Source organism: Pseudomonas fluorescens, from assembly GCF_019212185.1.
Taxonomy (GTDB): domain Bacteria; phylum Pseudomonadota; class Gammaproteobacteria; order Pseudomonadales; family Pseudomonadaceae; genus Aquipseudomonas.
On sequence record NZ_CP078138.1, the window covers coordinates 5867501 to 5925171 of the forward strand.

At 59.5% G+C, this 57671-nt stretch carries 50 protein-coding genes, 1 tRNA gene and 1 pseudogene (2 of these 52 running past the window's edge); 29 read left to right on the forward strand and 23 right to left on the reverse strand.

Features of this window, described 5'->3' with window-relative positions:
• Nucleotides 1-1102, reverse strand: partial view of a tyrosine--tRNA ligase gene (gene tyrS / locus KW062_RS26515; RefSeq protein WP_105755151.1) — the 5' portion only. The gene continues 98 nt to the left of window position 1, outside the view; the window shows 1102 of its 1200 coding nt (coding positions 1-1102); the start codon lies at nucleotides 1100-1102; the stop codon falls past the left edge of the window.
• Nucleotides 1103-1311: 209 nt separating this feature from the next.
• Between tyrS and KW062_RS26520 the strand changes: the two genes are divergently transcribed.
• A complete protein-coding gene (locus KW062_RS26520; protein ID WP_027617202.1) occupies nucleotides 1312-2730 on the forward strand; it encodes a peptidoglycan DD-metalloendopeptidase family protein in 1419 nt (472 codons plus the stop codon).
• A 3-nt stretch (nucleotides 2731-2733) separates the two neighbouring features.
• Nucleotides 2734-3825, forward strand: a complete 1092-nt coding sequence (locus KW062_RS26525) for an anhydro-N-acetylmuramic acid kinase (protein WP_105755152.1) — start codon at nucleotides 2734-2736, stop codon at nucleotides 3823-3825.
• Between the two features lie 72 nt (nucleotides 3826-3897).
• Here the strand turns inward: KW062_RS26525 and erpA are convergent, their stop codons facing one another.
• Complete coding sequence (gene erpA, locus KW062_RS26530; protein ID WP_027617200.1) at nucleotides 3898-4248, reverse strand: iron-sulfur cluster insertion protein ErpA; 351 nt, start codon at nucleotides 4246-4248, stop codon at nucleotides 3898-3900.
• A gap of 166 nt (nucleotides 4249-4414) precedes the next feature.
• Nucleotides 4415-5449, reverse strand: coding sequence for an N-acetyl-gamma-glutamyl-phosphate reductase (gene argC, locus KW062_RS26535; RefSeq protein ID WP_027617199.1), 1035 nt, complete (start codon nucleotides 5447-5449; stop codon nucleotides 4415-4417).
• Between the two features lie 135 nt (nucleotides 5450-5584).
• Here argC and hemJ point away from each other — a divergent pair, with 135 nt between their 5' ends.
• From hemJ to coq7, 6 genes are all read left to right on the forward strand, one after another.
• On the forward strand, nucleotides 5585-6016 hold the full coding sequence (hemJ, locus tag KW062_RS26540; protein ID WP_105755153.1) for a protoporphyrinogen oxidase HemJ: 432 nt from the start codon (nucleotides 5585-5587) through the stop codon (nucleotides 6014-6016).
• Nucleotides 6017-6050: 34 nt separating this feature from the next.
• Nucleotides 6051-7019 carry an NAD(P)H-dependent flavin oxidoreductase gene (locus KW062_RS26545; protein WP_105755154.1) on the forward strand — a complete coding sequence of 323 codons (969 nt, stop codon included), beginning with the start codon at nucleotides 6051-6053 and terminating at the stop codon, nucleotides 7017-7019.
• A 78-nt stretch (nucleotides 7020-7097) separates the two neighbouring features.
• A complete protein-coding gene (locus tag KW062_RS26550) occupies nucleotides 7098-8015 on the forward strand; it encodes a DUF805 domain-containing protein (protein ID WP_105755155.1) in 918 nt (305 codons plus the stop codon).
• Nucleotides 8016-8077: 62 nt separating this feature from the next.
• Nucleotides 8078-8866: an SDR family NAD(P)-dependent oxidoreductase gene (locus KW062_RS26555; RefSeq protein WP_027617195.1), complete on the forward strand. Its 789-nt coding sequence runs from the start codon at nucleotides 8078-8080 to the stop codon at nucleotides 8864-8866.
• Nucleotides 8867-8947: 81 nt separating this feature from the next.
• Nucleotides 8948-9286: a histidine triad nucleotide-binding protein gene (locus KW062_RS26560; RefSeq protein ID WP_017128660.1), complete on the forward strand. Its 339-nt coding sequence runs from the start codon at nucleotides 8948-8950 to the stop codon at nucleotides 9284-9286.
• A gap of 141 nt (nucleotides 9287-9427) precedes the next feature.
• Nucleotides 9428-10075, forward strand: a complete 648-nt coding sequence (gene coq7 / locus KW062_RS26565) for a 2-polyprenyl-3-methyl-6-methoxy-1,4-benzoquinone monooxygenase (protein ID WP_027617194.1) — start codon at nucleotides 9428-9430, stop codon at nucleotides 10073-10075.
• A 55-nt stretch (nucleotides 10076-10130) separates the two neighbouring features.
• Here the strand turns inward: coq7 and KW062_RS26570 are convergent, their stop codons facing one another.
• A complete protein-coding gene (locus KW062_RS26570) occupies nucleotides 10131-10553 on the reverse strand; it encodes an OsmC family protein (protein WP_005792019.1) in 423 nt (140 codons plus the stop codon).
• Nucleotides 10554-10767: 214 nt separating this feature from the next.
• Between KW062_RS26570 and crp the strand changes: the two genes are divergently transcribed.
• A complete protein-coding gene (gene crp / locus KW062_RS26575) occupies nucleotides 10768-11412 on the forward strand; it encodes a cAMP-activated global transcriptional regulator CRP (protein ID WP_027617193.1) in 645 nt (214 codons plus the stop codon).
• On the opposite strand, the gene KW062_RS26580 is transcribed toward crp, so the two are convergent.
• The 4 genes from KW062_RS26580 to KW062_RS26595 form a co-directional block, all read right to left on the reverse strand.
• Nucleotides 11409-12110: a lipoate--protein ligase family protein gene (locus KW062_RS26580; RefSeq protein WP_105755156.1), complete on the reverse strand. Its 702-nt coding sequence runs from the start codon at nucleotides 12108-12110 to the stop codon at nucleotides 11409-11411. The genes crp and KW062_RS26580 overlap by 4 nt on opposite strands.
• Before the next feature lie 67 nt (nucleotides 12111-12177).
• A complete protein-coding gene (trpC, locus tag KW062_RS26585) occupies nucleotides 12178-13014 on the reverse strand; it encodes an indole-3-glycerol phosphate synthase TrpC (protein ID WP_027617191.1) in 837 nt (278 codons plus the stop codon).
• On the reverse strand, nucleotides 13011-14060 hold the full coding sequence (trpD, locus tag KW062_RS26590) for an anthranilate phosphoribosyltransferase (protein ID WP_027617190.1): 1050 nt from the start codon (nucleotides 14058-14060) through the stop codon (nucleotides 13011-13013). The genes trpC and trpD overlap by 4 nt, the downstream gene beginning before the upstream one ends.
• Nucleotides 14061-14069: 9 nt before the next feature.
• Nucleotides 14070-14663 (reverse strand): aminodeoxychorismate/anthranilate synthase component II, encoded by a 594-nt coding sequence (locus KW062_RS26595; RefSeq protein WP_027617189.1) that lies wholly within the window; start codon nucleotides 14661-14663, stop codon nucleotides 14070-14072.
• 397 nt (nucleotides 14664-15060) lie between these two features.
• Between KW062_RS26595 and estP the strand changes: the two genes are divergently transcribed.
• Nucleotides 15061-16971, forward strand: a complete 1911-nt coding sequence (gene estP / locus KW062_RS26600; protein WP_105755157.1) for an esterase EstP — start codon at nucleotides 15061-15063, stop codon at nucleotides 16969-16971.
• 72 nt (nucleotides 16972-17043) lie between these two features.
• Here the strand turns inward: estP and trpE are convergent, their stop codons facing one another.
• From trpE to KW062_RS26645, 9 genes are all read right to left on the reverse strand, one after another.
• A complete protein-coding gene (gene trpE / locus KW062_RS26605) occupies nucleotides 17044-18525 on the reverse strand; it encodes an anthranilate synthase component I (RefSeq protein WP_105755158.1) in 1482 nt (493 codons plus the stop codon).
• Nucleotides 18526-18594: 69 nt separating this feature from the next.
• Nucleotides 18595-19413 carry a phosphoglycolate phosphatase gene (locus tag KW062_RS26610; protein WP_027617186.1) on the reverse strand — a complete coding sequence of 273 codons (819 nt, stop codon included), beginning with the start codon at nucleotides 19411-19413 and terminating at the stop codon, nucleotides 18595-18597.
• Entirely contained in the window at nucleotides 19410-20084 is a 675-nt protein-coding gene (gene rpe / locus KW062_RS26615; protein ID WP_027617185.1) for a ribulose-phosphate 3-epimerase, read from the reverse strand. The genes KW062_RS26610 and rpe overlap by 4 nt, the downstream gene beginning before the upstream one ends.
• A 247-nt stretch (nucleotides 20085-20331) precedes the next feature.
• A complete protein-coding gene (locus KW062_RS26620; RefSeq protein ID WP_027617184.1) occupies nucleotides 20332-21156 on the reverse strand; it encodes an ABC transporter permease in 825 nt (274 codons plus the stop codon).
• 13 nt (nucleotides 21157-21169) lie between these two features.
• Nucleotides 21170-22417, reverse strand: coding sequence for an ABC transporter permease (locus KW062_RS26625; protein ID WP_027617183.1), 1248 nt, complete (start codon nucleotides 22415-22417; stop codon nucleotides 21170-21172).
• A 170-nt stretch (nucleotides 22418-22587) separates the two neighbouring features.
• Nucleotides 22588-23628, reverse strand: a complete 1041-nt coding sequence (locus tag KW062_RS26630; protein WP_027617182.1) for a polyamine ABC transporter substrate-binding protein — start codon at nucleotides 23626-23628, stop codon at nucleotides 22588-22590.
• 44 nt (nucleotides 23629-23672) lie between these two features.
• A complete protein-coding gene (locus tag KW062_RS26635) occupies nucleotides 23673-24797 on the reverse strand; it encodes an ABC transporter ATP-binding protein (protein ID WP_027617181.1) in 1125 nt (374 codons plus the stop codon).
• 231 nt (nucleotides 24798-25028) lie between these two features.
• The gene (locus KW062_RS26640) at nucleotides 25029-25658 is read right to left on the reverse strand and encodes a response regulator (RefSeq protein ID WP_105755159.1); all 630 of its coding nucleotides are present in this window, start codon (nucleotides 25656-25658) and stop codon (nucleotides 25029-25031) included.
• An 18-nt stretch (nucleotides 25659-25676) separates the two neighbouring features.
• Nucleotides 25677-28079, reverse strand: coding sequence for a PAS domain-containing sensor histidine kinase (locus KW062_RS26645; RefSeq protein WP_105755160.1), 2403 nt, complete (start codon nucleotides 28077-28079; stop codon nucleotides 25677-25679).
• Nucleotides 28080-28153: 74 nt separating this feature from the next.
• On the opposite strand from KW062_RS26645, the gene KW062_RS26650 reads away from it, so the two are divergent.
• Nucleotides 28154-29131 carry an alpha/beta hydrolase family protein gene (locus tag KW062_RS26650; RefSeq protein WP_027617178.1) on the forward strand — a complete coding sequence of 326 codons (978 nt, stop codon included), beginning with the start codon at nucleotides 28154-28156 and terminating at the stop codon, nucleotides 29129-29131.
• Between the two features lie 14 nt (nucleotides 29132-29145).
• Here the strand turns inward: KW062_RS26650 and KW062_RS26655 are convergent, their stop codons facing one another.
• From KW062_RS26655 to KW062_RS26665, 3 genes are read right to left on the reverse strand one after another with little or no spacing between them, the layout of a single operon-like run.
• On the reverse strand, nucleotides 29146-29913 hold the full coding sequence (locus KW062_RS26655; RefSeq protein ID WP_105755161.1) for a DnaJ domain-containing protein: 768 nt from the start codon (nucleotides 29911-29913) through the stop codon (nucleotides 29146-29148).
• Between the two features lies 1 nt (nucleotide 29914).
• Entirely contained in the window at nucleotides 29915-30586 is a 672-nt protein-coding gene (gene murU, locus KW062_RS26660; RefSeq protein ID WP_027617176.1) for an N-acetylmuramate alpha-1-phosphate uridylyltransferase MurU, read from the reverse strand.
• Nucleotides 30583-31608 (reverse strand): aminoglycoside phosphotransferase family protein, encoded by a 1026-nt coding sequence (locus KW062_RS26665; protein ID WP_105755162.1) that lies wholly within the window; start codon nucleotides 31606-31608, stop codon nucleotides 30583-30585. Before KW062_RS26665 ends, murU begins: the two co-directional genes overlap by 4 nt.
• Before the next feature lie 130 nt (nucleotides 31609-31738).
• On the opposite strand from KW062_RS26665, the gene KW062_RS26670 reads away from it, so the two are divergent.
• The 11 genes from KW062_RS26670 (at nucleotide 31739) to KW062_RS26720 (ending at nucleotide 45836) form a co-directional block, all read left to right on the forward strand.
• A complete protein-coding gene (locus KW062_RS26670; protein ID WP_105755163.1) occupies nucleotides 31739-34552 on the forward strand; it encodes an LPS-assembly protein LptD in 2814 nt (937 codons plus the stop codon).
• Nucleotides 34533-35849, forward strand: coding sequence for a peptidylprolyl isomerase (locus KW062_RS26675; RefSeq protein WP_146118236.1), 1317 nt, complete (start codon nucleotides 34533-34535; stop codon nucleotides 35847-35849). The genes KW062_RS26670 and KW062_RS26675 overlap by 20 nt, the downstream gene beginning before the upstream one ends.
• The gene (gene pdxA / locus KW062_RS26680) at nucleotides 35846-36835 is read left to right on the forward strand and encodes a 4-hydroxythreonine-4-phosphate dehydrogenase PdxA (protein ID WP_105755165.1); all 990 of its coding nucleotides are present in this window, start codon (nucleotides 35846-35848) and stop codon (nucleotides 36833-36835) included. Before KW062_RS26675 ends, pdxA begins: the two co-directional genes overlap by 4 nt.
• Nucleotides 36832-37650: a 16S rRNA (adenine(1518)-N(6)/adenine(1519)-N(6))-dimethyltransferase RsmA gene (rsmA, locus tag KW062_RS26685; RefSeq protein WP_027617171.1), complete on the forward strand. Its 819-nt coding sequence runs from the start codon at nucleotides 36832-36834 to the stop codon at nucleotides 37648-37650. The genes pdxA and rsmA overlap by 4 nt, the downstream gene beginning before the upstream one ends.
• Before the next feature lie 125 nt (nucleotides 37651-37775).
• On the forward strand, nucleotides 37776-38156 hold the full coding sequence (gene apaG / locus KW062_RS26690) for a Co2+/Mg2+ efflux protein ApaG (RefSeq protein ID WP_105755166.1): 381 nt from the start codon (nucleotides 37776-37778) through the stop codon (nucleotides 38154-38156).
• A complete protein-coding gene (locus KW062_RS26695; RefSeq protein WP_105755167.1) occupies nucleotides 38156-39037 on the forward strand; it encodes a symmetrical bis(5'-nucleosyl)-tetraphosphatase in 882 nt (293 codons plus the stop codon). Before apaG ends, KW062_RS26695 begins: the two co-directional genes overlap by 1 nt.
• Before the next feature lie 33 nt (nucleotides 39038-39070).
• Complete coding sequence (glpE, locus tag KW062_RS26700; protein WP_027617168.1) at nucleotides 39071-39400, forward strand: thiosulfate sulfurtransferase GlpE; 330 nt, start codon at nucleotides 39071-39073, stop codon at nucleotides 39398-39400.
• A gap of 286 nt (nucleotides 39401-39686) precedes the next feature.
• Nucleotides 39687-41609 carry a PrkA family serine protein kinase gene (locus KW062_RS26705; protein WP_027617167.1) on the forward strand — a complete coding sequence of 641 codons (1923 nt, stop codon included), beginning with the start codon at nucleotides 39687-39689 and terminating at the stop codon, nucleotides 41607-41609.
• 103 nt (nucleotides 41610-41712) lie between these two features.
• On the forward strand, nucleotides 41713-42984 hold the full coding sequence (locus tag KW062_RS26710) for a YeaH/YhbH family protein (RefSeq protein ID WP_027617166.1): 1272 nt from the start codon (nucleotides 41713-41715) through the stop codon (nucleotides 42982-42984).
• Nucleotides 42981-44543 carry a SpoVR family protein gene (locus tag KW062_RS26715; protein ID WP_027617165.1) on the forward strand — a complete coding sequence of 521 codons (1563 nt, stop codon included), beginning with the start codon at nucleotides 42981-42983 and terminating at the stop codon, nucleotides 44541-44543. The genes KW062_RS26710 and KW062_RS26715 overlap by 4 nt, the downstream gene beginning before the upstream one ends.
• A 63-nt stretch (nucleotides 44544-44606) precedes the next feature.
• The gene (locus tag KW062_RS26720; protein ID WP_105755168.1) at nucleotides 44607-45836 is read left to right on the forward strand and encodes a multifunctional CCA addition/repair protein; all 1230 of its coding nucleotides are present in this window, start codon (nucleotides 44607-44609) and stop codon (nucleotides 45834-45836) included.
• Nucleotides 45837-45872: 36 nt separating this feature from the next.
• Here KW062_RS26720 and folK read toward each other — a convergent pair whose 3' ends face one another.
• Both folK and folB read right to left on the reverse strand, forming a co-directional pair.
• The gene (folK, locus tag KW062_RS26725; RefSeq protein ID WP_027617163.1) at nucleotides 45873-46391 is read right to left on the reverse strand and encodes a 2-amino-4-hydroxy-6-hydroxymethyldihydropteridine diphosphokinase; all 519 of its coding nucleotides are present in this window, start codon (nucleotides 46389-46391) and stop codon (nucleotides 45873-45875) included.
• The gene (gene folB, locus KW062_RS26730; protein WP_027617162.1) at nucleotides 46382-46735 is read right to left on the reverse strand and encodes a dihydroneopterin aldolase; all 354 of its coding nucleotides are present in this window, start codon (nucleotides 46733-46735) and stop codon (nucleotides 46382-46384) included. The genes folK and folB overlap by 10 nt, the downstream gene beginning before the upstream one ends.
• Nucleotides 46736-46809: 74 nt before the next feature.
• On the opposite strand from folB, the gene plsY reads away from it, so the two are divergent.
• The gene (plsY, locus tag KW062_RS26735; protein WP_027617161.1) at nucleotides 46810-47379 is read left to right on the forward strand and encodes a glycerol-3-phosphate 1-O-acyltransferase PlsY; all 570 of its coding nucleotides are present in this window, start codon (nucleotides 46810-46812) and stop codon (nucleotides 47377-47379) included.
• A 16-nt stretch (nucleotides 47380-47395) separates the two neighbouring features.
• On the opposite strand, the gene tsaD is transcribed toward plsY, so the two are convergent.
• Entirely contained in the window at nucleotides 47396-48421 is a 1026-nt protein-coding gene (gene tsaD, locus KW062_RS26740) for a tRNA (adenosine(37)-N6)-threonylcarbamoyltransferase complex transferase subunit TsaD (protein ID WP_027617160.1), read from the reverse strand.
• Nucleotides 48422-48620: 199 nt separating this feature from the next.
• On the opposite strand from tsaD, the gene rpsU reads away from it, so the two are divergent.
• The 6 genes and pseudogenes from rpsU to KW062_RS26770 all read left to right on the forward strand — a co-directional run.
• Nucleotides 48621-48836, forward strand: a complete 216-nt coding sequence (gene rpsU, locus KW062_RS26745) for a 30S ribosomal protein S21 (protein ID WP_002551877.1) — start codon at nucleotides 48621-48623, stop codon at nucleotides 48834-48836.
• 486 nt (nucleotides 48837-49322) lie between these two features.
• The gene (gene dnaG, locus KW062_RS26750) at nucleotides 49323-51284 is read left to right on the forward strand and encodes a DNA primase (protein WP_027617158.1); all 1962 of its coding nucleotides are present in this window, start codon (nucleotides 49323-49325) and stop codon (nucleotides 51282-51284) included.
• Between the two features lie 67 nt (nucleotides 51285-51351).
• A complete protein-coding gene (rpoD, locus tag KW062_RS26755) occupies nucleotides 51352-53199 on the forward strand; it encodes an RNA polymerase sigma factor RpoD (RefSeq protein ID WP_027617157.1) in 1848 nt (615 codons plus the stop codon).
• 122 nt (nucleotides 53200-53321) lie between these two features.
• Nucleotides 53322-57065 carry an EAL domain-containing protein gene (locus KW062_RS26760; RefSeq protein ID WP_027617156.1) on the forward strand — a complete coding sequence of 1248 codons (3744 nt, stop codon included), beginning with the start codon at nucleotides 53322-53324 and terminating at the stop codon, nucleotides 57063-57065.
• Between the two features lie 15 nt (nucleotides 57066-57080).
• Nucleotides 57081-57157, forward strand: a tRNA-Ile gene (locus tag KW062_RS26765).
• A 311-nt stretch (nucleotides 57158-57468) separates the two neighbouring features.
• Nucleotides 57469-57671, forward strand: a pseudogene (locus tag KW062_RS26770) (DUF4172 domain-containing protein) (its annotated part continues 18 nt past the right edge of the window); the annotation flags it as partial.

Here is a 57671-nt window from a genome sequence, read left to right on the forward strand (position 1 = left end):
CACCATCAACACGCACACCACCCGACCCCAACAAGTCGCGAGCGACTGCCGAGTTCTTCACCAATCCAGCCTGATTCAGCACGGCAGCAATCGGCATATCCTCTGTAGCAGTCAGCTCGATCTCCGGCAGGTCATCCGGCAGCTCACCATCCTTCATGCGATTGCCGGCAGCACGGTGAGCATTGGCCGCAGCCTCTTCACCATGGAAACGCGCCACAATCTCTTCCGCCAGCTTGATCTTGACGTCACGCGGATTGGCCCCGGCCTCGACATCCGCACGCAACGCGTTGATCTCTTCCATGGAGCGGAAGCTGAGCAATTCGAAGTAACGCCACATCAGCGCATCCGGAATCGATACCAGCTTGCCGTACATGACACCCGGTGCCTCTTGGATGCCAACGTAGTTGCCCAGGGACTTGGACATCTTCTTCACGCCATCCAGACCTTCGAGCAACGGCATAGTCAGGATGCACTGAGCCTCCTGGCCGTAACTGCGCTGCAGCTCACGCCCCATCAGCAGATTGAACTTCTGATCTGTGCCGCCCAACTCTACATCTGCACGCAAGGCTACCGAGTCGTAGCCCTGGACCAGCGGATAGAGGAACTCATGAATGGCGATTGGCTGATTGGTCGAGTAGCGCTTGTCGAAGTCGTCGCGCTCAAGCATGCGAGCCACGGTGTACTGGGAAGTCAGACGAATGAAATCCGCCGGCCCCATCTGGTCCATCCAGGTGGAATTGAATGCGACCTCGGTCTTGGCCGGATCGAGGATCTTGAACACTTGGGTCTTGTAGGTCTCGGCGTTTTCCAACACCTGCTCGCGGGTCAACGGCGGGCGAGTAGCACTCTTGCCGCTCGGATCACCGATCATCCCGGTGAAATCGCCAATCAGGAAAATCACCTGATGACCCAACTCCTGGAACTGACGCAGCTTGTTAATAAGCACCGTGTGCCCAAGGTGCAGATCGGGTGCCGTCGGATCGAAGCCAGCCTTGATACGCAGCGGCTGGCCACGCTTGAGCTTTTCGACAAGCTCGGACTCGACCAACAGTTCTTCCGCACCACGTTTAATCAGCGCTAGCTGCTCTTCAACCGACTTCATAACAGACCCGCAAGGCTCAGATTCAAAGGGGACCAACCATACAAGATCGCGCACCAAATACAAGTTTTGCCCGGCGCACGGACAGCATTCCGCGAACAGAGCACTCGCGGCTTGCTTAAGAGATGATTTGGTTATATTTTATACAGTTATTTCATCTTCATCATGTCATTCATCTTTTCCATTTCATCTTTTCCAAAGTCAAATTACCTATGACCACTGAACCGTCTAAAGCGCCACCGCTTTATCCGAAGACCCACCTGCTGGCCGCAAGTGGCATCGCCGCCCTGCTCAGCCTCGCGCTTCTGGTGTTTCCATCCAGTGACGTCGAAGCCAAAAAGACCACGCTGAGCCTGGAGCTGGAAAGCCCTGCCGAACAACTGACACAAGACCAAGACGCTGCCGACGCCGTTCAAGCCACAAACGAGCCGGTAGAGTCTCCCTTCGCGCAAATCGAAAACAGTGCCGACGACGTCCAGCAAACTGCGCAAGCAGCGCCTGCTCCAGTCGCTGAAGAGAAAAAGGCCGCGAACCATAGGGAAGTCATCGTTGCAAAGGGCGACACGCTGTCGACCCTGTTCGAGAAAGTCGGCCTGCCCTCCTCGGCAGTCAGCGAAATTCTCGCCAGCGACAAGCAAGCCAAGCAGTTCACCCAACTCAAACGCGGCCAGAAGCTCGAGTTTGAACTTGGCCCAGACGGCCAGTTGAACACCCTGCACAGCAAGATCAGCGACTTGGACAGCATCAGCCTGAGCAAGAACGCCAAGGGTTATGCTTTCACCCGCACAACCGCCAAGCCAACCGTACGCACGGCCTATGTACATGGGGTTATCAACAGCTCGCTCTCGCAGTCCGCGGCGCGTGCCGGCCTTTCCCACAGCCTCACGATGGACATGGCCAGCGTGTTTGGTTACGACGTCGACTTCGCCCAGGATATTCGCCAGGGCGATGAGTTCGACGTGATCTACGAGCAGAAAGTGGTCAATGGCAAGGCGGTTGGCAACGGCCCGATCCTCTCGGCGCGCTTTACCAACCGCGGCAAAACCTACACCGCCGTGCGGTACACCAACAAGCAAGGCAACAGCAGCTACTACACCGCAGATGGCAACAGCATGCGCAAGGCGTTCATCCGCACGCCGGTGGACTTCGCCCGTATCAGCTCGCGCTTCTCAATGGGGCGCAAGCATCCAATTCTGAACAAGATTCGCGCCCACAAAGGTGTTGACTACGCTGCGCCACGTGGCACACCGATCAAGGCGGCTGGCGACGGCAAAGTACTGCTGGCCGGCCGGCGTGGCGGCTATGGCAATACCGTTATCATCCAGCACGGCAACGCCTACCGCACTCTGTACGGGCATATGCAAGGCTTCGCCAAGGGCGTGAAAACCGGTGGCAGCGTCAAGCAGGGCCAGGTGATTGGCTACATCGGCACCACTGGTCTGTCGACCGGCCCGCACTTGCACTATGAGTTCCAGGTCAATGGCGTACACGTCGATCCGCTGGGCCAGAAGCTGCCGATGGCCGATCCGATTGCCAAGGGCGAGCGAGCACGCTTCCTGCAGCAGAGCCAGCCGCTGATGGCGCGCATGGATCAAGAGAAGGCCACGATGCTGGCTTCGAGCAAGCGCTAAGCCATGGCACTGTATCTAGGACTGATGTCCGGAACCAGTCTGGATGGGCTGGACATCGCTCTGATCGAATACACGACAGCAATCAGGCTGGTGGCAACACACTACATTCCCATGCCTGACGCCTTACGGTCGGAGTTGCTGGGTCTGTGCGCAAGCGGACCGGACGAGATCGCCCGCTCCGCGATTGCCCAGCAAAACTGGGTGACCCTAGCGGCGCAAGGCATCAATACCTTGCTTACAGCACAGCAACTCAAACCCGCTGACATCCGAGCGATCGGTAGTCACGGCCAGACCATTCGCCACGAACCTGCACGCGGCTTCACGGTTCAGATTGGCAATCCCGCCCTGCTCACGGAGCTCACTGGCATTACAGTTGTCAGCGACTTCCGCAGCCGCGACGTTGCTGCGGGTGGACAGGGTGCGCCACTGGTTCCGGCCTTTCACGAAGCCTTGTTTGGCGAGCGCACTGGTAATCGTGCGGTGTTGAACGTTGGTGGCTTCAGCAACCTCAGCCTGATCGAGACAGGCAGACCGGTCGCGGGATTTGATTGCGGCCCGGGCAACGTTCTGCTGGATGCATGGGTTCATCAACAACGTGGCGAAACCTTCGACCGCGGCGGCCAATGGGCGGCCAGCGGCAAGCTCGAACCGGTCTTGCTGAAGAGCTTGCTCAGTGACCCGTTCTTCAAGGCCTCAGGCCCGAAAAGCACTGGCCGTGAAGTCTTCAATCTGCAATGGCTCACCCAGCACCTCGCACATTTGCCGGCCTTCGCCGAACAAAACGTGCAAGCCACGCTGCTTGAACTGACCGCCCTGACCATCGTCGACTCACTGCAAGCCGCCCAGCGCAAGACCGAGGAACTGTTGGTCTGCGGTGGGGGCGCGCACAACGCAGCGTTGATGGCCCGTCTTTCTACCCTGCTACCCGACACAACCGTAACCAGTACCGCCACTTATGGGGTTGACCCAGATTGGGTCGAAGCCATGGCCTTTGCTTGGCTGGCACACTGTTGCCTTGAAGGCATCCCGGCCAATCGCCCCAGTGTCACCGGCGCTCGCGGCTTGCGGGTACTGGGCGCCATCTATCCCGCCTGACGCCAGACAGCAAAACGCCGCAAGGCTCTGAAGCCATGCGGCGTTGAGTACAACTACGAGTGCGCGCGACGATCAGATCGAGAACGAAGAGCCACAACCGCAAGTAGTGGTCGCATTAGGGTTCTTGATCACGAAACGCGAACCTTCCAGACCTTCCTGATAGTCCACCTCGGCACCAGCCAGATACTGGTAGCTCATCGGATCGACAACCAGGCTGACACCCTCGCGCTCGACGATGGTGTCGTCATCGGCCACTTCCTCATCGAAAGTGAAGCCGTACTGAAATCCTGAACAACCGCCGCCCGTAACGAATACGCGCAGCTTCAAGCGATCATTACCCTCTTCATCGACCAGGCTCTTCACCTTGTGCGCGGCACCGTGAGTGAATTGCAAAGCCGTGGGGGTGAAGGATTCGACGCTCATGCTGACTATCTCCCGGCGTTATGCCGCCATACTGCGTGATGACGCGCATTATCCGCTTCTCCCAGAAAAGCGGTCAACTATTGTTATGGTATAGCAATCAACATAATCATGCTGACAGACAGCAAAAAGGCCCGTTCAAGGGCCTTTTTGCTGTGAGCCACGTGGTTTAAGGCAACATACCCGCATGGGACAGACCCAAGCGCTCATCCAGGCCAAACATGATATTCAGGTTCTGTACAGCCTGACCCGACGCCCCCTTGACCAGGTTGTCGATCACCGACAAAACCACCACCAGATCGCCGTCCTGAGGACGGTGAACCGCAATACGGCAGACGTTGGCGCCGCGAACACTCCGAGTCTCCGGATGGCTACCAGCCGGCATGACGTCGACAAACGGCTCATTGGCATAGCGTTTCTCGAACAACGCCTGCAAATCAACAGAGCGATCAACGACTGTCGCGTACAGCGTCGAGTGAATGCCACGAATCATCGGAGTCAGGTGCGGAACAAACGTCAGGCCAACTTCTTTACCGGCAGCGCGACGCAGCCCCTGGCGGATCTCCGGCAAGTGGCGATGACCTTTGACTGCATAGGCCTTCATGCTTTCTGACGTTTCGGAATACAGCGAACCTACGGCGGCGCCACGGCCAGCCCCGCTGACGCCGGACTTGCAGTCAGCGATCAGGCGCGAGGTGTCAGCCAGCCCGGCTTCGAGCAGCGGCAAGAAGCCCAGCTGGGTAGCAGTCGGATAGCAGCCCGGCACAGCAATCAGGCGTGCTTGCTTGATCTGTTCGCGATTGACTTCCGGCAAGCCATAAACCGCTTCCTCCAACAACTGCGGGGCACCGTGAGGCTGGTTGTACCACTTGGCCCACTCATCCGCGTCCTGCAAACGGAAGTCTGCCGACAGGTCGATGACCTTGGTCCCGGCCGCGAGCAACTCGCCCGCCAGGGCATGGGCAACGCCATGGGGGGTGGCAAAGAATACGACGTCACAGGCACCGAGCGTCTTGATGTCCGGAACGCTGAACGCCAGACCGTCGTAGTGGCCACGCAGGTTGGGGTACATATCGGCAACGGCCATACCGGCCTCGGATCGGGAAGTGATCACCACCACTTCCGCTTGCGGATGCTGAGCCAACAAACGCAGCAATTCGACACCGGTGTAACCCGTGCCGCCGACGATACCGACCTTGACCATAAACCTGCCCTCAACGAACCCACTGGAAAGCCGTCGATAATAGGGCCCACCCAGCCCTGCGACAACCAGCAAGGTGACGTACGGAGGCTCAAGCCTCTACTATTCGGGCTACCGTGAACCTGGGAATAACCAAAAATGCTCTATCTGTGGCTCAAAGCCTTTCATATCGTCAGCATCGTCTGCTGGTTTGCCGGCCTGTTTTACTTACCGCGTCTGTTCGTTTATCACGCTCAAAGCGAGGACAACACCAGCAAAGAGCGCTTCAGCCTGATGGAGCGCAAGTTGTATCGCGGCATCATGGGTCCTTCGATGATCGCAACGCTGATCTTTGGTGGCTGGCTGATCAGTCTCAATCCGAGCGCGTACTTCACTCAGGGTGGCTGGATGCACGCCAAGCTGACATTGGTGGTACTGCTGATCGGTTATCACCACATGTGCGGCGCGCAAGTGAAGCGCTTTGCCCGTGGCGAAAACACCCGCAGCCATGTCTTTTACCGCTGGTTCAATGAAGTCCCGGTTCTGATGTTGCTGGCTATCGTAATTTTGGTTGTCGTACGGCCGTTCTAATCTTACTGACTGAACTGACTCGGGGGTATTTCCAATGTCGCTGCCCGCTTTGCTCGAACAACGCCTGCGCCTGCCCGTAGTGGCGGCGCCGATGTTCCTGATTTCCAATCCACAATTGGTGCTCGCCTGTTGCCGCAATGGCGTGGTCGGTAGTTTTCCGGCGCTGAATCAGCGCGAGAGCAGCGGCTTCAAAGCCTGGCTTGAAGAAATCGAGGAAGGGCTGGCGCTACTGGAAAACCCGGCACCCTATGCGGTGAACCTGATCGTGCATCAAAGTAATCCACGGCTGGAGGCGGACCTGGCAATCTGCGTCGAGCACAAGGTGCCTATCGTGATTACCAGCCTGGGGGCTGTCAAAGAACTGGTGGACGCCGTTCATGGCTATGGCGGCCTGGTGTTCCACGACGTGACGACGCGTCGCCATGCCGAAAAAGCCGCCGAAGCCGGTGTCGATGGACTGATCGCCGTCGCGGCGGGCGCCGGTGGACACGCTGGCACCTGGAGCCCCTTCTCGTTGATTGCCGAGATCCGCCAGTTCTTCGACAAAACCCTGTTGCTTGCCGGCTGTCTGAATCACGGCCATGAAATTCTCGCCGCACAATTGCTGGGCGCCGACCTGGCCTACTTTGGTACGCGCTTTATCGGCACCACCGAAAGTCACGCGCCTGACGCTTACAAAGAAATGCTGCTGACATCGCGAGCCGCCGACATTGTGCATACTCCGGCGGTCTCCGGGGTACCCGCCAGTTTCATGCGCCAAAGCCTGCTCAATGCCGGCTTCGATATCGAAGCGCTGCAAGGCAAAGGTGAGATCAACTTTGGCGCCAAGCTCAAGCCAGTGAGCGATGAAGCCAAAGCCTGGAAAACCGTATGGTCGGCCGGACAAGGCGTCGGCGAGATCAACGACTTGCCGAGCGTGGATGAGCTGATCGCCCGGCTGGACGCCGAATACCGCAATGCACAGCAAATTGCCGCTCAGTTGCCAAAACGCTGGCCACGCTGATCCCCCCCTCGGGCCAGGCGAGCGAGCTGGTCCGGATTGGGCTTACTGCCCACCTATTCGCGACAAGGATGTACAACTATGAGCGACGCCCGCTTCAAGATCGTCTTCGATGGAGCCCTGCAAAACGGAGTCGACATCACCACCGCCAAACTCAACTTGGCGCAGCTGTTCAAAAGCGATGTTGCAGCCATTGAACGACTCTTCAGCGGTAAACCCGTCGCCCTGAAACGCGATCTTACCCACGCAGATGCGCAAACCTATCTCAATGCTCTGATGAAAACCGGCATTGAAGCGCGGATCGAAGCCGAGCCCTCGATCGAGCTCGACTTGAGTGAAGTTGTCGCCACCTGCACCACACCGACACCACCGACAAGCACTGAGAACCCATCACCCTACGCCCCTCCCCGATCGCTTGTGGGTGAAGTGAGCAGCGAATACTCCGAGCTCAAAGTACTCAGCGTTCAGGGACGAATCGGTCGCTTGCGCTACCTGGCCTGGTCACTTGCCGCACTTCTGGTCGTAGGTGGCGTCGCCGGCATCCTGGGATTGACTCTGCTGGCTGGCGATCAAATGGTGCTGGGCGCAATTGTTTGTGTCGCCGGGGTGCTGGCTTACTTCTACTTGAATATCACCATCAGTGTGCAGCGTTTGCACGACCTGGGCTGGTCGGGCTGGCTGTGGTTCCTGAATCTGGTGCCGGTGCTCGGCAGCCTGTTTCCTATCGCCCTGGCAGTGATTCCCGGGAATGCCGCGAGCAATCGCTACGGCGCGCCCCCACCCGCCAACAGCACCGCGGTCAAAGTGCTCTGCGCGCTGTGGCTGGTAGTGATCGCGCTGATGTTTGTCGGCGGGCTGGCTGGAGGCCTCTCCACGCTCACCGAAGAATATGAAAGTGCTGTGGGTAGCCGTTACGAAACCAGTGAAACAACTGACAGTGTTGAAACAGATGACGCGGCGCAACCGGCTCAGCCCCCTGTAGACTATGAGAAAGAATAAACGCGCTCGTTTCCTGTGACCTCTCTGTCTACAGGTCCCGAGCCGTTGCGATGGAGAACCGCATGACCCGTTACGCTCTGATCACTGGTGCTTCAAGCGGCATCGGCCTGGCCATGGCCGAAGCACTGGCACGCCGAGGCCGCAGCCTGATACTGGTGGCTCGCCAACGTGATCAGCTGGAAAGCATCGCCATCGAACTCACCCAACGCTTTGGCGTCGAGGTGTTGTTTCGAGCCTGCGACCTGGGCGAGCCATTGCGCCTGTCCGGATTTCTCCTCGAACTGGAAGAAGGCGAGCGGCAGATCGACCTACTGGTCAATTGCGCGGGAATGGGCACTTGCGGCCCCTTTCTGGCGCAGGACTGGATGACTGAGCAAGACCTGATTGAGGTCAATGTCCTCGCTCTCACCCGACTGTGTCACGCGATTGGCAACAGCATGGCCCTACAGGGCGGCGGACAGATTCTCAATGTGGCCTCCGTGGCAGCCTTCCACCCCGGCCCCTGGATGAGCACTTACCATGCCAGCAAGGCGTACGTGCTGCACTTCTCGGAAGGCCTGCGGGTTGAGCTGAAAAAGTGCGCAGTCAAGGTTTCGGTGCTGTGTCCTGGACCGACCCGGACCGCATTCTTTCGCACCGCCCAGCTCGACGAAAGCAAACTGAACGCCAGCAATCGGTTGATGAGCTCCGAGGAAGTCGCGCTGTACACCGTACGAGCCCTGGAAAAAAATCGCGCCATCATCATCCCTGGACGGCGCAATCGCTGGCGTGCATTCCTGCCGCGCCTTGGCTCGCGCTGGCTGACACGCACCCTCGCCGGCATGTTCAACAAAGCTTATTGCCCGCGTTGAGTGTGGCCAAAGCAAAAGGTTAGGCGCAGGGGTATCCCCTTCAGTACACTCAGTGCGGCCCATCAACATGGAGAAATCGCTGTGGATACTCTGTTCACCAAGATCATCAACAGAGAAATACCTGCCAAGATCATTTACGAGGATGACCAGGTTCTGGCCTTCCACGATATTGCCCCCCAGGCACCCGTGCATTTTCTGGTGATTCCGAAAAAGCCGGTCCGCACCCTCAACGACCTGACCGAAGATGACAAAGCCCTGGCCGGGCATATTCTGTTCACCGCCCAACGCCTGGCCCTGGAGCTTGGTTGCGAAGAGGGCTTTCGGGTGGTGATGAACTGCAACGAGTTGGGTGGACAGACCGTCTACCACATTCACATGCACGTTCTGGGTCAGCGCCAAATGAATTGGCCGCCGGGCTGATTCACGCCGACGCGGATGCGGGTGGCAAAGGAATCTGCTCCTTCGCCTCCCCCTACTCTGCCGACGTGTGCAATGACCCAGCGCAAACCTTCCCCGGCCGATTGCGGTAAACTGGCCGCCGAGATTCTCCCGGAGGTCAGCATGACAACCCAACGTCACTATTCGCCCATTGATCGCCTGTTGCTACAGGCTGATACCGCAATGCGCACGTTGCTGCCGTTCAGTGGCCAGCCTCACCGCCCGTCGCCGGCCATCCTGCAGCCCGAGACGAAACTGAGCGATGAGGACACTCGTCACGTCGCCGGCCTGATGCGGATCAACCATACCGGTGAAGTCTGCGCCCAGGCGCTGTACCAGGGCCAGGCGCTGACTGCCAAGCTGCCGCAAGTGCGAGCAGCAATGGAACATGCGGCGGAAGAAGAGATTGATCACCTGGTCTGGTGCGAACAGCGCATCAAGCAACTGGGCAGTCACACCAGCATTCTCAATCCGTTGTTCTACGGCATGTCGTTCGGCATCGGCGCGGTGGCCGGATTGATCAGCGACAAGGTCAGCCTGGGCTTCGTTGCCGCAACCGAGGATCAGGTGTGCAAACACTTGAACGAACATCTGGTGCAACTGCCCGCGGAAGACGAAAAGTCCCGGGCGATTCTCGAGCAAATGCGCATCGACGAAGAACAGCACGCTGAAAGTGCCCTGGATGCCGGTGGCTTCCGCTTTCCGGCGCCGGTCAAATTTGGTATGAGCCTGCTGGCCAAGGTCATGACCAAGAGCACCTACCGTATTTGATACGGAAACTGAAAAGGGCGCTGAATCAGCGCCCTTTCTTTTTTGCCCTGTCGACTCAGCCTAACTCGATGATTTCGTAATCGTGAGTAATGGCGACGCCCGCAGCACCCAGCATGATCGATGCAGAGCAGTACTTCTCTGCCGATAACTCGATGGCTCGTTTGACTTGGGCTTCCTTGAGGGCCCGCCCCTTGACCACGAAATGCATGTGGATCTTGGTAAAGACCTTGGGATCTTCAGTCGCACGCTCGGCTTCGAGGAAGGCTTCGCAGCTTTCAACAGCCTGGCGCGACTTCTTCAGAATACTGACCACGTCGAAATTACTGCAACCGCCTACGCCGAGCAGGAGCATTTCCATCGGCCGAACACCCAGGTTGCGACCACCGGCCTCTGGCGGACCGTCCATGACCACGACGTGACCACTGCCGGATTCACCGAGGAACATGGCTTCGCCAGCCCATTGGATGCGTGCCTTCATCGCCGAGTCTCCACTGTAAAAAAAGGGTCGCCAGCTTAGCACAGCGTCAGCGATTGAAAGCGTGCCCCGTCGACTTGAGCCAGTAGCCTGCGTCATGGGTAAAATCTGCAATGACAACAGAGTGCGTCTGGTAAGCTGGCGCCAAATCAATGACGCCAATCCATCGTCAACAAAAAATAGACACCTCACCGTGCAGTCTTTTCGGGATACAACCATGGTTGCTATTGCCCCAACCCCAAAAATAAAGAATCTCGACAAACTGCTGACGCATTGCCAGCGCCGCCGGTATCAGGCCAAGAGCAATATCATTTGCGCCGGGGATCGTTCCGACACGCTGTTTTTCATTATCAAAGGGTCGGTCACCATCCTGATCGAAGACGATGACGGGCGAGAAATGATCATTGCCTATCTCAACGCCGGGGATTTCTTTGGTGAACTGGGCCTGTTCGAACAAGCCGGTCAGGAGCAGGAACGCAGCGCCTGGGTTCGGGCCAAGGTCGAATGCGAAGTGGCCGAAATCAGTTACGGCAAATTTCGCGAACTGTCCCAACAGGATCCGGACATTCTCTACGTGCTCAGCGGCCAGATTGCCCAGCGCCTGCGCAACACCACCCGCAAGGTCGGCGACCTGGCGTTCTTCGACGTTACTGGCCGGGTAGCGCGCTGTCTGCTGGAGTTGTGCAAACAACCTGACGCCATGACCCACCCCGACGGCATGCAAATAAAAGTCACCCGTCAGGAGATCGGGCGGATCGTCGGCTGCTCGCGGGAGATGGTCGGTCGCGTTCTCAAGGATCTGGAAGAACGCAACCTGGTAAACGTCAAAGGCAAGACCATGGTGGTGTTCGGCACCCGCTAGACAGCCATGACCTTAGCCAGCATCTCACGATACAAGGCATCCAGCCGCTCAATAGCCAGCGGGGCGGCAAATTGTTCATGCAGGGCGATATGGCTTTGCGCACGTACTCGTTGATCGAGGCCGCAGGCTTCGTTAAAGCGATTCACCGCCTGCACCATCGACTCACGTTCGTCATCCAGCAGCAGCGCACCGTGCACCAGGCCGACCGGTCGCTGACCACCCTTGCTTTGGCGCCAGCGTTGAGCGGTGCCGACCATCTTGCGACCATCCAGGTTGACGTTGAAACGCCCATCACAAAACGCTCCCTCGACTTCACCCAAGGAAGCATTGCCGCCCAGCTCTGTGAGCAGCGTGCAGATCGGATCGCACAGACGTCGATAACCTGTTTCGATACGCCCGTGATCCCCTTCGCTACGGGGCGGTGCGTAGACCAACGCAATGTTAACGGTCGCTGCCGATTGCGGCACAGGCTCACCGCCGGTTTCGCGCAACAATACCGGCCAACCATTTTCCGCCGAAGCCAGACAGGCCTCCTCGAATCCCGGCAGACGGCTCAAGCGCCGCGGCATGACCAGAGCACGATCACTGGGCTGCCAGAACAACAGGCCAAATTCCTGGTCGCCGGCACACACCGTAGCCAACAAATCCTGTTCAGCTTGCAGTCCCGCTTCGACGGTCAGGGCGATGGGTTGAGTCATGGCAGTGCGGATCCTTGGCTGTGGATACAAAAAAGCCGGCATCGCCGGCTTCTTCATTGAATGTACATCAGTCGAGTGTGGAACCACTGACCGGTACGCCGCGTTCCGGGAAGAACAGGCGCTGCAGTTCTGCCCCCGGCTGTTCGGCACGCATGAACGCTTCGCCAACCAGGAACGAGTAAACCTCGCTGATTTCCATCAGCTCGACATCGGCACGGTTGAGGATGCCACTTTCAGTGATCACCAGGCGATCACGAGGAATGCGCGGCAGCAGATCGAGTGTGGTTTCCAGGCTGACGTCAAAGGTATGAAGGTTGCGGTTGTTGACCCCGACCAGAGGCGTGTCGAGGGTTTTCAGCGCCCGCTCAAGCTCATCTCCGTCGTGAACTTCAACCAGTACATCCAGGCCAACGCTCTTGGCAACGGCCGCGAGCTCAGCCATCTTCACGTCATCCAGTGCGGACACGATCAGCAGCACGCAATCAGCGCCCAGCGCACGGGCTTCGACGATCTGGTACGGATCGACCATGAAGTCCTTGCGGATCACCGGCAACGCACAGGCTGCGCGAGCCTGTTGCAGATAAATATCAGCGCCCTGGAAGTAGTCGACATCAGTCAGCACCGACAGGCAGGTCGCGCCGCCCTTCTCATAGCTACGGGCGATGTCGGCGGGTACGAAGTTTTCGCGAATCACGCCCTTGCTCGGCGAGGCTTTCTTGATTTCGGCGATCACTGCCGGCTGCTTGCGCTTGGCCTGCTCAAGCAAAGCCTGGGCAAAACCACGAGGCGCGTCTGCCACCTTGGCCATGGCTTCCAGCTCGGCCAGGGTCACGCGAGCACTGCGCTCGGCCACCTCTTCAAATTTGCGGGCAAGAATCTTTTCCAGCACCGTCGGTACACTCATGCCTCATTCTCCACTTTGAATACCGCGGTAAACGCGCCCAACTCTTCAAGTTTTTCACGTGCTAGGCCAGTGTGCAGCGCGTCATGCGCCAGGGCGACGCCTTCTTTGAGGCTGCTTGCATGATCCGCGGCGTAGAGCGCGGCACCCGCATTCAGCACGATCATTTCTGCAGCTTTCTGGCCGTTTTCGGTCTTGCGGCGCCCCAGCGCATCGCGGATCAGCTCAAGCGAGGCTGCCGGGCTTTCAACCGCCAGACCGTGCAAGCTCTGGCTCTTCATGCCCAGGTCTTCCGGCTCGACCCAATACTCGGTGATCTGGTCATCCTTCAACTCCGCGACAAAGGTCGGCGCAGCCAGGCTGAATTCATCCAGGCCGTCCTTGGAGTGCACCACCAGGACGTGTTTGCTACCCAAGCGTTGCAGGACTTCGGCCAATGGTCGGCACAAGGCCTGACTGAACACGCCGACAACCTGATGTTTCACACCGGCCGGATTCGTAAGCGGGCCGAGCATGTTGAACAGGGTACGCAAGCCCAGGTCACGGCGTGGGCCCGCCGCGTATTTCATCGCACTGTGGTGGGATTGGGCAAACATGAAACCAATACCAACGTTGTCGATGCAGCGTGCAACTTGTACTGGCGTCAGGTTCAGGTAAATCCCGGCCGCTTCCAGCAAGTCGGCGCTGCCACTCTTGCCGGAGACTGCGCGGTTACCATGCTTGGCCACCGTGCAACCGGCTGCGGCGACGACAAATGACGAGGCGGTCGAGACGTTGAAGATGTTCGCGCCATCGCCGCCGGTGCCGACCACATCGACCACGCCGTTGAGGGTGTTCAACTCGACCTTGTCCGCCAGCTCACGCATGACCGATACGGCGCCGACAATTTCATCGATGCTCTCGCTCTTCATGCGCATGGCCATCATGAATGCGCCAATCTGCGCGTCCGTGCATTTGCCAGTCATGATTTCGCGCATCACATCGCGCATTTCCTCAGTGCTCAGGTCCAGATGGCCGACGATACGGCTCAGGGCAGTCTTGATATCCATGGAAAGTCCTTAGCGCGTGCCGCCGGTTTGTTTGAGGAAATTGGCGAACAGTTCGTGGCCCTGCTCGGTGAGGATCGACTCAGGGTGGAACTGCACCCCTTCAATGTTCAGCGTTTTGTGGCGCAGGCCCATGATTTCGTCGACCGAGCCATCTTCGAGCTGAGTCCAGGCGGTCAGTTCCAGGCAATCGGGCAGGGTTTCGCGCTTGACGATCAGCGAGTGATAGCGGGTGACGGTCAAAGGATTGTTCAGTCCCTGGAACACGCCCTTGTCCTCATGAAATACCGGACTAGTCTTACCGTGCATCACTTGCCGGGCTCGCACGACATCGCCACCAAAGGCTTGTCCGATCGACTGATGTCCCAGGCAAACGCCGAGGATCGGCAGCTTGCCAGCGAAATACTTGATGGCCTCGATCGACACGCCGGCTTCGGTCGGCGTGCACGGGCCAGGGGACACCACAATGCGCTCGGGCTTGAGGGCTTCGATCTGGGCGATGGTCAGTTCATCGTTGCGCACGACCTTGACCTCGGAGCCTAGCTCGCCGAGGTATTGCACAACGTTGTAAGTAAAGGAGTCGTAGTTATCAATCATCAGCAACATGGGGGCAAACCTCTTGAATTCACTGACTTTCAAAACAGCCTTCGAATGATTGGCCCGCAGGATTGCAGCGCTCGTTTAGTGGCTGGAACAGCCAACAACAACGGCGGGGCTTACGGGCAAAGAAGGCAAACAGGTACAGGTCCGGCCGGGCCGGCAGAGAATATTCAGGCGCGCCAACGCCAACGGGCGTGTGCCTTGACGACTTGATCCAAGAGTTTGCTGACGATCAACACGGGGAAGGTCTCATTCATACGTTCAGGCACAGTAACTTAGCTGAGCAGAGGGTGCAATATGGCGTAGCAATAGCGGGAGATGCGGCCTTTAGCCATAGCAGAGGCGCAAAAGTTTTTGGTACTGTCGTTTTGTTCACTACAACAATAAATAAACGGACTTGATTATGATCAGACAGACGCTGTTTGTACCGCTGGCAGCCAGCCTTCTCGCGCTGGCCTGCGCCCAGGCGATCGCTGCTCCGACACCTTATTCGAACTTCGTGGTCTTTGGAGACAGCCTCAACGACGCCGGCCAGTTTACTGACCCGGGCGGTCCCGCAGGTGCCACCCAACGCTTCACCAACCGCGTTGGCCCCACCTACCGCGACGGTGCCGGGGAAGTCCGTTCTTCCAACTCGACACAGTTGCTGGGGGGGAAGCTGGGGTTTTCCGAAGACCAGACGGCTGCCTCGACCTCAGCCGTACGCGCCAACGAAGGCTTGGCGGACGGCAACAACTGGGCGGTCGGCGGCTATCGGACCGACCAGATCCTCGAGTCGATCACCACCACATCGGCCACCGGCGAACGTACGCGCGCCGGCTATCTGCCAAGCAACGGCCTGCGGGCCGACCCGAACGCACTGTATTACCTCTCCGGCGGCGGTAACGACTTTCTCCAAGGACGCATTCTCAACCTCGCCCAGGCTGACGCCGCTGCCGGCCGGCTGGTCGATAGCGTGCAGACCCTGCAACAGGCCGGTGCCAAATACATCATGGTCTGGCTATTGCCCGATATTGGCTTGACGCCAGCAATCAACGGCAGCCCGTTGCAAGGCTTCGTCTCCCAACTCAGCACCCAGTTCAACAGCGAACTGGTGCGGCAACTGCAGACCGTCAACGCCGAAGTCATTCCGCTGAACATCCCGGTGCTGCTCAACGAGGCCTTCGCCAATCCAGCGCAGTTCGGCCTGGCCACCGACCAGAACCTCACTGCCACCTGCTTTAGTGGCAGCGGCTGTACGGAAAACGCCCGCTACGGCATCAACAGCGCCACGCCCGATCCGACCAAGCTGATCTACAACGACTCGGTGCACCCTACCGAGGCCGGCCAACGACTGATTGCCGATTACGCTTACTCGTTGCTGTCGGCACCGTGGGAAGCCTCGCTCCTCCCGGAAATGGCCCATGGCACCCTGCGCGCGCATCAGGATGAACTGCGCAATCAATGGCAGGCCGACTGGGAAAACTGGCAAGGCGTCGGCCAATGGCGGGCGATTGTCGCCGGCGGCGGGCAGCACCTGGACTTTGATGGCCAGAACAGCGCCGTCAGCGGCGATGGCAGCGGCTATAACCTGAATATCGGCACCAGCTACCGCGTCAATGACGCCTGGCGTGTAGGTGTCGCGGCGGGCTTGTATCACCAGACGCTGGAAGCCGGCAGCAACGATTCGGACTACAAGCTCAATACCTACATGGGCACCGCCTTCGCCCAGTACCAGCAAAATCGCTGGTGGGCCGATGGCGCCCTGACAGCTGGGCACCTGGATTACGACAGCCTCAAGCGCAAGTTCGACCTGGGCGTCAATGAGCGCGGCGAGAAAGGCGATACCAGCGGCACCGTGTTGGCGGCCAGTGGCCGGATCGGTTATGACATCGCGCAACAGGCCAGCAGCCCATGGCACCTGTCGCCGTTCGTCAGCGCCGACTTCGCCAAGGTCAAGGTCGACGGCTACTCAGAGGATGGCAATGACGCGACCGCGCTGACCTACGACGACCAGACCCGCAACTCGCGCCGCTTGGGCATCGGCCTCCAGGGCAAATACCAGATCACCGCGCAAACTCAGGTGTATGGCGAGTACGCCCATGAGCGCGAGTACGAGGACGACACTCAAGAGGTGACGATGAACCTCAATACCCTGCCCGACAACCGCTACACCCTCGAGGGCTACACCCCACAATCCCATATCAACCGCCTGAACCTGGGCGTCAGCCACAAGTTGACCGCCGACCTGGCGTTGCGCGCCGGGTACAACATCCGCAAGGATGATGACTTCACTCAACAAGGGGTGAACGTTGGCGTGGTGCTGGACTTCTAAATCCGCGAGCGAAAAAAACGCTGCCCCCTCACAGGGACAGCGTTTTTTTGGCGCTGAACCACAGCTACAGATTCAATCCTGCGGCGTTTGCTCGGCCAGGGCGACTGCACGAAACATCGCGCGTCGCTTGTTCAGAGTCTCTTCCCACTCCAACACCGGCACCGAGTCGGCCACAATGCCGCCACCGGCCTGCACATGCAGCTCGCCGTCCTTGATCACCGCAGTGCGGATCGCAATTGCTGTGTCCATGTTGCCGTTCCAGGCGAAGTAACCCACTGCCCCGCCATAGACACCGCGCTTGACCGGCTCCAGCTCGTCAATGATTTCCATCGCGCGGATCTTCGGTGCGCCGGACAAGGTGCCCGCCGGCAGAATTGCCCGCAGCGCGTCCATCGCCGTCAGCCCGGCTTTCAGCTGACCGGTGACGTTGGAAACAATGTGCATGACGTTGGAGTAGCGCTCGATAACCATTTTTTCGGTGAGTTTCACCGAGCCGATTTCCGAGACCCGACCGGTATCGTTGCGCCCCAGGTCAATCAGCATCAAGTGCTCAGCAATTTCCTTGTCATCCGACAACAGGTCTTCTTCCAGCGCCCGGTCCGCCTCTTCGTTGGCGCCCCGTGGACGCGTCCCGGCAATCGGGCGCACCGTGATCAGGTTGTCTTCGACCCGCACCAGCACCTCTGGCGAACTGCCCACCACATGGAAGTCGCCAAAATTGAAGAAGTACATATACGGCGTCGGGTTGAAGCAACGCAACGCGCGGTACAGATCGATCGGTGCCGCCTTGAAGTCGATGGACATCCGTTGCGACGGCACGACCTGCATGCAGTCGCCCGCCAGGATGTACTCCTTGATGGTGTCGACGGCGCGCTCGTAGTCGGCCTGGGTGAAGCTGGAACGGAATACCGGATCGGCGGCCTGCTGCTTGCTGAAATCCAGGCCACGGCGCGGTGTGATCGGCTGGCGCAGTTGTTCGAGCAGTTGCTCGAGACGCGCCTGGCCTTGTTCAAACGCGTTGTCCTGCGCCGGATCGGCCAAGACGATGGCGTGCATCTTGCCGGCCAGGTTGTCGAACACCACCACGGCGTCCGAGACCATCAACAGAATGTCCGGCACGCCCAATGGATCAGGGTTCGGACATTTGCCCAGGCGTTTCTCTACGTAGCGTACGCAGTCGTAGCCGAAGTAGCCCACCAGGCCGCCGTTGAAACGCGGCAGGCCGGCGATGGTCGGCACGTTGTAGCGCGCTTTGAAGTCTTCGACAAAGCTCAGCGGGTCTTCGACATCGTGGCTTTCGACCTCGACGCCATCCACCGTCACGCTGACGTGATGGTCATGCACCCGCAGCACGGTGCGGCATGGCAGGCCAATGATCGAATAGCGGCCCCACTTTTCGCCGCCCTGCACCGACTCCAGCAGATAGGAGTTGGGCTGGTCAGCCAGTTTCAGGTAGATCGACAGCGGCGTGTCGAAGTCGGCAAGGGTTTCGCAGGCCAGCGGGATGCGGTTGTAGCCGGCAGCGGCCAAACGCAGGAATTCTTCGCGGATCATGAGGTGCCTCGTGGCATGAGGAGCTAACGGTCAGGTATGCAAACGCGCCGGACAACCGGCAGGATCAAGTCAGGCGCGCCAACGCCAGCGGGCCAGGGCCTTGATGACTTTCATCCAGAGTTTGCGAGTGACCACCACGATGGCGTTTCCAGAAGGGGGTTGAACAGCGTCGGGCAACGTTATCCCAGCGGCTGAATCCAGGCAACCGGGAATTAGCTTGCGCAGATCGTCGATGACCAGCGCCGGCGACTCCTCGGCGATCGGCCGCCCGTGGTTGTAGCCGTAGCTCAGGGCCACGCACTTGACCCCGGCCGCCTTCGCCGCCAGCACATCGCTACGCGAATCGCCGACAAACAGCGACTGGGAAGCCGGTACGTTGGCCATTTTCATCACAAAGAACAACGCCGCCGGATCCGGCTTTTTCTGCGGCAGGGTATCGCCGCCAATGATCCATTTGAAGTAGCGACCGATCTTCATCTGATCCAGCAGCGGCGCGACGAAACGCTCCGGTTTGTTGGTGATCAGCGCCATTTCGACGCCCTGCTTGTGCAACCACTTGAGGGTGTCGCGCACGCCCGGGTAGACCACAGTCAATTCGTGGCCATCGGCGTAAGCCTCCATGAAGATTTCCAGCGCGTGCTCGGCCTCGGCATCATCCACGCCGCTGTGGTCGATGGCGCCCGCCAACGCACGCCGAACCAGCACCGGCGCACCGTTGCCGACCCACTCGCGCACCGCATCCAGACCGGCACGTTGCCGGCCCAGCTTGAGCAGCATGTTATCCACAGCCACTGCCAGATCCGGAACCGAGTCGATCAGCGTGCCATCCAGATCGAACATCACCAGACGCGGCAGTTGCCCCGGGAACAGCTGCTCAAAGCCACTCATGGGCGAGCCAGCGCCAGTTCGGCACGCATTTTTTCAATCACTTCCTGATAGTTCGGGGCGTTGAAGATCGCCGAGCCGGCGACAAAGGTGTCAGCGCCGGCGGCGGCGATTTCACGGATGTTGTTGACGTTGACCCCGCCGTCGATTTCCAGGCGAATGTCACGCCCCGAGGCATCGATCAGCGCACGTGCTTCACGCAGTTTGTCGAGGGTCGCGGGAATGAACTTCTGACCGCCGAAACCCGGGTTCACGCTCATCAGCAAGATCATGTCGACCTTGTCCATCACATACTTGAGCACGTCCAGCGGCGTCGCCGGGTTGAACACCAGGCCAGCCTTGCAGCCGCCTTCACGGATCATCTGCAGGGAGCGATCAACGTGAATGGTGGCATCCGGGTGGAAGGTGATGTAGGTCGCGCCCGCTTCAATGAAGTCGCCGACAATGCGATCAACCGGGGACACCATCAGGTGTGCGTCGATCGGTGCGGTCACGCCGTACTTGCGCAATGCCGAGCACACCATCGGGCCGATCGTCAGGTTAGGCACGTAGTGATTGTCCATGACATCGAAGTGCACGATGTCGGCACCCGCGGCCAGGACGTTGTCTACTTCCTCCCCCAAACGGGCGAAGTCGGCGGAGAGAATCGACGGAGCAATAGCGAAGGGCTGCATGACGCACCTTTTTTGAGCAGGATCACGATGGCGCGCATTGTATACCGCCAGCTTTGACCCGCGCACCGTGACAACGATGATCAGTGCGTCACGCGATAGATTTTCTCGAAATCAATGGTGCTCTATCGATGCTGCTTAACGCCCTGTAGGAGCGAGCCTGCTCGCGATGGCGTTCGTTCAGTCGACCTTTACAGTGACTGTCAGTTCGTCATCGCGAGCAGGCTCGCTCCTACAGAGGCGGCGAAGATTACACCTGTGCCGTACGCAGTTTCTCGCTACGACCACGCAACCATTCCAGGGTCAGCAGCAGGATCACCGAGAAGGCAATCAGCAGGGTCGCGGCGGCGGCGATGGTCGGGCTGAGGTTTTCGCGGATGCCGCTGAACATCTGCCGTGGCAAGGTCGCCTGCTCGGGGCCGGCAAGGAACAGCGTCACCACCACTTCATCGAACGAAGTGGCGAAGGCGAACAGCGCGCCGGAAATGACTCCGGGGGCGATCAACGGCAGGGTCACCCGGCGGAAGGCGGTCAACGGCGAGGCGCCGAGGCTGGCCGCCGCACGCACCAGGTTGTGGTTGAAGCCCTGCAAGGTTGCCGACACGGTGATGATCACGAACGGCACACCCAGCACCGCGTGCACCACAATCAGTGAGAAGAAGCTGTTGCCCAGGCCCAGCGGCGCAAAGAACAGGTAGCTGGCCACACCGATGATCACCACCGGCACCACCATGGGCGAAATCACCAGTGCCATCACCAGCGGCTTGCCGGGGAAGTCGCCGCGGGTCAGGCCAATCGCCGCCAGCGTGCCGAAGACCATGGCCAGCACGGTGGCTGCCGGCGCCACGATGATGCTGTTTTTGAGGGCGCGCATCCATTCCGCCGAGGCGAAGAAGTCCTGATACCAGTGCAGCGAGAAACCCTGCAGCGGATAGACCAGAAAGCTCCCCGAGTTGAACGACAACGGCACGATCACCAACACCGGCAGGATCAGGAACAACAGGATCAGCCCGCAGAGAATGCGCAAGCTGTAGAACCACACCCGCTCGACGGGCGACATATACGGACTCAGCATTTCGATTCTCCCTTTAGCTCAGGCGCAGGCGGCTCGCGCCCACCAGCCAGCTGTAAATCAGATAGAGCACGACGGTTGCCAGCAACAGCAGTCCGCCCAGCGCCGTGGCCATACCCCAGTTGATACTGGTGTTGGTGTAGAAGGCGACGAAGTAGCTGACCATCTGATCGTTCGGGCTGCCGAGCAGCGCCGGAGTGATGTAGTAACCAATGGCCAGGATGAACACCAACAGGCAACCGGCGCCGACACCGGCATAGGTTTGCGGGAAGTACACCCGCCAAAAGCTGGCGAATGGATGGCAACCTAGGGAAATCGCGGCTCGCATGTAAGTCGGCGAGATGCCTTTCATCACGCTGTAGATCGGCAGAATCATGAACGGCAGCAGGATGTGCACCATCGAGATGTAGACCCCGGTGCGGTTGAACACCAACTCCAGCGGCTTATCGATGATGCCCATGGCCATCATCGCGCTGTTGATCAAGCCACCCGATTGCAGCAACACGATCCAGGCGGCCACACGCACCAGGATCGACGTCCAGAACGGCAGCAACACCAAAATCATCAACAGGTTGCTTTGGCGCGCCGGCAGATTGGCCAGCAGGTAGGCCAATGGATAGGCCAGCAGCAAGCAAATGGCCGTAATCACTAGGCCCATCCAGAAGGTACGGGCAAAGATATCCAGGTAGATCGCCTGATCGGGGGTTGCCGGGGCGACTTCACCGAGATCGTCGATACGATGGTCAACGGCCGCCAGCAGGTAATAAGGGGTGACGCTGCTGGTGTTGCGACGCACCGCTTGCCAGTACGCAGGGTCACCCCAGCGCTCATCCAGCGCTTCCATCGCGTCCTTATAAGAAGTCGGCTCAGTCTTGAATGGCAATGCGCGGGCGGTTTTGGTCAGCAGGCTGCGATAGCCGGCCAACTCCATGTTCAGGCGCTTGGACAGATCGCCCAAGGTTTGATTCTTGCGGGCTTCGGCCAGATCTTCGCTGGCAGCCTTGTACACCGGATCAGCCGGCAGGCCACGGCCATCCCAGGCAGCGATGGCCGCCACCGTACGCGGCATGCCGCCGACCACTTCCGGGTTACCGACGCTTTTGTAGAGCAGCGCCACGATGGGCACCAGAAACACCAGCAACAGAAACAGCACCAGCGGCGCGATCAGGGCCTGGGCCTTCCAGCGGTTGACCCGCTCGGCACGCGCCAGGCGCTGCTTCAGGGTGCGATTGGTGCCCTCGTTCAAGGGAACGGCGATGGCCATGGCGAACTCCGAAAATCTTTGATCGTTGCAGGGGCGGCGAACCGCCCCGAACTTTTATAGGTGGGAGCGAGCGTGCTATCGATGGTGACTGACAGCTCAGCATTGATGCTGACTGACATACCGCTATCCCGAGCAGGCTCGCTCCTACAGCGTAAGGCCGCGGTGCGGTCTTACTTGGCAGCCCACGAGTTGAAGCGCTGCTCCAGTTGCTCGCCGTTGTCAGCCCAGAAGCTGACGTCGATCTGCACCTGGTTGGCGATATTTTCCGGGGTGGTCGGCATGTCTTTCAGAATCTCCGCCGCCAACAGCGGGACGGCTTGGGTATTGGCCGGGCCGTAGGCGATGTTTTCCGAATAGGTTTTCTGCTGCTGCGGTTGTACCGAGTAGGCGATGAATTTCTTCGCCGCTTCAGCACGCTTGGCGTCCAGACCTTTCGGGATGGCCCATGCGTCGAAGTCGTAGATGCCGCCGTTCCACACGACTTTCAGGTTGGATTCTTTCTGTACCGCAGCGATGCGACCGTTGTAGGCCGAGCTCATGACCACGTCACCGGAGGCGAGGTATTGCGGCGGCTGCGCACCGGCTTCCCACCACTGGATGCTTGGCTTGAGTTCATCGAGCTTCTTGAAGGCGCGGTCCTGGCCATCTTTGCCGGCCAGCACTTTATAGACGTCTTTCGGCGCGACGCCGTCGGCCATCAGGGCGAATTCCAGGGTGTACTTGGCGCCTTTGCGCAGACCACGCTTGCCCGGGAAGTTTTTGGTGTCCCAGAAATCGGCCCAGCTGGTGGGTGCGGTTTTCAGCTTGTCAGCGTTGTAGGCGAGCACGGTCGACCATACGAAGAAGCCGACGCCGCACGGCTGGATGGCGCCCTTGACGTAATCTTCGGTCTTGCCGAACAGCGCCGGGTCCAGTTGCTCGAACATGTCTTCATCGCAACCACGGGACAGTTCGGGCGATTCAACCTCTACCAGGTCCCAGGACACACTCTTGGTGTCGACCATGGCCTTGATCTTGGCCATTTCACCGTTGTACTCGCCGGCGACGATCTTGCCGTTACCCGCCGCTTCCCACGGTGCATAGAAGGCCTTGACCTGGGCCGCCTTGTTCGCGCCGCCAAACGACACCACGGTCAGATCAGTGGCAGCCATTGCGTGTGCGGCGCCCATCATGCCCAGTGCCAAAGCGGTGAATTTCAGGGATTTCAACATTTATTGTTCTCTCCACGTGCGGGGTTGGTGAAGCAAGGGGGCGATCAGTTCGCCTCTAGAAGTGGGTCGAGCGCGCGAACGTGTTCGACCTGCCAGCCAAGCGGAACCACGTCTCCGACGGCCAATGCCGGATCAAGCTCGGCAATTGGCTGTTTCACGAAGAAGTCGGTCTTGCCGCAGACTTCGAGGCGAACGCGAACGTGGTCGCCCAGATAGATGAATTCCGCCACCCGCCCGGAGAAACGGTTGGCACAGGACTCGCTGGAGCCGTTGAGACTTACGCGCTCCGGACGAATCGACAAGGTCACCGGCTCGCCGGTCTTGCCGACGTTCACCGCCAGCGCTTCAACCTTTTCCCCGCGCCCCAGTTCGACCACGCAGCGGTCGCCGGTCTGGCTGTGCAGCCGGCCGTTGAGGCGGTTGTTTTCGCCAATGAAGTTGGCGACGAAGGTATTTTTCGGTTCTTCGTACAGCGTGCGCGGCGGGGCAATCTGCTGGATCTCGCCTTGGTGGAATACTGCCACCCGGTCGGACATGGTCAGGGCCTCGCCCTGGTCGTGGGTCACGTAGACCACGGTCACGCCGAGGCGCTCGTGCAGGTGCTTGATCTCCATCTGCATGTGTTCACGCAGTTGTTTATCAAGGGCACCCAGGGGTTCGTCCATCAGCACCAATTGCGGCTCGAACACCAGGGCACGGGCCAGCGCCACACGCTGCTGTTGGCCACCGGAGAGTTGCGCCGGATACCGCTGGGCGAAGCTGTCCAGCTGAACCATGCTCAGCACACGCTTGACCCGATCGCTGACGTCGCTTTTGTTCAGGCCGCGCACAGTCAGCGGGAACGCCAGGTTCTCCGCCACCGTCATGTGCGGGAACAAGGCGTAGTTCTGAAAGACCATGCCGATGTCTCGCTTGTGCGGCGGCACGTTGTTGATCGAGCGACCGGCCAGGAGGATCTCGCCGGCGGTCGGTGTTTCAAAACCGGCGAGCATCATCAGACTGGTGGTCTTGCCGGAGCCGGACGGCCCGAGCAAGGTGAGAAATTCGCCTTTGCGAATGTCCAGGTTGAGGTCTTTGACGATCAGGTTCTCGCCGTCGTAGCTCTTCTGCACGCCACGAAAGCTGACCAGCACATCATTGGTCCCCGCACTTGAATCGACCGCGCTCATACCCACACCTTTATTGTTGATGACTGCCGTGGATTAAGCCTAGTGGCTACGCGCAGTCACGCAAATCGGGGCGCAGGAGAGAATCGCCTCAGCCGGATGGAAGGCCGGGGGTAGGGATTGCCCTACAAGGATGGCGCGTTTTGGCATGCTTTACGGCAGTTGGCCAGACACCTGCCGGAAGATCCGGCGACGGCGTCGGGCTGACCTGTCGTAAATGGATATGTCGGTGGATCAGAGCAGCTTGTGCTCCATCGCGTACTTCACGAGTTCCGCCAGCGAGGTGATGTTGAGCTTCTGCATCAGCCGCGCCTTGTGGGTACTGATGGTCTTGCTGCTCAAGGCCAGTTGTTGGGCAATATCGTTGACGTTGGCGCCCTGGGCCAGGCGCTCGAACACCGAGAATTCACGCTCCGAGAGCAGCGAATGCAAGGGCCGCGAATCGGTCAGCCCGACCTCGAAGACCATGCGGTCGGCCAGGTCCGGGTCGATGTAGCGCCCACCGCCCGCCACTCGGCGAATCGCCGTCAGGAGCAATGAGGGGGCGCTGTCCTTGGTGGCATAGCCGGCAGCGCCAACCTTCAACGCCCGCGCCGCCATCTGCGCTTCGTCGTGCATCGACAACACCAGGATTGCCGGCGGGTTGTTCAGGGCGCGAATCCGCGGAATCGCCTCCAGGCCATTGACCCCTGGCATCGAGATGTCCAGCAACACCACTTCACAGGGCACATGGCGCAGGGTCTCCAGCAGTTGCTCGCCATTGCTCGCCTCTCCCACTACCTGCAGGTCCTTGGCCATGCCAATCAACTGCTTGATGCCTTCGCGGACAATGGTGTGGTCTTCAGCTACCAGTACACGGATCACAGACTTCTCCCCCAAAACTCAGTTGCAGACTTCGCGCAACGGCACCCGCACCTTGAGCGAGGTGCCCTCTCCCGGCATGCTCTCGAGCACCAGCGTACCGCCCATGATCAACACTCGTTCACGCATGCCGACCAACCCGAAAGATGTCGGCCTACTCATTGATGCGACAAAACCGACGCCATCATCGCTGACCGTCAGGCATAACACATCGCTCTCAAGCGCCAGCGTCAGTTCCACAGTATGCGCCTGGGCATGGCGCATGACATTGGTCAGGGCTTCCTGAAGGATCCGGAACAAGCCAATGGCCTTGGCGTCACTGAGTACCGGCAGGTTGTCCGGCACCTGGACCAGGCACGGGATCTGGGTCCGCGCCTCGAAACGCCGCGCCTGCCACTCAATGGCGGAGGCTATACCGGCATCCAGAATCGGGGGACGCAACGCGCTAGCCACATCGCGCACCAACTGGAACAGCTGGGCGATCAGGCGCTTCATGCTGTTGAGCCGTTCACTCAGGCCCGGATCGAGCTCGGCGTAAGCCAGTTCGCACATCGACGTTTCAAGCTTGAGCACCGTCAGCATCTGACCCAACTCATCATGAACCTCCCTGGCAATACGTGCCTTTTCCTCTTCTCGCACGCTCTCCAGGTGCGCCGACAATTCACGTAATTGCTCGCGAGAGCTGGCCAGTTCCAGCTCGATTCGCTTGCTCTCGCTGATGTCCCAGACAATTCCGTCCCAGACGTAGGCGCCATCGTCGAGCTGACGGGTAATCGCCTTGATTTCCGCCCAGCGTTGTTGTCCCTGGCGCGTCAGGATTCGGCCTTGCCACGACCAGTCGCTGTCGGTGTCCAGCGCATGGTCCTGAGTCTGGTGATAGCTGGCCTTGTCGTCCGGATGCACCAGGCTGCGCAGCCCCATATCGCGATGGCTGAGGATGGTCGGCGAGTAACCCACCAGGCTCTCGCTGCCTTCACTGATGTAGGCAAAATCGATCTGTCCTGTCACTGGCGCCCGCTCAAGACGGAAGACCAAGCCTGGTACGTTGGCGGCAATCCCCTGCAAGCGTGCCTCGCTTTCACGCAAGGCGGCCAGGGCGCGACGGCGCTCGGTGACGTCATTGAGGTAGACCACCAGATACTCACTGTCGCGAAAGCGCAGGAAGCTCAGGCTCACATCGGCCGGCAGGATGCTGCCGTCGGCGCGCACGCAGTTGGTCTCAAAGCTCTGCGGCCCCTCTTCGCTGGCCCGTGCGCGCTTCCACAGGCTCAGCCAACGGTCCATGTGCAGATTGGGCTCGAAATCAATCAAGGGCCGGTCGATCACCCCGCCCGGTACGTAGCCAAGCATGTCCTCGGCGGCGCGGTTGGCGTAGCGCACATGGCTGTCCCAATTGACCCAGAGAATCCCCACCGTGCTTTGATCGATGGAGAACTGCGTCAGGCGCAACGCCTCCTCGCTGGCGGTGCGCAGGGCAATGTCTTCGCGGGCGGCGAGCAGTCGCTGTTCCAGCACATGTTGCTGGCGGCGCTGCCAAATCACAATGGCCATGGCACTGAGCATCAGCACCGCCAGCAGCAGGCAAAGGTTTTTCCAGAACACCGCAGACTCGGACAAGCGCGGGTATTTGGGTTGCAACCAACGCGCGTGCAACTGCTCCAGATCTTTGGCTGGGATGGCGTGCAGGGCACTCTCGATGATACCGGCCAGTTGCGGCCAGTCACGACGAGTGGCGACCCGCAGCAACTGCGGCAGACCGATATCGCCAACCACCGCCAGCCCGGCAAATTCCGCTTCAGCGGACAAGCGACTCAGTTGCGCCTCGTCGATCACCGCGTAGCGCGCCTGCTGGCTCAGCAGCAGTTGCAAAGCCTGACGCTCCAGCGGCACACCTTGCAGATTGAGATGGGTGTAATTGCTGCGCAAATAGTCGGCGATTGCACTGGGCATGCGCACCGCGACACGGGTTTGCGGGTCAAGCTTCTCCAGGTCAACCGCACCCGCGCCTTTCTGCTGGCTGACCACCAATTGCGGCACGCGCATATAAGGGTCGGTGAATTGCCACAAACGCAGGCCGGCGGGCGTCTGGGTCAGACCGGGAGCCAAATCGACCTCGCCCTCTCGCACCGCTTGTTCCAGTTGCGCCACATCCGGAAAGTTGCGCCAGCTCAGCTCAATCTTCAACGCGCTGGCCAGCCATTGCATCAATTCGACATTGGCCCCGGACAAGCGCTGCAAGCGCCGGTCGTACTGGGCGTAAGGGGCCTGCAGCACCACCCCCACCCGCAACTCGCTGTGCTGCGCCAGCCATTCGCGTTGTTCGCTGCTCAACTGCGCAACGCGCGCAGGTGGCGTGGAGACCGCCCACGCCATCAAGGGAAGGCAAAAACAGCCGATAACCAACAGGCAGCGAAGACGCTTCATCCGAACTCTCACACACTGACAAATACTGACCAACCCATTAGGCTGCCGGGATTACTTCTGGCCTGGAATATCCGATGCCCCCTGTCTACCGCACGGCACTGCCCGCATTGTGCCTGTCGCTGATATTGCCTTGCGCCCTTTCTGTGCAAGCCGCCGAACCGGCCCCCGCTTCCGTCGAGACACAACCCGAGCAACGCCAGGCTTTGTCGGAGCGTAGCCAGGAGGAAGCCGCAGCCCTGCAACGTACGGTCCCAGCCCAAGAGCAGCAACAGTTGCAGGTCGGCAGCGAAACCTTCCTCGCCCTGTGGAAGCCGGCCAACACCAGTGAAGCCCAGGGCGTGGTGATTATCCTGCCTGGCAGCGGTGAAACAGCTGACTGGCCACAAGCAATTGCGCCCTTGCGCCAGAAATTGCCCGATGCCGACTGGGGCAGCCTGAGTCTCACTCTGCCCGACCTGCAAAGCAATGCCCCGGTGCCACGCATTCTCGACAGCACTCCAGCACCGCTGACCAGCGCAACACCTGACAAGGATGCCAGTACCGCTGCGCCCATCGAGCAAGTGGCCGGCGGTGAGGACGAGGGGACTGATCACCCCGCAGCGCAAACCGCTGATGAGCTGATCAATGCCGACGCGCAGCGCATCTATGCGCGCATTGACGCCGCCGTGGCCTTTGCCGAACAACAGAATGCTCGCAGTATCGTCCTTCTCGGACATGGCACCGGGGCCTATTGGGCCGCACGTTACCTGAGTGAAAAACAGCCGGCGCAAGTGGCCAGGCTGGTAATGGTTGCGGCCCAGGTACCGCCCACACAGGCTAGCGGGCTGGCCGAGCTGACAGCCGGGTTGAAGTTGGCCACCCTGGACCTCTACTACAACGACAAACCGCTGCTGCAGCGTGCCGCCCAGGAACGCCAGCAGGCCAGCAAGCGCGTCAAGGAAGCGAACTTTCGCCAGGTGTCACTCAACGCCCTGCCCGGCAACAACGCTGCCGAACAGGAACAGTTGGTACGTCGGGTACGTGGCTGGCTCAGTCCACAAAAGTCGGAGTAAAGATCCGCGCAGGCCTAGCGAAAATCCCGGCGCTGGCGAATCAGTGTGTAGGCGTTATGCAGCTCGCGGGTTTTTTCCGTGGCCTCACGCACCTGCGACGGCGAAGCGCCACTGCCGGCAATTTTGTCCGGATGATGGCGACTCAATAGACGGCGGTAGGCGCGTTTGATCTGGCTAGGCTCACTGGTCACCGAGACACCCAGCATGCGCATCGCCTCCTGGTACGCTTCTCCACTGTTGGGCAAAGGTCGTTTGCGCGGCTCGTAATCACTGGCCAGTGCCTGCACCTGCTCGGGCGTCCAGCCCAACCATTTGCCCCACTGGGCCAGCAACTCACGCTCCGCGCTGCCGCCACGTCCGTCTGCCCAGACCATCCGCCAGCAAGCTCGCAACACCCCTTCAGCCGCATGGGGTTGCACACCTAATCGGCGCAAATAACCGCGCAAGCGATCATTTCCGGTCTTGCCGCGATTGAACGCAGCAATCGCCCGTTTCTGTGCAAAGTCATTCATCTCCAACGCGCGCATTTCCTGGCGCGCCTGATAGATATGACCATCCACCACCCGACCGTCACTCTTGGCCAAACGCCCGAGCAGCACAAACAACAGTTCGTCGTTGCGCAGCATCGGGCGTCCCCCCAAACGCTCACGCAGATGCCCAAGGCTTTGCAGTTGTAATCGGCGATCCAGCGCCTGGCCCAAGAGAGCGCCGAGCATGGCCCCCGGAATGCTGGCGATGGCAAAACCGGCTCCGGCTCCAATCAGAGTCCCTGGCCACAACATCTCAGCGACCCGCTTGCAGCAAATGTTCGACCTGCGCCAGGCGCTCGTGGGTGCCGACATCCACCCACTGCCCGTGCAATCGCTCGCCGCTGACCCGACCCTGTGCCATGGCCTCGCGCAACAGCGGCGCCAGCTTGAACGCGCCGTCGGTGCAGCCGGCAAAGAGCTGCGGATGCAACACGGCAATACCGCTGTAGGTCAGAGTTGCCGCATCAGGCAGGGCATCCCGCACTTGCCCGTCAGCCAGAGTGAAGTCACCACTCGGGTGATGGTCCGGGTTATCGACCAATACCAGATGCGCCAAGCCGGCGAGCGGCTGGCGCAGGCGAGTGAAATCGTAATCGGCCCAGATATCGCCGTTGACCACCACAAACGCCTGGTCGCCCAGCAATGGCAAGGCACGGAAAATCCCGCCGCCGGTCTCCAGCGGCTCGCCTTCCGGCGAGTACTGAATCGTCAGGCCAAAACGCGAACCATCGCCCAGGTGATCTTCGATCTGTTGACCCAACCATGCATGATTGATCACCACTTCAGTGAAGCCAGCCATTGCCAGCGCCTTGAGGTGGTACTCGATCAACGGCACGCCGCCCACGCGCACTAGCGGCTTGGGGGTAGTCAGGGTCAAGGGCCGCATACGCTCGCCCTTACCCGCCGCCAGAATCATCGCTTTCATTGCGCAGCTCCGGCGGATGGACGCAGGCTCGCCAGCAACTCGGCCAATGGCGCCAACTCCGGTCGCCGCGCCAGTACCGCTTCTATATAAGCAAAGAAACGCGGTACGTCAGTCAGGTAGCGCGGCTTGCCATCGCGATGGCAGATGCGGCCGAAGATCCCGATCACTTTCAAATGCCGCTGCACCCCCATCAGGTCGCTGGCACGCAAAAAGTCTTCGAAATCCGCCTGCACGGGAATATTCAGTGCGCCGGCCTGCTGCCAGTAATCCTCCAGCCAACCACGCACCCGGGCTTCTGGCCAACTGAGGAAGGCATCCTTGAACAGGCAGGTCACGTCATAGGTCACCGGCCCATACACGGCATCCTGGAAATCCAGTACGCCGGGGTTAGGCTGGCTGATCATCAGGTTGCGCGGCATGTAGTCACGGTGCACCAGCACTTTTGGCTGCGCGAGTGCGCTGTCGATCAGCAGATCACTGGCTTGCTGCCACAGCGTTTGCTGGTGCGAATCGAACTCCACGCCCAGTTCGCGCTTCACGTACCACTCGGGGAACAGCTCAAGTTCACGGCGCAACAGCGCCACGTCATAGCTGGGCAGTGGCGCAACCATCGGCAACTGCTGAAAAGCCAGCAGTGCTTGCAAGGCGTCCTTGAACAAGTCATCGGCATTTTCGCCGTTGATCACGTCCAGATAGGTCTGGTTGCCCAGGTCATTGAGCAAAAGAAAGCCGCGCTCGAGGTCCTCGGCGTAGATTTTCGGCACGTTGATACCGGATTTACCCAGTAAAAAGGCGATATCGACGAAGGGTTTGCAGTTTTCCTGGGGCGGTGGTGCGTCCATTACAACAAAGGTCCTGCCCTCGCCTTCCCAGCGGAAGTAACGGCGGAAACTCGCGTCGCTGCTGGCGGCAGTCAAGGTTCCCGGGGGGACGGCTCCCCAACCTTCATTGGCAAAAACCGTTGCCAACTGCTCATCGAGCCAAACTTTCAGGTGTTGCAAGCGTACATCTTGGTCAGGCATTGCAAGGGTCTCCGACGGCGCTAGCCGTCAAGCGGGTCATGCTTTATTATCCAGCATCTTTTTCAGACCATCGAGAGGCGTGCGGCCCACACCGCGGGCAGATGGCACGCAGGAAGCCCGGACTAATAAGATGGCATTGAAATCCCCCGCGTTTCGTAAAAAATTTCCGTTGTTGGTCACCGGCAGTCTGCTGGCCCTGCAACCACTCGCCACTTCCTTCGTGGTCGCCGCGGAACAGTATGACTGCTCAGTCTCTGCTTCGGGTGCCTGGAATTGCGCACCGAAAGCCAACGCCGCCCAACTGCCTCCTCGCCCGGTACACGATGCCAGCGCAGTCAGCTCGGAGAACGGATCGGCGACCGAGACCACTGTCGACAGCGATACCGCCGACAAGCCGGTACTGGTCACCGAGGCCAAGGGCCGCGGCCTGAAGTCACGCAGTGCCGACTACAGTCACCTCGACTGGGTCCCGCGTGAACAGCTCACCGCTGCGCAACTGGCCGAAACCGGTCCGTATTGCTCGGGTGCCTACGTCGAACCGACTCGTCCTGGCATGAATGACAAGACGAACAAAAGCGATGCGCCAACCTTTATCGGTGCCAAGGCCTCTCGTTATCAGCAAGACCAGCAGATCGCCAGCCTCGCCGGTGACGTAGTCATGCGTCAGGGCAGCATGCAGGTCGAGGCCGACGAGGCCAATCTGTACCAGGCCGAGAACCGTGGCGAACTGAATGGCAACGTGCGAGTACGCGACAACGGTGCGCTGATCGTCGGCGATCACGCCGATGTACAGCTCGACACCGGTGAAGCCAAGGTCGACAACGCCGAATACGTGATGCACAAATCCCGTGTCCGCGGTAACGCGCTGTACGCCAAGCGTGCCGAGAACGCGATCATCCGCCTCAAGGATGGTACGTACACCACGTGCGAGCCGAACAGCAACGCCTGGCAGCTCAAGGGCAACAACATCACCCTGAACCCGGCGACCGGTTTCGGCACCGCGACCAACGTGACACTGCGGGTCAAGGACATTCCGGTCCTGTACACCCCGTACATCTATTTCCCGATCGACGACCGTCGCCAGTCCGGCTTCCTGCCGCCGACCATCGGCAGCGGCAGCGATACCGGGATGCTGCTGGTCACTCCGTACTACTTCAACCTGGCGCCGAACTATGACGCCACGTTGTACCCGCGCTACATGAGCAAGCGCGGCCTGTTGATGGAAGGCGAATTCCGCTACCTGACCGAGTCCAGTGAAGGTCAGCTCGGTGCCGCCTACCTGAACGACGAAGACGACGACCGCAAGCTGCAGTCCGACTACGAAAAAACCCGCTACATGTACAACTGGCAGCACAAGGGTGGCCTGGATTCGCGGGTCATGACCGAAGTCGATTACACCAAGATCAGCGATCCTTACTACTTCCAGGATCTGCAGACCGATCAGTTGGGTGTGAAAAGCGTTTCCGATTTCGTCAACCAGCAAGGTGCCGTCAGCTACCGTGGCGACACCTACACGGCACGTATCAATGCCCAGGCCTTTGAATTGGCGTCGGTATCCAACCTCACACCGTACAACCGCTTGCCGCAGATCACCTTCAACGGTTTCCTGCCACAAACGCCAGGCGGGCTGAACTTCGCCTACCAGACAGAACTGGTGCGCTTTGATCGGGATCTGCAGAACGGCGATTTCGTGGATGAAGATGGCGTTGCATCTCCACGCCTGGACAACAACATCCAGGGCCTGGCGCGCGCCACCGGTGATCGCCTGAACCTGGCGCCTACGGTCAGCTTGCCGCTTGATTGGACATACGGCTTCGTCAAGCCGCAGCTCAAATACCAATACACTCAGTACCAACTGGACCTGGACAGTATCGGCAAAACCCAGATTGCGGCTCAGAATGCGGATGCCGCCGCCAATGGGATTGACAACGTCAACGGCCAATTCGACAGCAACCAGAACCGTGCCGTGCCAATCGCCAGCATTGACAGCGGCCTGTACTTCGACCGCAATACCCAATGGTTCGGCAAGAACTACCGCCAGACCCTGGAACCCCGCCTGTTCTACCTCTACGTCCCGGAGAAGAACCAGGAAGACATTCCAGTATTCGACACCAGCGAATACACCTTCAACTACGCCTCGCTGTTTCGCGACAACCGCTTCTCGGGCTCCGACCGTGTCGGTGACGAGAACAAGCTATCGCTGGGCGTGACCAACCGCTGGATCGAAGACAACGGCTTCGAGCGTCAACGCATCAGCGTCGGCCAGGCCATGTACTTCAAGGATCGCGAAGTCCAATTGCCGGGTATCGATGCAAAAGACCGCAAAGACGCGCAAGCCAACGTCTCGCCTTATGCCCTGGAATACGAATACCGCTGGAACCGCGATTGGCGCACTACCGCCGACTACAACTGGGACCCGGACAGCCACAGCCCTCGCTCGGGCAGTGCGATGTTCCACTACCAGCCTGAAGACAACCCGAACAAGGTTATCAACGCCGGCTATCGCTATCGCAACGACCAGGTGATCTACAACCAGAACACCGGTAAATGGCAGTTTGGCGGCGACTATGGCACTCCGGGGCAGCCTGGCTACGTGAAGGACTACTACAAGATCCAACAGCACGACTTCTCGGTCATCTGGCCTGTCGTGCCGCAATGGAACGCCATCAGCCGCTGGCAGTACGACTACAACCGCAACCGTACGCTGGAAGCCTTCGGTGGTTTCGAATATGACAACTGCTGCTGGAAACTGCGCCTGATCAACCGTTACTGGGTTTCCTACGACGAATTCAGTCAGGAAGCCCCGCAAAACGAGAAAGGCGACCACGGCATTTTCCTCCAAATCGTTCTGAAAGGTCTCGGTGGCGTTGTTGGCACCAAAGTAGAGAGCTTCCTCGACAAAGGCATCCAAGGTTATCGTGAACGTGAAGACCAAGCTTTCTGATTGTCTGCGCCCGCTGATGCTGGGCGCGCTGTTCCTGAGTACCGCGGCCAGCGCCGCGGTGCAGTCCATCGACAAGGTCGTGGCCATCGTCGATAACGACGTCGTCATGCAAAGCCAACTGGACCAGCGGGTTCACGAAGTCCAGCAAACCATCGCCAAGCGCGGCTCCGCCGTGCCACCGGCCAACGTGTTGGAGCAGCAGGTACTGGAACGCCTGATCGTTGAGAACCTGCAACTGCAGATCGGCGAACGTTCAGGTATCCGCATTACCGATGAAGAGCTGAACCAGGCGATTGGCACCATTGCCCAGCGCAACAACATGACCGTGGAGCAGTTCCGCGCCGCCCTGTCCCGCGACGGCCTGTCTTATGAAGACGCCCGCGATCAGGTTCGCCGTGAAATGATCATCAGCCGTGTGCGTCAACGCCGTGTGGCCGAGCGCATCCAGGTATCCGAGCAGGAAGTGAAGAACTTCCTCGCCTCGGACCTGGGCAAGATGCAACTCTCCGAAGAGCTGCACCTGGCCAATATCCTGATTCCTACTCCGGAAAGCGCTAACTCCGAAGCGATTCAGAGCGCCGCACGCAAGGCCATGGAAACCTACCAGAAGCTCAAGCAAGGCGCTGACTTCGCCCAAACCGCAATCGCCATCTCGGCCAGCGACAACGCCCTGGAAGGTGGTGACATGGGCTGGCGTAAAGCCGCGCAACTGCCACCTCCGTTCGACCGCGAGCTGAGCGCCATGGCCGTAGGCGATGTGACCCAGCCTGCGCGTACGCCTGGCGGCTTCATCATTCTCAAGCTGCTGGAAAAACGCGGCGGCGGCAATCAGGTACGTGACGAAGTCCACGTCCGTCACATCCTGATCAAGCCAAGCGAAATCCGCAGCGAAGCCGAAACCAAGCGCCTGGCCGAGAAGCTCTACGAGCGTATTGAAGCGGGCGAAGACTTTGCTGAACTGGCAAAAAGCTACTCGGAAGACCCGGGTTCGGCCCTTAACGGCGGCGACCTGAACTGGATCGACCCGAATGCGCTGGTTCCCGAGTTCCGCTCGGTCATGGACAAGACACCGCAAGGCACCCTGTCCAAACCGTTCAAGAGCCCTTACGGCTGGCACGTACTGGAAGTCCTTGGCCGTCGCGCCACCGACAGCACCACCCAGGCTCGCGAACAACAGGCAATGACCGTGCTGCGTAACCGCAAGTACGACGAAGAGCTGCAAACCTGGCTGCGTCAGATCCGTGACGAAGCCTACGTTGAAATCAAACTCCCTGGCGTCGACCAGGCAGCGCAGTGAAGCCCACACGCTTCGCGCTGACACCCGGTGAACCAGCCGGCATAGGTCCCGACCTGTGCCTGCTGCTCGCCTCGCAAGCACAGCCACACCCCCTGATTGCCATTACCAGCCGCGACCTGCTCCTTGAGCGGGCCGCGCAACTGGGTGTGGCGGTTGATGTGATCAGCGTGACTCCCGACCAATGGCCGGATGCCCCGGCACCGGCCAACAGCCTGTATGTCTGGGATACGCCGCTCAATGCGCCGGTTACTGCCGGGCAACTGGACCCGGCCAACGCCGCCTTTGTCCTGGAAACCCTGACCCGTGCCGGCCAGGGCTGCATGAACGGCGACTTCGCCGGGATGATCACCGCGCCGGTGCACAAGGGTGTGATCAACGAATCCGGGATTGCCTTCTCCGGACACACCGAATTCCTCGCCGACCTGACCCACACTGCCCAAGTGGTGATGATGCTTGCCACGCGCGGCCTGCGGGTCGCCCTGGTGACCACCCACCTGCCGCTGCGCGAGATTGCCGATGCAATCACCCCTGATCGCCTGGAGCGCGTGACGCGGATCCTGCACAGCGACCTGCAACAAAAGTTCGGCATTGCCCAGCCACGCATTCTCGTCTGCGGACTCAACCCGCATGCCGGTGAAGGCGGACACCTGGGCCATGAAGAAATCGATATCATCGAACCCACCCTTGAGCGTCTGCGTACCGAGGGCATGGACCTGCGTGGCCCCCTGCCCGCCGACACTCTGTTCACCCCCAAATATCTGGAACACTGCGACGCAGTGCTGGCGATGTACCACGACCAGGGCCTGCCCGTGCTGAAGTACAAAGGCTTCGGCGCGGCAGTCAACGTGACCCTTGGCTTGCCGATCATTCGCACCTCCGTCGACCATGGCACCGCCCTGGACCTGGCGGGCAGCGGGCGGATCGACACCGGCAGCCTGCAAGTCGCCCTGGAAACCGCCTATCAGATGGCCGAGACCCGTTTATGACCGAGCATTACCAACACCGCGCGCGCAAGCGCTTCGGCCAGAACTTCCTGCATGACGCCGGAGTCATTGACCGCATCCTGCGCTCCATCCACGCCAAGGCCGACGACCGCCTGCTGGAAATCGGCCCGGGCCAGGGCGCACTGACCAAGGGTCTGCTCAACAGCGGCGCGCAGCTGGACGTCGTGGAGCTGGACAAGGATCTGATCCCGATCCTCAACGATCAGTTCGCGGGCAAGAGCAATTTCAACCTGCACCAGGGCGATGCGCTGAAGTTTGACTTCAACACCCTGAATGCCGCGCCGAACAGTCTGCGCGTAGTTGGTAACCTGCCCTACAACATCTCCACGCCGCTGATTTTCCACCTGCTGAACAACGCCGGGATCATCCGCGACATGCACTTCATGCTGCAGAAGGAAGTGGTCGAGCGCCTGGCGGCCGGTCCTGGTGGCGGTGATTGGGGCCGTTTGTCGATCATGGTTCAGTACCATTGCCGCGTGGAACACCTGTTCAACGTTGGCCCTGGCGCCTTCAATCCGCCGCCGAAAGTCGACTCGGCCATCGTGCGCCTGGTGCCCCATGCCGTCCTGCCACACCCCGCCAAGGATCACCGCCTGCTCGAGCGCGTCGTTCGCGAAGCCTTCAACCAGCGGCGCAAGACCCTGCGCAACACCCTCAAGGCCCTGTTGAGCAACGCTGAAATCGAAGCCGCCGGCGTCGATGGCGGCCTGCGTCCGGAACAACTCGACCTGGCGGCTTTCGTGCGCCTGGCCGATAAGCTCAGCGAGCAAGTCGCCGAGCAGCCTGCCGCTATCTGACCGGCTGCAAGCGTGATCGGGTAGGACACCAGCCCCTCAGTCTGGTTTACTACCCGATACTTGGCCTAGACTGCTGCATATTCAGTCACGCCCCGCGTCCCGCTTTGCTTTTAAGGCCTTCTTGCATGTCCGATCCTCGTTATCAGGTCGACGTCAGCGTCGTCACCCGCTTTCTGGCAGAACAGTCGCAACCCGAGCAGAACCGTTTCGCCTTCGCCTACACCATTACCGTCCAGAACAACGGCTCGCTGCCGGCCAAACTGCTCTCGCGGCACTGGATCATCACCGACGGTGACGGGCATGTCGAAGAAGTGCGTGGCGCCGGCGTGGTCGGTCAGCAACCGCTGATCGCAGCCGGCCAGAGCCACACCTATAGTAGCGGCACCGTGATGACCACCCGTGTAGGCAATATGCAGGGCAGCTATCAGATGTGCGCCGAAGACGGTAAACACTTCGACGCCATCATCGCGCCCTTCCGCCTCGCGGTGCCTGGAGCCCTGCACTGATGGCGACGTATGCAGTTGGCGACCTGCAGGGCTGCCTGGAGCCGCTTCAATGCCTGCTCAAACAGGTGGCCTTCGCCCCGCAAACGGACCGCTTGTGGCTGGTCGGTGATCTGGTCAATCGTGGCCCGCAATCTTTGGAAACCCTGCGTTTTCTCTACAGCATCCGCCAGTCGCTGGTGTGCGTGCTGGGCAATCACGACCTGCACTTGTTGGCCGCTGGTCATAACATCGAACGCCTGAAGAAAAATGACACCTTGCGCGAAATCCTTGAAGCGCCCGACCGCAAGGAATTGCTCGACTGGCTGCGCCAGCAGAAGCTGATGCACTACGATGAAATTCGCGACATTGCTCTGGTGCATGCTGGCATCCCGCCGCAGTGGTCCTTGCGCAAGGCCCTGAAGTGCGCCGCCGAAGTCGAAGCAGCCTTGCGCGATGACAACCTCTTCACGCCCTATCTCGACGGCATGTACGGAAATGAGCCGGCAAAATGGAACAGCGACCTCAAGGGCGTAACTCGCCTGCGAGTGATCACCAACTATTTCACTCGCATGCGCTTTTGCACCAGCGAAGGCAAGCTTGATCTCAAGGGCAAGGAAGGCGCCGACACCGCCCCACCCGGTTACGCCCCCTGGTTCAAGTACAAAGAGCGCAAGACCCGCGGCCTGAAGATCATTTTTGGTCACTGGGCAGCCCTCGAAGGCCAGTGCGACGAGCCCGGCATTATTGCCCTCGATACCGGATGCGTTTGGGGTGGTGCCATGACCCTGATGAACATTGACACTGGCGAACGCCTCAGCTGCAAATGCGATGAGCACGGCCACCTCGCGCTACCCGTCGCCTCACCTGCCCCCGAACCCCAGTCGGCCAGCGCCAAGCGCTAGGCTGCACATTCAGTCTGTATCCAGGAACCCGCCATGAGCGAATTCAAACGTATCCCCCCCGAACAAGCCCAGGCCTTGCGCGCACAAGGTGCGGTAGTGGTTGACGTGCGCGACCCCGCGACCTTCGCCGCGCTGCACATCAGCGGCTCGAAACACCTGGACAACCACTCCCTGCACGCCTTCATCACGGCCGCCGACCTTGATGCACCCACAGTGGTCGTCTGCTATCACGGCAACTCCAGCCAGGGCGCAGCAGCCTACCTGGTCAGCCAGGGTTTTTCTGACGTCTATAGCATGGACGGCGGCTTCGAACTGTGGCGTACGACTTACCCTTCGGAGACAGCGCAAGGCACCGCCGAATAATTTTTTTCAGCGCTCCGGCCCACGCCTGCCGTGGGCTGACGAACGGTAGCTCATAACAAATCGCGCATTGCCCCTTTACCTCCCGGATTACCAACTATCCTTAGCCACAGGCCATCCAAAACAGGGGAGAGCCGGTACACCGGCGAGCGGGTCATCGGGAGTAGCTTTCAGGGTTGATAGCTTTGAAGGTGTTCTGGGGGGATAAAAAACAGCCGATATTTCAGCTGTTTACCAGCATCGACTGATTGATCCGACGTCGGCTCCACGTATCGAGCGAGGTGACGTCATGAGTATCTTTAGCCACTTCCAACAACGCTTCGAGTCCACACGCCAGGAAGAATTCTCGCTGCAGGAGTACCTGGAACTCTGCAAAAAGGACCGCAGCGCTTACGTATCTGCCGCCGAACGTCTGCTGCTGGCAATCGGCGAGCCGGAATTGCTCGACACTTCGACCAATTCGAGGCTGTCGCGCATCTTCTCCAACAAGGTGATCCGCCGCTACCCGGCCTTTGAAGACTTCCACGGGATGGAGGAATGCATCGATCAGATCGTCTCCTATTTCCGCCATGCCGCCCAAGGCCTGGAAGAGAAGAAGCAAATTCTTTACCTGCTGGGCCCGGTGGGCGGCGGCAAGTCGTCCCTGGCCGAGAAGCTCAAACAGCTGATCGAGAAGGTGCCCTTCTACGCCATCAAGGGGTCTCCGGTATTCGAGTCGCCTCTGGGGCTGTTCAACGCCACCGAAGACGGCGCGATTCTGGAAGAAGACTTCGGCATCCCACGGCGCTACCTGAATACCATCATGTCGCCTTGGGCCACCAAACGCCTGGCCGAATTTGGCGGTGATATCAGCCAGTTCCGAGTGGTCAAGCTGTACCCGTCGATCCTCAATCAGATCGCCGTAGCCAAGACCGAACCTGGTGACGAAAACAACCAGGACATCTCGGCGCTGGTGGGCAAGGTCGATATCCGCAAGCTCGAAGAATTCCCGCAAAACGATGCCGACGCCTACAGCTACTCGGGCGCCCTGTGCCGGGCCAACCAGGGCCTGATGGAATTCGTCGAAATGTTCAAGGCGCCCATCAAAGTCCTGCACCCACTGCTGACCGCTACCCAGGAAGGTAACTACAACAGCACTGAAGGTCTTGGGGCGATTCCGTTCACCGGGATCCTGCTGGCCCACTCCAACGAATCGGAGTGGCACACCTTCCGCAACAACAAGAACAACGAAGCCTTTATCGACCGGATCTATATCGTCAAGGTGCCTTACTGCCTGCGCGTCAGCGATGAAGTGAAGATCTACGACAAGCTGCTGTTCAACAGCTCCCTGGCCAAAGCCCATTGCGCGCCCGACACCCTGAAAATGCTCGCCCAGTTCACCGTGCTGTCGCGCCTCAAGGAGCCGGAGAACTCGAACATCTATTCAAAAATGCGCGTCTATGACGGCGAAAACCTCAAGGACACCGATCCGAAGGCCAAGTCGATTCAGGAGTACCGCGACAGTGCAGGTGTCGACGAGGGCATGAACGGTCTGTCGACCCGCTTTGCCTTCAAGATCCTGTCGAAAGTCTTCAACTTCGATCCACACGAAATCGCCGCCAACCCGGTGCACTTGCTGTACGTGCTTGAACAACAGATCGAACAGGAGCAGTTCCAGGCAGAAACCCGCGAACGCTACCTGCGCTTCCTCAAGGAGTACCTCGCGCCGCGTTACATCGAGTTCATCGGCAAGGAAATCCAGACCGCGTACCTGGAATCCTACAGCGAGTACGGACAGAACATCTTCGACCGCTACGTGCTATACGCCGACTTCTGGATTCAGGACCAGGAATACCGCGACCCGGAAACCGGCGAAATTCTCAACCGCGTAGCGCTCAACGAAGAACTGGAAAAAATCGAAAAACCGGCGGGCATCAGCAATCCGAAGGATTTCCGCAACGAAATCGTCAACTTCGTCCTGCGCGCCCGCGCCAACAACAACGGCAAGAATCCGACCTGGCTCAGCTACGAGAAACTGCGAGTGGTCATCGAGAAGAAAATGTTCTCGAACACCGAGGACCTGCTGCCAGTCATCAGTTTCAACGCCAAGGCGAGCAAGGAGGACCAACAAAAACACAACGATTTCGTTACCCGGATGGTCGAGCGTGGCTACACCGACAAACAGGTGCGGCTGTTGTCTGAATGGTATCTGAGGGTCCGGAAGTCGCAGTGACGCGGCTGCAAGCTTCTAGCCACAAGCTGCAAGGGAAAGCCGGTGACACGGCGCCTCCACTTGCAGCTTGGCGCTTACGACTTGAAGCTCCCCGGAGGGGCCTATGAGCTATGTGATCGACCGACGTCTCAATGGCAAGAACAAGAGCACGGTAAACCGTCAGCGTTTCCTGCGACGCTACCGTGACCACATCAAAAAGGCCGTCGAAGAGGCGGTGAGCCGGCGCTCCATCACCGACATGGAGCATGGCGAACAGATCAGCATTCCCGGCCGCGACATTGACGAGCCAGTGCTTCATCACGGCCGCGGTGGCAAACAGACGGTGGTTCACCCTGGTAACAAGGAATTCACCAGTGGCGAACACATCGCCCGGCCACAGGGCGGAGGGGGCGGCAAGGGTCCGGGCAAGGCCGGCAACTCCGGCGAAGGCATGGATGAATTCGTCTTCCAGATTACCCAGGAGGAATTTCTCGAATTCATGTTCGAGGACCTCGAACTGCCGAACCTGGTCAAACGCAACCTGACCGGTACCGACACCTTCAAAACCGTACGCGCCGGGATCAGTAACGAGGGCAACCCGTCGCGGATCAACATCATCCGCACCCTGCGTTCGGCCCATGCACGGCGTATCGCCCTGTCGGGCAGTAGCCGCGCAAAACTGCGCGATGCCAAAGAGGAACTGGCGCGACTCAAGCAGGAAGAACCGGACAACTTCGGCGATATCCAGGAAATCGAAGCAGAAATAGAACGCCTGAGCGCGCGCATTCACCGCGTCCCGTTTCTCGACACCTTTGACCTCAAGTACAACCTGCTGGTCAAGCAGCCCAACCCCAGCTCCAAGGCAGTAATGTTCTGCCTGATGGACGTTTCCGGCTCCATGACCCAGGCGACCAAGGACATCGCCAAACGCTTCTTCATCCTGCTGTACCTGTTCCTGAAACGGAATTACGACAAGATCGACGTGGTCTTCATTCGCCACCACACCAGCGCCCGCGAAGTGGACGAGGAGGAGTTTTTCTACTCACGGGAAACCGGCGGCACCATCGTCTCCAGCGCCCTGAAGCTGATGCAGGAGATCATGGCCGAACGCTACCCGAGCAACGACTGGAACATCTACGCTGCTCAGGCCTCGGACGGTGACAACTGGAACGATGACTCACCGATTTGCCGCGACATCCTGATCAACCAAATCATGCCGTTCGTCCAGTACTACACTTACGTGGAGATTACCCCGCGCGAACATCAGGCGTTGTGGTACGAATACGAGCGAATCGCCGAAGCCTTTTCCGACACGTTTGCCCAGCAGCAGCTGGTTTCGGCCGGGGATATCTATCCGGTCTTCCGTGAACTCTTCCAGCGCAGGTTAGTGACATGACCGCCAAAGAGCAGAAGCGCCAACCCATTTCCACGGGCTCCGAATGGACATTCGAGCTCATCCAGGCCTACGACCGCGAAATCAGCCGTATCGCGGCCCGCTATGCGCTGGACACCTATCCCAACCAGATCGAGGTGATCACCGCCGAACAAATGATGGATGCCTACGCGTCCGTCGGCATGCCATTGGGCTACCACCACTGGTCCTACGGCAAACACTTCCTCAGCACCGAGAAATCCTACAGCCGCGGCCAAATGGGCCTGGCCTACGAAATCGTCATTAACTCCGACCCCTGCATCGCCTACCTGATGGAGGAGAACACCATTTGCATGCAGGCACTGGTCGTTGCCCATGCCTGCTACGGCCATAACAGCTTCTTCAAGGGAAATTACCTGTTCCGCACCTGGACCGACGCCAGTTCGATCATCGACTACCTGGTGTTTGCCAAGCAGTACATCATGCAGTGTGAGGAGCGCCACGGCATTGACGCCGTGGAGGACCTGTTGGACTCCTGCCATGCCCTGATGAACTACGGCGTCGACCGCTACAAGCGCCCTTATCCGATTTCCGCCGAAGAAGAGCGGCGTCGACAGAAGGATCGCGAAGAGCACCTGCAAAAGCAGATCAACGATCTGTGGCGCACCATTCCCAAGGGAGCGGACAAGTACAACGAAAAAGACAACGCACGCTTTCCCGCCGAACCGCAGGAAAACATCCTCTACTTCATCGAAAAACACGCCCCCCTGCTGGAGCCCTGGCAGCGCGAAATCGTGCGCATCGTGCGCAAGATTGCCCAGTACTTCTATCCACAACGCCAAACCCAGGTCATGAACGAAGGCTGGGCCACGTTCTGGCACTACACCCTGATGAACGACCTGTACGACGAGGGCCTGGTGACCGACGGTTTCATGATGGAATTCCTCACCTCCCACACCAGCGTGGTCTTCCAGCCAGGGTTCGACAGTCCGTACTACAGCGGCATCAACCCCTACACCCTCGGATTTGCCATGTACCGCGACATTCGGCGCATGTGTGAAGAACCCACCGAAGAGGATTACCGCTGGTTCCCGGAAATAGCCGGGACCGATTGGCTGTCAGCCATCAAGTTCGCCATGAGCAGCTTCAAGGATGAAAGCTTCATCCTGCAGTACCTGTCACCCAAGGTGATCCGCGACCTGAAGCTGTTCAGCATCCTTGATGACGATCAGAAGGACGACCTGCTGGTGCCGGCAATCCACGACGAGGAAGGCTACCGGACCATTCGCGAAACCCTGGCGGCGCAATACAACCTGGGCAACCGCGAACCCAACGTGCAGATCTACAGCATCGACCGCCGGGGCGATCGGTCGCTGACCCTGCGCCATCAACAACACGACCGCAAACCGCTGGGAGAATCCACCGAGGAAGTCCTCAAGCACCTGCACCGTCTATGGGGTTTTGACATACACCTGGAAACTCTGCAGGGTGACCAGATCATGAAAACCCATCACGTTCCACCGAGGACCGAGCACGGCGAGAATGATTATGGCCGGCTCGACCTGGCCGTCATCCATCTTTGAAATTGTCGAAACCTCCGTTAGCTCGACGCAAGGGTTATTCTGTCGAGCTAACGGAGGTTTTTTATGCGGATTTATAAAGTCGGCGGCGCGGTCCGTGACCGCCTGCTCGGCCGGCCAGTCACCGACATCGACTGGGTCGTGGTCGGTGCCAGTACTGACGAAATGCTCGCCAAGGGTTATCGCCCCGTGGGGTCCGACTTCCCGGTGTTCCTGCACCCGAAAACCGGAGAAGAGTACGCCCTGGCTCGCACCGAACGTAAAACAGGTCGTGGCTATGGCGGCTTTACCTTTCACGCCAGCCCGGAAGTCACCCTCGAAGAAGACCTCATCCGCCGCGACCTGACGATCAATGCCATGGCCGAGGACGATCATGGACAACTGACCGACCCTTACCATGGTCAGCGCGATCTCGAAGCTCGCCTGCTACGCCATGTTTCTCCGGCATTTGCCGAAGATCCACTGCGAGTCTTGCGCGTTGCCCGCTTCGCGGCTCGTTATGCCGAACTCGGCTTCAGCGTCGCTCCGGACACTCTTGCGCTGATGCGCCAACTGAGCGAATCCGGCGAGCTGCAAGCCCTGACGGCCGAACGCAGCTGGAAGGAAATTTCCCGCGCGCTGATGGAAGATCAACCTCAGGTATTTATTCAGGTGCTGCATGATTGCGGCGCGCTGAACGTGCTGATGCCGGAAGTCGATGCCCTGTTCGGCGTGCCGCAACCTGACGCCCATCACCCGGAAATCGACACGGGTGTGCATACCCTCAGCGTGCTGCAGCAAGCCGCCTTGCACCAACAACCGCTGACGGTTCGCTGGGCCTGTCTGCTCCATGACTTGGGCAAGGGCCTGACTCCGCAAAGCGAATGGCCACGGCACATTGCCCACGAGCAAAAAGGCCTGAAACTGATCAAAGCCGTCAGCGAGCGCTTCAAGACCCCTCGTGACTGTCAGGAATTGGCACTATTGGTTGGCGAATACCACACCCATGGGCACCGCGCCCTGGAGCTGAAGCCCTCGACCCTGCTAGAGCTGCTGCAAAGCTTTGACGTCTATCGCCGGCCGCAACGCTTTGAAGAGTTCATCGCTGCCTGTGAAATGGATGCGCGAGGCCGCAAAGGCCTGGAGCAGAGGAGTTACCCACAGGCGGACTACCTGCGGGGCGCGGCAGCGGCCGCTCGCAGCGTCGCGGTTCAGCCATTGCTGGCGCAAGGATTCAAGGGACCGGACCTGGGCGAGGCAATCAAGCGCGAACGCCTCAAGGCGCTGAAGGCTTACAAGCAGGCAAGCCTGGGTTGAAGCCTATCGCGGGCAGACTGGAGCCGCCCGCGATAATCAAAGCATGCTTGAAGGCGTCAGCGGCTCACCGCGCCAAGCGAAGGCAACCGGCGCCAGCACCTGGTCGATCTGCGCCTCTTCCCACAGGGTCGAAAAAGGCTTCTCGACACCCGGATGCACTCTGTCCGGGGCAACCAGTGACAAAGGCCACAGCACAAAGGCATTTTTCAGGATCTCTGCGCGTGGCAGCACCAGACCATCGAAGTTACCCACCAGATCGCCGTACAACAGCACGTCGATGTCCAGCGGCAAGCCTTTACGGTCTGGCGCATAACGCCCGTTGTCCGCCTCGATGAACTTCAGACGGCGGTCCAGTTCTATCAGCGGCAGATCGGTAACCGCCGAGACCACAAAATTGTAGAACGGCCCGCTCTTGATTCCCACTGGCTGGCTTTCGAAGACTGGCGAACAACGCATCTCCCGCAAAAAGCCACTGAGTGCTTCCAGTCCAGCCTGCAAATGAGTTTCGCGCTCGACATTACTGCCGAGCCCGAGAAATACCTGAGTTAGCGACATCCGCGCTCGATCTCCACGCCTACACCGGTGGCAGCCGGGACGGCCCCTGGCTTGGTCAATTTGAGACGCAGCCAAGTGATCTTGAACTCACTCATCAATACCTGGGCGAGACGCTCGGCAAAGGTTTCCACCAACTGGAACTGCGCTTGCTCGGCAAAATCCTGAATGCGCGTCGACACACTGGCGTAATCGAGCGCCAGGGTTAGATCATCCCCCGCTGCCGCAGGACGATTGTCCCAGGCAAAGCTCAGATCCAGACGCAGACACTGACGGATGCCACGCTCCCAGTCGTAGGCACCGATTACCGTGTCGACTTCCAGGCCCTCGATAAACACTCTGTCCAAGCACTTTTCTCCGCAGCACGACAAGGGCGCAATGCGCCGTTAGAATCAGGGCGTCCTCGCCCGGAATAGTTAGCATGTTTTGGTCACTGGCGATTTTCGCCTACCTGCTCGGCTCGCTGTCCTTCGCCATCTTGCTCAGCCGCCTGACCGGTAATCCCGATCCGCGAATGAGTGGTTCAGGCAACGCCGGTGCCACCAACATGTTACGCCTGGCCGGAAAAAAACTCGCCGTCCTGACATTGCTCGGTGATCTGTTCAAAGGTTTACTGCCCGTGCTGCTTGCCGCATTGGCGGGTCTCCCGATCCAGCAACAAGGCTGGATCGGCGTCTGTGCCGTAATTGGCCACCTCTTCCCGCTGTACTTCCGCTTTCGCGGCGGAAAAGGCGTCGCGACCGCGGCCGGCATGCTGCTGGGCCTGTACCCACCGGCAGCACTTCTGGCCATCGGCGGCTGGCTGCTGACCTTCTACCTCACCCGCACCAGCTCCCTGGCAGCACTGATTGCCACCCCCCTGACCCTGCCACTGCTGGCTTGGCAGGAGCCGGCTGCACTGTTACCAATGAGCGTACTGACCGCACTGATCGTCTGGCGCCACCGCGGCAATCTACGTGACCTGTTTGCCGGGCGCGAACGGCATTTCTAACCACCGCAAGTAAACATCACAGGGGTGACAACTGCTCCATCGGCCAGCGCGCCTGAACGCTGATCGCCAGGCTCTCGTGCTGCCCGGCTTGCAAGCGTTGGCAACCGGCAAAAGCGATCATCGCGCCGTTATCGGTGCAGAACTCCGGCCTAGCGTAGTAAACGTCGCCCTTCATGCTACCCAGCATTTTCTCCAGGGAAACCCGCAACGCCTTGTTGGCACTCACGCCACCGGCGATCACCAGCCGCTTCATACCGGCTTGCTTCAGCGCACGCTTGCACTTGACGGTCAAAGTCTCCACCACCGCATCCTGGAAGGCCAGCGCGATGTCGCTACGGGTTTGCTCGCTGTCGTCCCCAGCGCTGACGCATTGCTGCCAGGTATTCAGGGCAAAGGTTTTCAAGCCACTGAAACTGAATGCCAGACCAGGTCGATCACACATCGGACGCGGGAAGACAAAACGTCCTGCCACACCTTGCGCAGCCAGACGGGCGATTTCCGGACCGCCAGGGTAATTGAGCCCCATCATCTTCGCTGTTTTGTCGAATGCCTCACCCGCCGCATCGTCGAGGGTTTCCCCCAACAACGCGTATTGGCCGATACCATCGACCTGAACAAGCTGCGTATGACCGCCCGAGACCAACAAAGCGACGAACGGAAATTCCGGTGGCTGCGACTCCAGCATCGGCGCCAGCAAATGACCTTCCATGTGGTGCACGCCCAAGGCCGGAATGCCCCAGGCGAATGCCAGCGCCTGGGCGCAGGAAGCGCCTACCAGCAATGCCCCGACCAGGCCAGGACCCGCGGTATAGGCGATGGCGTCGATCTCGGTCGGCACACAGTCCGCTTCGGCCAACACCTGACGAATCAAGGGCAGCATGCGCTTGACGTGATCTCGCGAGGCCAGCTCCGGCACCACGCCACCATAGGCGCGATGCAAGTCGATCTGACTGAACAGTGCGTCAGCCAGCAGGCCTTTTTCACTGTCGTACAATGCGACGCCGGTTTCGTCGCAAGAGGTTTCTAATCCCAGTACTAGCATGGGTTTGCGCCTTGTTTAGGCTAAATTCGAAGGCGCGCATAATAGTCTTCAAGGGATGCCCCGACCAGCGGTTTTCGATCAGAGGCTTTGCATTCCGAGCGTTGAGGGGTTAACATCCGCAACCCTTAAAAACCGACGTCTTCAAGTGCTCTTTTGCCGCGAGGATGTTGACCCCGGTAATGAATGAAGGTAGCTCTGGATGCCAGCCGTCAAAGTAAAAGAGAACGAACCCTTCGACGTAGCTCTGCGTCGTTTCAAGCGCTCCTGCGAAAAAGCCGGTGTACTGGCTGAAGTTCGTAGCCGCGAATTTTACGAGAAGCCAACTTCTGAGCGTAAGCGCAAAGCAGCAGCTGCTGTTAAGCGTCACGCCAAGAAAGTTCAGCGCGAACAGCGCCGCGCCGTTCGTCTGTACTAATCCACAGACGATCGTAGCAAGCTTCTGCCAAGCCCGGCCCTCAGCCGGGCTTATGGCATTTGCGGATATCGCTTGATGCTTCACTGTCGAAGCCGCACACGCGACCGAGACAAACCTGCTTCACACGTCAGACCTGGCTCTTTTGCCAGCCGTGCACGTCTCTTCTGACGAGCCTTCCAAGGCTACTGACGAGCACACCTTACTGATTCCTCTAACAGACGATCAGCCCAAGGCACCTGCTTGCGTGCCCGCTTTTGAGCTATCCGAGCCTGACTTTTGGCGCAACCGGACTCAGGGCAACACTTTCGAACAGTCGGATACTGATTGCTGCTAACGTCAGTGAATTTTCGGCAGATACACTCCCCAACAGCGAATACGCAGTCGATACCGGTCGAGTCGCCTCCTTGTCGCGCCTCGTAATCATGGCCGCATCAACGCGCCCTTCGCCTGGGCCCTACACTTACCAGCAGTGATGACGAGAACGCCATGGCCGGGCTGATTCCCCAGAGCTTCATTGACGACCTTCTGAACCGCACCGACATCGTCGACGTGGTCAGCTCGCGCCTGCAAATGAAAAAAGCCGGCAAGAACTACACCGCCTGCTGCCCTTTCCATAAGGAAAAAACCCCGTCTTTCAGCGTCAGCCCGGACAAACAGTTCTATTACTGCTTTGGCTGCGGCGCAGGCGGCAATGCCCTCGGCTTCATCATGGACCACGACAACCTGGATTTCCCCCAGGCCGTCGAGGAACTCGCCAAGGCCGCCGGCATGGAAATTCCCCGCGAGGAAAGCGGCCGCCCGCACAAGCCCCGGCAACCCACTGACTCGCCGCTGTATCCGCTGCTGGCCGCCGCTGCCGACTTTTACCGCCAGGCACTGAAAAGCCACCCGGCACGCAAAGCCGCCGTCGAATATTTGAAAGGCCGCGGCCTGACCGGCGAAATTGCCCGGGACTTCGGACTCGGCTTCGCCCCACCCGGCTGGGACAACCTGTTCAAACACCTGAGCAGCGACACGCTCCAGCAGAAAGCCATGATCGACGCAGGCCTGCTGATCGAGAACGCCGAAACCGGCAAGCGCTACGACCGCTTCCGCGACCGCGTGATGTTCCCGATCCGCGACAGCCGGGGCCGCATCATCGCCTTCGGCGGCCGAGTGCTTGGCGACGACAAGCCGAAGTACCTGAACTCACCGGAAACCCCGGTATTTCATAAAGGCCAGGAACTCTATGGCTTGTATGAGGCGCGCAAGAACAACCGCAACCTCGACGAAATCATCGTGGTCGAAGGCTACATGGACGTCATCGCCCTGGCCCAGCAAGGCCTGCGCAATGCGGTGGCAACGCTGGGCACCGCGACCAGCGAAGAGCACCTCAAGCGCCTGTTTCGAGTGGTACCCAACGTACTGTTCTGCTTTGACGGCGACCAGGCCGGCCGCAACGCGGCATGGCGCGCCCTGGAGTCGACCCTCTCAAGCCTGCAGGACGGTAGACGCGCACGTTTTCTGTTCCTGCCTGAAGGCGAAGACCCGGACACCCTGGTTCGCTCAGAAGGCACCGATGCGTTCAAAGCAAGAATCAACCAGCACGCTCAGCCGCTGGCCGACTATTTCTTCCAGCAACTGATCGAAGAGTCCGACCCGCGCTCCCTCGAAGGCAAGGCCCACATGGCCACCCTCGCTGCACCGCTGATCGACAAGGTACCGGGCGCCAATCTGCGCACGCTGATGCGCCAACGCCTGATGGAAATCACCGGCCTCAACAGCGAAACCGTCAGCCAACTGGTGCAAAGCGCCCCGCAAGAAGCACCACCGGCCTATGACCCAGGCATCGATTACGACGCCATGCCGGACTATTCGGACTACCATCAACCGCAGGAAAGCTACGCCCCCCAACAGGAATGGACGCCGAAAAAATCGGGGGCTGGCGGCAAGAAATGGGACAACAAACCCTGGGACAAAAAAGGCAAGCGTGGCGGCGATCGCGATCAACCACGTGCCCCGCGCGTCCCGGCCGCCGTCGAACCTCCAACACTGGCAGCTTTGCGCACGCTACTGCATCACCCGCAACTGGCGGAAAAAGTCGAGGACGCCGGGCACTTCGCTGCCGAGGACCACTCCAATACTCAGTTGCTGGTCGCACTGCTTGAGGCCGTACAGAAGAATCCCAAGCTAAACTCATTTCAGCTGATTGCTCGCTGGCACGGGACCGAACAAGGTCGCTTGCTCAAGGCACTGGCTGAAAAGGAATGGCTGATCGAGGGGGATAACCTTGAACGACAGTTTTTCGACACCATTACTAGCTTGTCAGCCCGCCAACGCGAGCGAAATCTGGAACAGTTGCTCAGGAAAGCCCGTCAAAGCGAGCTGAGCAGTGAAGAGAAAAATCAACTGCGCGACCTTCTAAGTCGCAATGTTTCCGCATCAAACCCGACCTCAACTGGCGCGTGAGGTCATAGCTCAGGTATAATCCTCGGCTTGTTTTTTGCCCGCCAAGACCTTCAGTGGATAGGGTGTTATGTCCGGAAAAGCGCAACAGCAGTCTCGTATCAAAGAGTTGATCCTTCTGGGTCGTGAGCAGGGCTACCTGACTTACGCAGAGGTCAACGACCACCTGCCTGAGGATATTTCAGATCCAGAGCAGGTGGAAGACATCATCCGCATGATCAACGACATGGGGATCAACGTATTCGAGGTTGCGCCAGATAAGGATGCCCTTATGCTGGCCGACGCCGACACCGACGAGGCGGCCGCTGAAGAAGCGGCTGCAGCGTTGGCAGCCGTCGAGACCGACATTGGTCGCACTACCGACCCCGTGCGCATGTACATGCGTGAAATGGGCACCGTAGAGCTTCTGACACGTGAAGGCGAAATCGAAATCGCCAAGCGTATCGAAGAAGGCATCCGTGAAGTGATGAGCGCAATTGCGCACTTCCCTGGCACGGTTGACCACATTCTCGCCGAATACACTCGCGTCACCAGCGAAGGCGGTCGCCTGTCCGACGTCCTGAGCGGTTATATCGACCCGGACGACGGCATCGCGCCACCTGCCGCCGAAGTGCCACCGCCTGTCGACTCGAAAGCTGCCAAGGCTGACGACGACTCCGAGGACGATGACGCTGAAGCCAGTGACGACGAAGAAGAGGCCGAAAGCGGTCCCGATCCGGTCATCGCCGCGCAGCGTTTTGGCGCCGTGGCCGAGCAGATGGAAATCACTCGCAAGGCACTGAAGAAGCACGGCCGTCATAACAAGGCAGCCCTGGCTGAATTGTTGGTGCTGGCTGAGCTGTTCATGCCGATCAAGCTGGTTCCGAAGCAATTCGAAGGCCTGGTCGAGCGCGTTCGCAGCGCCCTGGATCGCTTGCGCCAGCAAGAGCGCGCAATCATGCAGCTCTGCGTTCGTGATGCGCGCATGCCGCGTGCGGATTTCCTGCGCCAGTTCCCGGGCAACGAAATTGACGAAAGCTGGACCGACGCCCTGGCCAAAGGCAAAAGCAAATACGCCGAAGCCATTGCTCGCCTGCAGCCCGATATCGTTCGCTGCCAGCAGAAGCTGACCGCTCTCGAAGCCGAAACCGGCCTGACGATTGCCGAGATCAAGGATATCAACCGTCGCATGTCGATCGGTGAGGCCAAGGCCCGCCGCGCGAAGAAAGAGATGGTTGAAGCGAACTTGCGTCTGGTGATCTCCATCGCCAAGAAGTACACCAACCGCGGTCTGCAATTCCTCGATCTGATCCAGGAAGGCAACATCGGTTTGATGAAAGCGGTAGACAAGTTCGAATACCGTCGCGGCTACAAATTCTCGACTTATGCCACCTGGTGGATCCGTCAGGCGATCACTCGCTCGATCGCCGACCAGGCCCGCACCATCCGTATTCCGGTGCACATGATCGAGACGATCAACAAGCTCAACCGTATTTCCCGCCAGATGCTGCAGGAAATGGGTCGCGAACCGACTCCGGAAGAGCTGGGCGAACGCATGGAAATGCCTGAGGACAAGATCCGCAAGGTATTGAAGATCGCCAAAGAGCCGATCTCCATGGAAACCCCAATCGGTGATGACGAAGACTCCCATCTGGGCGACTTCATCGAAGACTCGACCATGCAGTCGCCAATCGATGTCGCCACCGTTGAGAGCCTGAAAGAAGCGACTCGCGAAGTACTGTCCGGCCTCACTGCTCGTGAAGCCAAGGTCCTGCGCATGCGCTTCGGCATCGACATGAATACCGACCACACCCTTGAAGAGGTTGGTAAACAGTTCGACGTTACCCGTGAACGGATTCGTCAGATCGAAGCCAAGGCATTGCGCAAGCTGCGCCACCCGACGAGAAGCGAGCACCTGCGCTCCTTCCTCGACGAGTGATCACAAAACCCCCGGCCCTGCCGGGGGTTTTGCTTTATGCAGATTAAATCCCCCCGCTATCGCTCCCGCTCCGCAGCCCGTCTACACTCGAAACATTCTCCCCGAGCCATAACGAGACCGTTATGCCCAGACTCCCGGCCGCGCTATTACTGTCGCTGATGACCTGGACCGCAACGGCTGACGCGCTGACTCTGACTGATGAGGAACGTGGCTGGCTTGCGGCTCACCCCGAACTGCGCCTGGGTGTCGATGCGTCGTGGCCACCCTTTGAGTTTCGCGACGAACAGGGCCGCTACCAGGGGTTGGCAGCCGACTACATCAACATCGTGCGCGACCGTCTGGCTGTCAGGGTCACACCGGTCGAACCGGTCAGCTGGACCGAAGTACTGGACCAGGTCAAACACGGCAAACTCGACCTGTTGCCCGGCATCATGTCGACTCCTGAGCGCCAGAACTACCTGTCGTTCACACGGCCCTACCTGGATTTCCCGATCGTGATCCTGGCCCACGTCGGAGGCGCCCAGCCGCGCACCATCGAGGATCTTTACGGCCTGAAGATTGCCGTGGTGGAGAACTACGCCCCCCACGAACTGCTACGCACCCAGCACCCCGACCTCAACCTGGTACCGATGCCCAACGTCAGTTCTGCCTTGCAGTCACTGGCCACCGATGAGGTCGATGCGGTAGTGGGCGACCTGGCCTCCAGCGTCTGGAGCCTGCGCCAACTCAAGCTTGAAGGCCTCTACGTCAGTGGCGAAACGCCCTATCGCTACCAACTGGCAATGGCCGTGCCCAAGGACAACAAGCTGCTGGTGAGCATCCTCGACAAGGTGCTGGCCGACATGAGCCCGGGCGAAATCAGCGCCATCCAGGAGCATTGGGTCGGCAACGTGCTGGATCACCGCACGTTCTGGTCAGATTTGTTGGTCTACGGCCTGCCCGGAATACTATTGCTGGTTGGTGTGCTCGCCGTGGTCATCCGCATCAACCGGCGCCTGAGCTCGGAAATTTCGCGCCGGGTCGCGCTCGAGCAGGAACTGCGCAGCAGCGAATACCACTATCGCGGTCTGGTCGAAAGCTTGTCGGCGATTGCCTGGGAAGCCAACATCAATGACTTCACCTACAGCTACGTCTCGCCTCATGCTGAAGACCTGCTCGGCTATCCCCTATCGCACTGGCTGATTCCGGGATTCTGGCGCAACATCATTCACCCTGCCGACCTCACCCGCGCCCAGACCTACTGCGAACTTGAAGTCCTTGCCGGACGCGACCATAGCCTCGATTACCGGGTCATCACAGCCGATGGCCGCTGCCTCTGGGTGCGCGACATTGTCAGCCTGATCGAGCACGGTCACGAGCCGGTGATGCGCGGACTGATGATCGACATCAGCGAAGCCAAGCACACCGAGGAGGCCTTGCGCCTTTCCGAACAGAAGTTCGCCTCGGTCTTTCAACAGTGCCCGGACATTCTGGTGATTGCGCGCCTGTCCGATGGCTGCCTGCTGGAGGTCAACGAGGCATTCGAGGAGCAAATCGGCCTGAGCGCCGCGCAGGTGATCGGCCAGACTGCCACCGACCTGAACATCTGGGGCATCCCCGGCGTCGGTCCCGGGCTGCTGCAACGGTTACAGGCCGGCCCCATCCGCAACCTCGAGATGCCCTTTCGGCGCAGCAATGGCCAGGTGTTCACCGGACTGATCTCCGCCGAACCTTTCGAGCTCGACACCACCCCGGCACTGGTCGTGGTGGTCCGCGACATCACCCAACTCAAGGAAACCCAGAAACAGCTGCAAACCTCGGAAGAGAAGTTCGCCAAGGCGTTCCACGCTTCGCCAGACGGCCTGTTGCTATCACGGGTCAGTGATGGCCTGCTGATCGAGGTCAACGAGGGTTTCAGCCGCATCACCGGCTTCAATAGCGCCATGTCGCTCGATCGCTCGACCCTGGACCTGGGGATCTGGGTCAATCTCAACGAGCGCCGGCAGATGCTTGACCTGCTCAAGCGTGACGGCTTTGTCCGCGACTTCAGCTGCCATATCCGCCGCAACGACGGCCGTATCCGCCTCTGCGAAATGTCCAGCCGGCCACTGCCCATTGGCGATGAAGAATGCATGCTGACCATCGCCCGCGACATCACCGAGCGGCATTTGATGCAGGAAAAACTGCAGCAGGCAGCGACCGTATTCGAAAGCACCGCCGAGGGCGTGCTGATTACCGACACCCAACAGCACATCAGTGCCGTTAACCGCGCATTCACTGAAATTACCGGCTATAGCGAAACCGAGGCCCTCGGCCATACACCACGGTTGTTGGCCTCCGGCCTGCACGACAGCGCCTTCTATGCAGCCATGTGGCACCAACTGACCGCCGAGGGCCATTGGCAAGGCGAAATCTCCAATCGGCGCAAGAACGGCGAGCTGTACCCCAGCTGGCTGACCATCAGCGCCGTGCGCAACAAGGACCGCTTCATTACCCACTTCGTCGCGGTGTTCGCTGATATTTCCAGCCTCAAGCACGCCCAGGCAAAACTCGACTACCAGGCCCACCACGATCCATTGACCGGCCTGCCCAACCGCACGCTGTTCGAAAGCCGCTTGCTGACGGCCCTCAACAATCAGCGCGAACAGGGCGGCCAGGGCGCCGTGCTGTTCCTCGACCTGGACCGCTTCAAACACATCAACGACAGCCTCGGACACCCGGTCGGCGACCTTCTGTTGAAAGGCATCGCCGTGCGCCTCAAGGAACAGCTGCGCGATATCGATACCGTGGCACGCCTTGGCGGTGACGAATTCATCATCCTGTTACCCGGCCTGCAGCAATCCAGTGACGCCGAACACATTGCCAACAAGCTACTGAATTGCTTCGGTGCTCCATTCCAGGCCGGCGAACACGAATTCTTTATCAGTGCCAGCATCGGCACCAGCCTCTATCCCAAGGACGGCAACGACGTCGCCACTCTGGTGAAGAATGCCGACGCCGCCATGTACCGTTCCAAGGCCAAGGGCCGCAACCGAGTCGAAAGCTACACCCGCGACCTCACCGCACAGGCCAGCGAGCGCATTGCCCTGGAGCATGAACTGCGCCGCGCCATTGAACGCAACGAGCTGTCGCTGTACTACCAACCCAAGATCAGCCTGCACCACCCACGCCTGGTAGGCGCCGAAGCCCTGATCCGCTGGCGTCACCCGACCTTTGGCGACGTGCCACCCGAGCACTTCATCTCCCTCGCCGAAGAAAACGGCATGATTCTGCAGATAGGCGATTGGGTGCTGGAACAGGCCTGCCTGCAGATGCACGAGTGGAACAAGCGCTATGAAGGCTTCGGCTCGTTATCGGTCAACCTGGCCGGCGCCCAGCTACGCCAACCCACCCTGCTCGGGCGCATCGAACAACTGCTCAAGGAATACCGGCTCAAGCCCGACCTGCTGCAATTGGAGATCACCGAAAACTTCATCATGAGCCAGGCCGAAGAAGCCCTCGAGGTCCTGCATCAACTCAAACGCCTGGGCGTGCAAATCGCTATCGACGACTTCGGCACCGGCTATTCCTCCCTCAGCTACCTCAAACGCCTGCCCCTGGATTACCTGAAAATCGACCAGTCATTCGTCCGCGGCCTGCCGGACGACACCCACGACGTGGCGATCGTCCGTGCAATCATTGCCCTGGGACGCAGCATGCAATTCACCATCATCGCCGAAGGCGTCGAAACCCAGTCCCAGCAGCAATTCCTCGCCGGCGAAGGCTGCGAACAGATCCAGGGCTACATCGTCAGCCTGCCCCTGCCCGCCGACGAATTCGCCGCGACCTTTCTTCGTATCGCAGTTTCCGACTTTTCGGATAGCACAGCCGAGAAACCACCGTTATAATCCGCGGCCTACTGAGGGCCTATAGCTCAGTTGGTTAGAGCAGAGGACTCATAATCCTTTGGTCCACGGTTCAAGTCCGTGTGGGCCCACCACCTTTGAAAAAGCCGCGCATTGCGCGGCTTTTTCGTGTCTGCTCGAAATGAAACTGGAGGTCCACGAGCAGTTCCTCGCAACAGCCTGGAGATCCGAATCGACGCCGAAATCAGACAGTGAGCCAAATAACCGAAATAATCGGCTCACGGTTTTGCTGCGCAACTGCTCCCAGGGGCGTTAGCTGGGCATGCTCGACGCAGTCGGGCGCGATTCCGAGGAGCAGAGCAGTCTGGATGCCATGCTGCCGAACATCATCACCTCGCTGGCCAGACGCCTGGGTATTGTTGAAGCGGGTCGCACCAGCGCGCGCTCCGAGCAGGTCAAGGTGCTCAATCGACTTCTGGATGATCGTGAGAAAGGTTTAAAGAAGGTATCAGCGCGGCGCAATACCAAGCCGTGGCCAACGTTTCGAAAACCACCGCCACCGGTCATTTGAGCGAACTTTTGCAGAAGCAGTGCCTCATACGGTTACCCGCTGGCGGGCGCAGCACCCGATATCAGATCAGTCGATCG

Coding starts and splice junctions, on each gene's coding strand:
- KW062_RS26595 (WP_027617189.1), bottom strand. CDS start 14,663: ATGTTGCTGATGATTGATAACTACGACTCCTTTACTTACAACGTTGTG.
- trpD (WP_027617190.1), bottom strand. CDS start 14,060: ATGGATATCAAGACTGCCCTGAGCCGTATCGTCGGCCATCTGGACCTG.
- KW062_RS26710 (WP_027617166.1), top strand. CDS start 41,713: ATGAGCTATGTGATCGACCGACGTCTCAATGGCAAGAACAAGAGCACG.
- KW062_RS26695 (WP_105755167.1), top strand. CDS start 38,156: ATGGCGACGTATGCAGTTGGCGACCTGCAGGGCTGCCTGGAGCCGCTT.
- estP (WP_105755157.1), top strand. CDS start 15,061: ATGATCAGACAGACGCTGTTTGTACCGCTGGCAGCCAGCCTTCTCGCG.
- apaG (WP_105755166.1), top strand. CDS start 37,776: ATGTCCGATCCTCGTTATCAGGTCGACGTCAGCGTCGTCACCCGCTTT.
- murU (WP_027617176.1), bottom strand. CDS start 30,586: ATGAAAGCGATGATTCTGGCGGCGGGTAAGGGCGAGCGTATGCGGCCC.
- KW062_RS26520 (WP_027617202.1), top strand. CDS start 1,312: ATGACCACTGAACCGTCTAAAGCGCCACCGCTTTATCCGAAGACCCAC.
- KW062_RS26555 (WP_027617195.1), top strand. CDS start 8,078: ATGACCCGTTACGCTCTGATCACTGGTGCTTCAAGCGGCATCGGCCTG.
- trpC (WP_027617191.1), bottom strand. CDS start 13,014: ATGAGTGTACCGACGGTGCTGGAAAAGATTCTTGCCCGCAAATTTGAA.
- KW062_RS26570 (WP_005792019.1), bottom strand. CDS start 10,553: ATGAAGGCACGCATCCAATGGGCTGGCGAAGCCATGTTCCTCGGTGAA.
- folK (WP_027617163.1), bottom strand. CDS start 46,391: ATGTCGCTAACTCAGGTATTTCTCGGGCTCGGCAGTAATGTCGAGCGC.
- KW062_RS26665 (WP_105755162.1), bottom strand. CDS start 31,608: ATGCCTGACCAAGATGTACGCTTGCAACACCTGAAAGTTTGGCTCGAT.
- crp (WP_027617193.1), top strand. CDS start 10,768: ATGGTTGCTATTGCCCCAACCCCAAAAATAAAGAATCTCGACAAACTG.
- tsaD (WP_027617160.1), bottom strand. CDS start 48,421: ATGCTAGTACTGGGATTAGAAACCTCTTGCGACGAAACCGGCGTCGCA.
- argC (WP_027617199.1), bottom strand. CDS start 5,449: ATGGTCAAGGTCGGTATCGTCGGCGGCACGGGTTACACCGGTGTCGAA.
- KW062_RS26705 (WP_027617167.1), top strand. CDS start 39,687: ATGAGTATCTTTAGCCACTTCCAACAACGCTTCGAGTCCACACGCCAG.
- rsmA (WP_027617171.1), top strand. CDS start 36,832: ATGACCGAGCATTACCAACACCGCGCGCGCAAGCGCTTCGGCCAGAAC.
- rpsU (WP_002551877.1), top strand. CDS start 48,621: ATGCCAGCCGTCAAAGTAAAAGAGAACGAACCCTTCGACGTAGCTCTG.
- rpe (WP_027617185.1), bottom strand. CDS start 20,084: ATGCAGCCCTTCGCTATTGCTCCGTCGATTCTCTCCGCCGACTTCGCC.
- coq7 (WP_027617194.1), top strand. CDS start 9,428: ATGACAACCCAACGTCACTATTCGCCCATTGATCGCCTGTTGCTACAG.
- KW062_RS26635 (WP_027617181.1), bottom strand. CDS start 24,797: ATGAGCGCGGTCGATTCAAGTGCGGGGACCAATGATGTGCTGGTCAGC.
- KW062_RS26550 (WP_105755155.1), top strand. CDS start 7,098: ATGAGCGACGCCCGCTTCAAGATCGTCTTCGATGGAGCCCTGCAAAAC.
- KW062_RS26645 (WP_105755160.1), bottom strand. CDS start 28,079: ATGAAGCGTCTTCGCTGCCTGTTGGTTATCGGCTGTTTTTGCCTTCCC.
- glpE (WP_027617168.1), top strand. CDS start 39,071: ATGAGCGAATTCAAACGTATCCCCCCCGAACAAGCCCAGGCCTTGCGC.
- KW062_RS26670 (WP_105755163.1), top strand. CDS start 31,739: ATGGCATTGAAATCCCCCGCGTTTCGTAAAAAATTTCCGTTGTTGGTC.
- KW062_RS26580 (WP_105755156.1), bottom strand. CDS start 12,110: ATGACTCAACCCATCGCCCTGACCGTCGAAGCGGGACTGCAAGCTGAA.
- KW062_RS26715 (WP_027617165.1), top strand. CDS start 42,981: ATGACCGCCAAAGAGCAGAAGCGCCAACCCATTTCCACGGGCTCCGAA.
- KW062_RS26545 (WP_105755154.1), top strand. CDS start 6,051: ATGTCGCTGCCCGCTTTGCTCGAACAACGCCTGCGCCTGCCCGTAGTG.
- rpoD (WP_027617157.1), top strand. CDS start 51,352: ATGTCCGGAAAAGCGCAACAGCAGTCTCGTATCAAAGAGTTGATCCTT.
- hemJ (WP_105755153.1), top strand. CDS start 5,585: ATGCTCTATCTGTGGCTCAAAGCCTTTCATATCGTCAGCATCGTCTGC.
- KW062_RS26620 (WP_027617184.1), bottom strand. CDS start 21,156: ATGCTGAGTCCGTATATGTCGCCCGTCGAGCGGGTGTGGTTCTACAGC.
- KW062_RS26610 (WP_027617186.1), bottom strand. CDS start 19,413: ATGAGTGGCTTTGAGCAGCTGTTCCCGGGGCAACTGCCGCGTCTGGTG.
- KW062_RS26525 (WP_105755152.1), top strand. CDS start 2,734: ATGGCACTGTATCTAGGACTGATGTCCGGAACCAGTCTGGATGGGCTG.
- KW062_RS26625 (WP_027617183.1), bottom strand. CDS start 22,417: ATGGCCATCGCCGTTCCCTTGAACGAGGGCACCAATCGCACCCTGAAG.
- erpA (WP_027617200.1), bottom strand. CDS start 4,248: ATGAGCGTCGAATCCTTCACCCCCACGGCTTTGCAATTCACTCACGGT.
- trpE (WP_105755158.1), bottom strand. CDS start 18,525: ATGATCCGCGAAGAATTCCTGCGTTTGGCCGCTGCCGGCTACAACCGC.
- KW062_RS26650 (WP_027617178.1), top strand. CDS start 28,154: ATGCCCCCTGTCTACCGCACGGCACTGCCCGCATTGTGCCTGTCGCTG.
- KW062_RS26630 (WP_027617182.1), bottom strand. CDS start 23,628: ATGTTGAAATCCCTGAAATTCACCGCTTTGGCACTGGGCATGATGGGC.
- plsY (WP_027617161.1), top strand. CDS start 46,810: ATGTTTTGGTCACTGGCGATTTTCGCCTACCTGCTCGGCTCGCTGTCC.
- KW062_RS26655 (WP_105755161.1), bottom strand. CDS start 29,913: ATGTTGTGGCCAGGGACTCTGATTGGAGCCGGAGCCGGTTTTGCCATC.
- KW062_RS26720 (WP_105755168.1), top strand. CDS start 44,607: ATGCGGATTTATAAAGTCGGCGGCGCGGTCCGTGACCGCCTGCTCGGC.
- dnaG (WP_027617158.1), top strand. CDS start 49,323: ATGGCCGGGCTGATTCCCCAGAGCTTCATTGACGACCTTCTGAACCGC.
- KW062_RS26760 (WP_027617156.1), top strand. CDS start 53,322: ATGCCCAGACTCCCGGCCGCGCTATTACTGTCGCTGATGACCTGGACC.